The sequence below is a fragment of the Enorma timonensis genome, assembly GCF_000321165.1.
In the GTDB taxonomy this organism is placed as follows: Bacteria; Actinomycetota; Coriobacteriia; order Coriobacteriales; family Coriobacteriaceae; genus Enorma.
In genome coordinates this window covers 1-45,339 of the sequence record NZ_CAPF01000013.1, presented here as the reverse complement: position 1 = coordinate 45,339, position 45,339 = coordinate 1, and the positions used below count along the sequence as shown (strand labels likewise).

Annotated in this window: 34 protein-coding genes; 11 read left to right on the top strand and 23 right to left on the bottom strand. The window is 67.5% G+C overall.

Features of this window, described 5'->3' with window-relative positions:
• Window positions 1-108: 108 nt before the first annotated feature.
• The 11 genes from plsX to BN423_RS01110 all read right to left on the bottom strand — a co-directional run bounded on the left by plsX (window position 109) and on the right by BN423_RS01110 (window position 12,420).
• Window positions 109-1,128 carry a phosphate acyltransferase PlsX gene (gene plsX, locus BN423_RS01160; protein ID WP_019238448.1) on the bottom strand — a complete coding sequence of 340 codons (1,020 nt, stop codon included), beginning with the start codon at window positions 1,126-1,128 and terminating at the stop codon, window positions 109-111.
• 80 nt (window positions 1,129-1,208) lie between these two features.
• On the bottom strand, window positions 1,209-1,388 hold the full coding sequence (gene rpmF / locus BN423_RS01155) for a 50S ribosomal protein L32 (protein ID WP_019238447.1): 180 nt from the start codon (window positions 1,386-1,388) through the stop codon (window positions 1,209-1,211).
• Between the two features lie 129 nt (window positions 1,389-1,517).
• Window positions 1,518-2,072, bottom strand: coding sequence for a YceD family protein (locus BN423_RS01150; protein ID WP_019238446.1), 555 nt, complete (start codon window positions 2,070-2,072; stop codon window positions 1,518-1,520).
• A 2-nt stretch (window positions 2,073-2,074) separates the two neighbouring features.
• Entirely contained in the window at window positions 2,075-2,578 is a 504-nt protein-coding gene (locus BN423_RS01145; protein WP_019238445.1) for an ATP synthase subunit B family protein, read from the bottom strand.
• A gap of 63 nt (window positions 2,579-2,641) precedes the next feature.
• A complete protein-coding gene (gene coaD, locus BN423_RS01140; protein WP_019238444.1) occupies window positions 2,642-3,142 on the bottom strand; it encodes a pantetheine-phosphate adenylyltransferase in 501 nt (166 codons plus the stop codon).
• Window positions 3,143-3,179: 37 nt separating this feature from the next.
• Window positions 3,180-3,803, bottom strand: coding sequence for a 16S rRNA (guanine(966)-N(2))-methyltransferase RsmD (gene rsmD, locus BN423_RS01135; RefSeq protein WP_019238443.1), 624 nt, complete (start codon window positions 3,801-3,803; stop codon window positions 3,180-3,182).
• A complete protein-coding gene (gene recG / locus BN423_RS01130; protein ID WP_019238442.1) occupies window positions 3,800-5,986 on the bottom strand; it encodes an ATP-dependent DNA helicase RecG in 2,187 nt (728 codons plus the stop codon). The genes rsmD and recG overlap by 4 nt, the downstream gene beginning before the upstream one ends.
• A 4-nt stretch (window positions 5,987-5,990) precedes the next feature.
• Window positions 5,991-7,655: a DAK2 domain-containing protein gene (locus tag BN423_RS01125; RefSeq protein ID WP_019238441.1), complete on the bottom strand. Its 1,665-nt coding sequence runs from the start codon at window positions 7,653-7,655 to the stop codon at window positions 5,991-5,993.
• 46 nt (window positions 7,656-7,701) lie between these two features.
• Window positions 7,702-8,055 carry an Asp23/Gls24 family envelope stress response protein gene (locus tag BN423_RS01120; protein ID WP_026088976.1) on the bottom strand — a complete coding sequence of 118 codons (354 nt, stop codon included), beginning with the start codon at window positions 8,053-8,055 and terminating at the stop codon, window positions 7,702-7,704.
• 253 nt (window positions 8,056-8,308) lie between these two features.
• Complete coding sequence (locus tag BN423_RS01115) at window positions 8,309-10,123, bottom strand: ABC transporter ATP-binding protein (RefSeq protein ID WP_019247079.1); 1,815 nt, start codon at window positions 10,121-10,123, stop codon at window positions 8,309-8,311.
• Window positions 10,123-12,420 carry an ABC transporter ATP-binding protein gene (locus tag BN423_RS01110; RefSeq protein ID WP_019238438.1) on the bottom strand — a complete coding sequence of 766 codons (2,298 nt, stop codon included), beginning with the start codon at window positions 12,418-12,420 and terminating at the stop codon, window positions 10,123-10,125. Before BN423_RS01110 ends, BN423_RS01115 begins: the two co-directional genes overlap by 1 nt.
• Window positions 12,421-12,931: 511 nt before the next feature.
• Here BN423_RS01110 and rpmB point away from each other — a divergent pair.
• The 3 genes from rpmB (at window position 12,932) to BN423_RS01095 (ending at window position 17,064) form a co-directional block, all read left to right on the top strand.
• On the top strand, window positions 12,932-13,120 hold the full coding sequence (rpmB, locus tag BN423_RS01105; RefSeq protein WP_019238437.1) for a 50S ribosomal protein L28: 189 nt from the start codon (window positions 12,932-12,934) through the stop codon (window positions 13,118-13,120).
• A 404-nt stretch (window positions 13,121-13,524) separates the two neighbouring features.
• Entirely contained in the window at window positions 13,525-16,164 is a 2,640-nt protein-coding gene (gene adhE / locus BN423_RS01100) for a bifunctional acetaldehyde-CoA/alcohol dehydrogenase (RefSeq protein ID WP_019238436.1), read from the top strand.
• A gap of 132 nt (window positions 16,165-16,296) precedes the next feature.
• Window positions 16,297-17,064 carry a phosphotransferase family protein gene (locus BN423_RS01095; protein ID WP_019238435.1) on the top strand — a complete coding sequence of 256 codons (768 nt, stop codon included), beginning with the start codon at window positions 16,297-16,299 and terminating at the stop codon, window positions 17,062-17,064.
• 178 nt (window positions 17,065-17,242) lie between these two features.
• Here BN423_RS01095 and BN423_RS01090 read toward each other — a convergent pair whose 3' ends face one another.
• Both BN423_RS01090 and BN423_RS01085 read right to left on the bottom strand, forming a co-directional pair.
• Window positions 17,243-17,941 (bottom strand): thiamine diphosphokinase, encoded by a 699-nt coding sequence (locus tag BN423_RS01090; RefSeq protein ID WP_019238434.1) that lies wholly within the window; start codon window positions 17,939-17,941, stop codon window positions 17,243-17,245.
• Entirely contained in the window at window positions 17,931-18,632 is a 702-nt protein-coding gene (locus BN423_RS01085) for an HAD family hydrolase (RefSeq protein WP_019238433.1), read from the bottom strand. The genes BN423_RS01090 and BN423_RS01085 overlap by 11 nt, the downstream gene beginning before the upstream one ends.
• 372 nt (window positions 18,633-19,004) lie before the next feature.
• On the opposite strand from BN423_RS01085, the gene glgB reads away from it, so the two are divergent.
• From glgB to BN423_RS01045, 8 genes are all read left to right on the top strand, one after another.
• Window positions 19,005-21,107 (top strand): 1,4-alpha-glucan branching protein GlgB, encoded by a 2,103-nt coding sequence (glgB, locus tag BN423_RS01080; RefSeq protein ID WP_019238432.1) that lies wholly within the window; start codon window positions 19,005-19,007, stop codon window positions 21,105-21,107.
• Window positions 21,108-21,158: 51 nt separating this feature from the next.
• On the top strand, window positions 21,159-23,585 hold the full coding sequence (locus BN423_RS01075; protein WP_019238431.1) for a glycogen/starch/alpha-glucan phosphorylase: 2,427 nt from the start codon (window positions 21,159-21,161) through the stop codon (window positions 23,583-23,585).
• A 92-nt stretch (window positions 23,586-23,677) separates the two neighbouring features.
• The gene (locus BN423_RS01070) at window positions 23,678-24,823 is read left to right on the top strand and encodes a glucose-1-phosphate adenylyltransferase (protein ID WP_019238430.1); all 1,146 of its coding nucleotides are present in this window, start codon (window positions 23,678-23,680) and stop codon (window positions 24,821-24,823) included.
• Window positions 24,824-24,827: 4 nt separating this feature from the next.
• Window positions 24,828-25,934, top strand: a complete 1,107-nt coding sequence (glgD, locus tag BN423_RS01065; protein WP_019238429.1) for a glucose-1-phosphate adenylyltransferase subunit GlgD — start codon at window positions 24,828-24,830, stop codon at window positions 25,932-25,934.
• A gap of 124 nt (window positions 25,935-26,058) precedes the next feature.
• The gene (gene glgA / locus BN423_RS01060) at window positions 26,059-28,404 is read left to right on the top strand and encodes a glycogen synthase GlgA (protein WP_232385458.1); all 2,346 of its coding nucleotides are present in this window, start codon (window positions 26,059-26,061) and stop codon (window positions 28,402-28,404) included.
• 127 nt (window positions 28,405-28,531) lie between these two features.
• Window positions 28,532-29,770, top strand: a complete 1,239-nt coding sequence (locus BN423_RS01055; protein WP_019238427.1) for a zinc-ribbon domain-containing protein — start codon at window positions 28,532-28,534, stop codon at window positions 29,768-29,770.
• Between the two features lie 111 nt (window positions 29,771-29,881).
• Window positions 29,882-33,199: a 4-alpha-glucanotransferase gene (locus tag BN423_RS01050; protein ID WP_019238426.1), complete on the top strand. Its 3,318-nt coding sequence runs from the start codon at window positions 29,882-29,884 to the stop codon at window positions 33,197-33,199.
• A gap of 72 nt (window positions 33,200-33,271) precedes the next feature.
• The gene (locus BN423_RS01045; protein WP_019238425.1) at window positions 33,272-33,553 is read left to right on the top strand and encodes an FmdB family zinc ribbon protein; all 282 of its coding nucleotides are present in this window, start codon (window positions 33,272-33,274) and stop codon (window positions 33,551-33,553) included.
• 83 nt (window positions 33,554-33,636) lie between these two features.
• Here the strand turns inward: BN423_RS01045 and BN423_RS01040 are convergent, their stop codons facing one another.
• From BN423_RS01040 to BN423_RS10565, 10 genes are all read right to left on the bottom strand, one after another.
• Complete coding sequence (locus BN423_RS01040; protein WP_019238424.1) at window positions 33,637-35,082, bottom strand: RsmB/NOP family class I SAM-dependent RNA methyltransferase; 1,446 nt, start codon at window positions 35,080-35,082, stop codon at window positions 33,637-33,639.
• On the bottom strand, window positions 35,079-36,002 hold the full coding sequence (fmt, locus tag BN423_RS01035) for a methionyl-tRNA formyltransferase (protein WP_019238423.1): 924 nt from the start codon (window positions 36,000-36,002) through the stop codon (window positions 35,079-35,081). Before fmt ends, BN423_RS01040 begins: the two co-directional genes overlap by 4 nt.
• An 8-nt stretch (window positions 36,003-36,010) precedes the next feature.
• Window positions 36,011-36,547 (bottom strand): peptide deformylase, encoded by a 537-nt coding sequence (def, locus tag BN423_RS01030; RefSeq protein ID WP_019238422.1) that lies wholly within the window; start codon window positions 36,545-36,547, stop codon window positions 36,011-36,013.
• A gap of 132 nt (window positions 36,548-36,679) precedes the next feature.
• Window positions 36,680-39,166, bottom strand: coding sequence for a replication restart helicase PriA (gene priA / locus BN423_RS01025; RefSeq protein WP_019238421.1), 2,487 nt, complete (start codon window positions 39,164-39,166; stop codon window positions 36,680-36,682).
• Between the two features lie 129 nt (window positions 39,167-39,295).
• Window positions 39,296-39,967, bottom strand: coding sequence for a DUF3800 domain-containing protein (locus BN423_RS01020; RefSeq protein ID WP_019238420.1), 672 nt, complete (start codon window positions 39,965-39,967; stop codon window positions 39,296-39,298).
• A gap of 233 nt (window positions 39,968-40,200) precedes the next feature.
• Window positions 40,201-40,416 (bottom strand): hypothetical protein, encoded by a 216-nt coding sequence (locus BN423_RS01015; RefSeq protein WP_019238419.1) that lies wholly within the window; start codon window positions 40,414-40,416, stop codon window positions 40,201-40,203.
• An 8-nt stretch (window positions 40,417-40,424) separates the two neighbouring features.
• A complete protein-coding gene (locus tag BN423_RS01010; RefSeq protein ID WP_019238418.1) occupies window positions 40,425-40,979 on the bottom strand; it encodes a GNAT family N-acetyltransferase in 555 nt (184 codons plus the stop codon).
• Between the two features lie 12 nt (window positions 40,980-40,991).
• Complete coding sequence (gene metK / locus BN423_RS01005) at window positions 40,992-42,269, bottom strand: methionine adenosyltransferase (RefSeq protein ID WP_019238417.1); 1,278 nt, start codon at window positions 42,267-42,269, stop codon at window positions 40,992-40,994.
• 147 nt (window positions 42,270-42,416) lie between these two features.
• Window positions 42,417-44,975, bottom strand: a complete 2,559-nt coding sequence (locus tag BN423_RS01000) for a YhgE/Pip family protein (RefSeq protein ID WP_232385457.1) — start codon at window positions 44,973-44,975, stop codon at window positions 42,417-42,419.
• Window positions 44,972-45,339: hypothetical protein (locus BN423_RS10565; protein WP_020424315.1), on the bottom strand; the 368-nt coding region annotated here is incomplete at its 5' end. The genes BN423_RS10565 and BN423_RS01000, both read right to left, overlap by 4 nt.

Here is a 45,339-nt window from a genome sequence, read left to right as displayed (position 1 = left end):
ATGGGGACGGGTTCGTTTGACTCAGTGAGTCAATTGAACCCGTCCCCAATGGCTCCCGCGTCCCCAATGGCTCCCGATGGCTCCCCCCGACGGCTTCGACGCCCCGAGTTAGCGCACGATGGTGCCGACCGCTTCCACGACGCTCTCGATGAGCCCGGCGCGCACCGCCTCGGCGGTGGCGAGCGTGCCGTTCTTCACGGCCTCGACCGACGTCGCGCCGTGGCCAATGAGCACCACGCCGCGCAGGCCGAGCAGGATCGCGCCGCCCTTCGCGTCGCCCGAGAGCTTCTCCTTGATGGCGGCGAGGTCGTTCTTGATGAGCAGCGCCGCGATCTTGCCCTTGAGCGAGCCCAAAAGGGCGCCCTTGAGCTCGGAGAGGATGAACTTGGCCGCACCCTCGGTGGCCTTGAGCGCCACGTTGCCCGCGAAGCCGTCGGCGACGACCACGTCATAGGAGCCAGAAACGATGTCGCTACCCTCGCAGTTGCCCGCGAAGCCGTCGAGCTCGTCGCGCATGAGGGCGAAGCACTCCTTGGTGAAATGCGAGCCCTTGGTGTCCTCGGTTCCGTTGGAGAGCAGGCCCACGCGCGGCTGCGCAATGCCGCAGACCACGCGCGCGTAGGCGGCGCCCATCTGCGCGAAGCGGAGCATGTCGCCCGGCTCGACGTCGGGGTTGGCGCCCAGGTCGCAGAAGACGGTGAGGCCGTTCGCGCGGTTCGGCACGGCCGAGGTGAGGCAGGGGCGGAGCGGCCGGAGCTCGCCCGCCTCCTCGAACTTGAACGGGGTGACGTAGGCGGTCGCAGCGGCCGTGATGGCGCCCGTCGCGCCTGCGGAGAAGAAGCCCTGCGCCGTTCCCTTCTTCACCGCGCGGCATGCCACGACGATGGAGGACTTGCGCTTGGACATCACCGCCTTGATGGGGTCGTCGGCCATGTCGATCACGTCCGGCGCCACGAGCGCCTCGACGCGCGGGCGGCTCTCGGCGAACGGCGCCACGACCTCCTCCGGGCCGACCGCCAGCACGGTGAGCGCCGCATCGGCTGCGAGCGCTGCGTCGATGCCGTCGAGCACGACCTGCGGTTCCTCGTCGCCGCCCATGACATCGACGGCGATGCGCACCTCTTCCATACCAGACTCCCTCTCGATATAACGAAATGGCCGACTCACCGAGCCGGCCACCCACATCGCACAACTCCCGAGCGCATGCGCTACTCGGTGACGATGACCTCGCGATCCTTGTAGAAACCGCAGTTGGGGCACACGTGGTGCGGAAGCTTCACGGCGCCGCAACGGGGGCAGGTGGAACGGGAGGGGGCATCGATCTTCATGTTGGCCGAACGGCGGTGATGCGTGCGGATGCGACCCTGCTTTTGCTTAGGTACTGGCATGATGACCTTCCTTATATACTCACTATAAGGCACGAATACGCGCAAGCAGTGATATTAGCACACTGCATGATGCCCTGTACAGGGGATTTTGTGTGTGGAAATGATAAAAAGCAGCCTGTCTGAATTTTATCATTCGTCGAGCTTGAGGTTCTTGAGGACCGCGAAGGGGTTGTCCGCGCCCGCGGCGTCCTCCTCCGCCGCCCGCTGCGCGCAGTCGCATTGCTCGTAGTTGAGGTTCGCGCCGCACGTGGGGCAGAGCCCCTTGCAGTCGGGCTTGCAAAGCACGACGAACGGGGTGTCCGTGATGACGGCGTCCGCGATGGGCTCGGCGAGGTCGATCTCGCGCTCAGGCCCGATCACCTCGAAGCCGTCCTCGTAGGCCTCCGGGTCGTCCGGCTCGTCGAAGAGGTAGTACTCCTGGATCTCGCCGGCGATGTCGAGGTGCGCCGGGTCGAGGCACATGTCGCAGGTGCCCGTCGCGTGGGCGCGCACGATGCCGCTCACGAGCACGCCGTCGCCGGCATGCGTGAGCACGACATCGTAATCGATGCCGTCCTCGAGCGCGAACTCCTTATCGCCCACGGTGTAGGAGGCGGCATCGACCTTCCCCGAGACGGGGTAGCTGTCGCCGGGATGCTCGAGGTGGTCGGCGAGCGCGACGACCACGGGATCGAAGAGCGCCATGGCTACCAGGCACCATTCTGGTTCTGGGCGTTCGCGCCGTCGTTCAGCTGCTGGCGGCAGCGCGAGACGGTCGCCGTGAGCGACTTGAGGTTCTCCTCGAGGTGCGTGAAGACCTGCTCGGCGTAATCCTCGGCGGCATAGCGCGTCTCGCGCTCGTACTGCTGCGCGCGGTCGCGGATGTCGTCGGCCTGCTGTTGCGCGAGGCGGACGATCTCCTGCTCGCTCGCGATCGTGAGCGCCTGCTGCTGGGCGTCGGCGACGATGGAATCGGCCTGCGAAGCGGCGGAGGCGATGAGCTCGTCGCGCTCCTTCAGGATGCGCCGCGACTTCTGCCACTCCTCCGGGTAGCTCATGCGGATCTCGTCAAGGATATTGAAGAAGACCTCGGTCTCGATAACTTTGAACTGCGCGTTCTTGCCGAAGGGAGGCTTTGCCTCCTCGATAAGCCCCTCGAGTTCGTCTACCAAGCTCTCGATCCTCTCACCAGGAAAGTTATCGCCCGGCATCCGGTCTCCTTTCATAGACAGCCATATCGTTTCCCATGGTACCACATGGTTCGGCGTATACCCCTAGAAGCGCTCCCTGAGCGCCGCGACCACATTTGGTGGAACGAACTCCGAGACATCCCCGCCGAACGATGCGATCTGGCGCACCACAGAGGACGACAGGTAGCCGTACTGCGGGCTGCTCATGACGAAGATGGACTCGAGCTCCGGGTCGAGGCGGTAGTTGAGGTCCGCCTGCTGGAGCTCGTACTCGAAATCGGTCATCGCGCGGAGGCCCTTCACCACCGCGCCGGCGCCCACCTCGCGCGCGAAGTCGACGAGCAGGCCCGTGAACGGCAGGACGTCCACGCCGTCGATCCCCTCGGCGGCGAGCGCGTCGCGTGCGAGGTCGACCCGCTCCTCGAGCGAGAAGGTGGTGCCGACGCCGTTCTTCCCGAGCGACTCCGCCACCGCGACGGTGACCGCAGAGCACATGCGGCGGGCGCGCCGCACGACGTCGATGTGGCCATAGGTGATGGGGTCGAACGTGCCGGGAACGAGGACGTGTTCGATTACCTGCTGCATGCCGTTCCCCTCTCAGAGCGGACGATTCAAACGGGTGTTAGGGTAGCACGTCATCGGCCGGCCGGGCGCCGGGCGCGCAATCGGTACGAGATGCCCATGTAAGGACGTCGATCACCGTGGAGCCGTAGCGCTTCTCGCGCACAAGCTCGAAGCCCGCGGGGCGCGCGCCCGGCATGTCGGCGCGATGCTCGAAGAGCGCGATGGCGCCCGGGCGAACGAGGCCCGCGGCCGCGAGTCCCTCGAGCAGCTCCTCGGCCGGCGCGGGGCCGAGCGCGTAGGGCGGGTCGATGAGCACGAGGTCGTAGGGGGCGAGCGGCATGCGGCCGCGCGCGAGGTGCGCGAGGACGTCGCCGACGACGACCCGCCAGGCATCCCGCGGCGCGCGAACGGCCTCGAGGTTGCGCCGGACGAGCGCCGCAGCGCCCCGATCGATGTCGAAGAACGCGCACGAAGCCGCCCCGCGCGAGAGCATCTCGATGCCCATCGCGCCGGAGCCCGCGAACGCGTCGAGCACGCGCGCGCCCTCGATGCCCTCCGCGAGCGCCGATTCCGCGATCGAGGCGCAGGCCTCGCGCACCCGATCGGTCGTGGGGCGCGTCACCTCGCGCCCGCGCGGCTCCTCGATGCGCCGCCCGCGCCATGTGCCGCCGACGATTCTCATCCGCCGCCCACCTCCTTGAACACGTCGCCATAGCGCCGCACGACCTCGTAGCGCAACGGAAGGGTCGCGGGCGCCTCGAGCGCATGAGCATAGCGCAAGATCTCGCGCGCATCCATATGCGCCGCCTCGATGATCGCCGAATCCGCGTCGAGGTCGACGAAGCGCAGGAACACCCCGCCGTGCTGGCGCAGGCCGAGGATCTCGCCCTCGTGGCGCAGGCGCAGGTCGAGCTCGGCCAGGGCGAAGCCGTCGGAGGTGCGCTCGAGCGCCTCGAGCCGCTCGCGAGCCGTCGAGCGGCCGGACGCGGCGTCCGCGCGCCCCATGATGAAGCAGCGGCCGGGCACGTCCCCGCGGCCGACGCGGCCGCGCAGCTGGTGCAGGGTGGCGAGACCGAAGCGGTCGCCGTCCTCGATGAGCATCACCGTCGCCTCGGGCACGTCCACGCCCACCTCGACGACCGTCGTGGCCACGAGGACCTGCGCCTCCCCCGTCCGGAAAGCCTCGATGGCCTCGTCCTTCTCGCGCGCGGAGAGCTTGCCGTGGAGCGCCCGGACGGCGATGCCGGGCAGCACCTGCCGCAGGTGCTCGACCTCGCGCTCGACGCTGTGGAGGCGCGGAGCCGCTCCCCCGCCCTCCTCGTCCGCCGCGCGCGCGGCCGGCACGTCGTCGAGCTCGGAGGCGTCGTCGCCCTCCGCGACGAGCGGGCAGATGACGTAGGCGCGCTGGCCGGCGGCGACGCAGTCGCGTATGGCGCCGTAGGCGATGTCGCGGTTCGCGGGGGTGAGCACCTTCGTGGTCACGCCGGCGCCCGCGCGCGGCCGGGTGCGGATGACGCTCGTGTCGAGGTCGCCGTAGACGGAGAGCGCGAGCGTGCGCGGGATGGGCGTCGCCGTCATGACGAGCAGGTCCGCGCCCTCGCCCTTCGCGCGCAGGGCGTTGCGCTGCCGGACGCCGAAGCGGTGCTGCTCGTCGATCACCACGAGGGTGAGCCGCTTGAAGGCCACGTCGTCCGAGAGCACCGCGTGGGTGCCGAAGAGCACGGTGAGCTCGCCCGCGCCGAGGCGCCGCACGATCTGGGCCCGCTCGGCGGCGGGGGTCGCGCCCGTGAGGAGCGCCCAGGAAATGCCGGTCGCGTCGAGCACGGGACCGCATTTCACGGCGTACTGCTGCGCGAGCACGCTCGTCGGCGCCATGACGCAGGCCTGGGAGCCGGTGTCGGCAACCGCGGCGAGCGCCATGCAGGCCACGGCGGTCTTGCCCGTGCCCACATCGCCCAGGAGCAAGCGGTTCATGATGTGGCGTCCGTCGCGCATGTCCCCGAGGATCTCCGCGACCGCCTGGTCCTGCTCGTCGCTCAAGGTGAAGGGCAGGGCGCGCCTGAGCGCCTCGACGTGCGCGCCCGCCACGTGCGCGCAGGGCGCGACCCCAAGGAGGTTCGCGTCGTTGCGCACGCGCAACCCGAGCTGCAAGATGAGCAGCTCGTCATAGGCGAGGCGCTGCCGGGCGCGCTCGCGCTCAGAATCGGAAGATGGGAAATGCAGGGCGCGCACCGCGCGGGAGGCGCTCATGAGGCGGCGCCGCGCCCTCAAGCGCGCGGGCACCACGTCGGGAAAGCCCTCGACGCGCTCGAGCGCGCCGGCGACGATCCGGCGCATCCACGCGACGGAGATGCCCTCGCCCACCGGGTGCACGGGCAGGATGGAGCCCGCCGCCTCGCGCTCGTCGAGCTTCTCATAATGCGGCGAGCTCATCTGCTTGAAGCCGTAGGAGAACTCGACCTTGCCCATCACGGCCAGGCGGTCGCCGGCCTTGAGCTGCTGGGCGATCCAGGGCTGCTTGAAGAACGCGACCTGCATCACGCCCGTCTCGTCGAGAAGCGAGACCTCGACCACGGAGAGACGCGGCTTCGGGCGCTTCTCGCGCACGCGGTCGACCGTCGCCACGACCGTGCACACCGCGCCCAGGGGCGCCTGCTCGATGGTGTAGGCGTGCGTGAAATCGAGGTAGCGGCGCGGAGCGTGCATGAGGAGGTCGCCCACGCGCTTGATCCCCAAACGCCTGAGCGCCTCCTCACGTGCACCGGAGACATATTTGAGCCGCCCGATGTCCTCGTCGAGCGCGCCGGCGGCAAGCAAGCGCTCGCTGGCCGGCGAGAGCGAATACGTGCGCTCGGAGGCGGGCATGCGTCTACTCGATCGAGAAGATCACCGGGTAGAGCGGCTGCTCGCCACGGTGGGAGTCGATCTCGAGGTCGGGCTGGGCCTCCTCGATCGCGGCGATGAGGTCCTCGAACGCCTCATCGGAAAGGTCGGAGCCAGCGAGGATCGTGAGCGAGTCGCCCTCCTCGTCCTCCTGCATGCGGTTGATGCAGTCGAGCGTCACCTGCTTCACGTCGGAGCCCACGACGTCGATCGAGCCGCCGATGATGCCCATGACGTCGCCCGCATGGATGGGCGAGCCGTCGGACGCGGAGCTGTCGCGCACGGCGGTGGTGACCTCGCCGTCGCGCACCTCCGAGAGCGCCTCGGTCATCGCGGCGACGGCGTCCTCGAGCGAGGAGTCGGGCAGGACGGCGAAGAGCGCGGAGAAGGCCTGGGGCACGGTCTTGGTGGGCACGACGGCGACGCGCTTGTCGGTGCAGGCGCTCGCGGCGGCCTCGGCGGCCATGCGGATGTTGCCGTTGTTGGGCAGGATGATGACGGACTTGGCGTTCACGCGGGAGACCGCATCGAGCAGATCGGCGGTGCTCGGGTTCATGGTCTGGCCGCCGGAGACGATCTCGTCCACCCCGAGCGACTTCAGGATCTCGGCCTGGCCGGAACCGGCGGCGACGGCCACGAAGCCAAGCGGCTTGGGCGGCACGGCAGCGGCGGCGTCCTCGTCCGCATGGATCTTCGCGGTGCGCTCGGCGCTCTCCATATCCATGTTGTGGATGAAGACCTCGTAGACCTGGCCGAGCTGGAGCATGTGCTCGAGCACGAGGTTCGGCGTGTTGGAGTGGACGTGGATCTTGTAGTCCGGGTACGCGCCCACGAGGAGCTCGCAGTCGCCCATGGAGGCGAGGAAGGCGAGGCACTCGTCCTCGTCGAAGGGGGCGTCGGCCTTGAAGAGGAACTCGTTGCAGTAGCGGTACTCCGAGCCCTCCCAGTCGTCGTTCGCCTCGATCTTCACCTGGGAGAGGGCGTCGGCGCGGGCGGCGTCGGCGTCGAAGGTGACGGAGAAGTCCTCGGCCTTGACCGTCGAGCGGCCGAACGCCGCGGCGACGAAGTTCTCGAGGAAGATGGCGAAGCCGAACGCGCCGGAGTCCACGACGCCGTTCTCCTGGAGCACGGGCAGCAGGTCCGGGGTGCGCGCCACGGACTCGTAGGCCTCGACGACGATGGCGTCGAGCGTGGCCTCGACCGACTCGTGCGCCTTCGCGCAGGCGTCGGCGCGGGTGGAGATGTCGCGCAGGACGGTGAGGATCGTGCCCTCGACGGGCTTGCGCACCGCCTTGAAGGCGACCTTCACGGCATTGCGGAGCGCGGAGGCGATGTCGCCCGAGGTCACCGGGTCGTTAGCGCCCACGAGGCCCTCGGCCACGCCGCGCAGGATCTGCGAGGTGATGACGCCGGAGTTGCCGCGCGCGCCCATGAGCGAGCCATGGGTGATGGCGGCGGCGATGGCCTCCATGTCGGCGTCGGCGCCGAGGCCGGAAAGCTCGCGCACCACCGAGGCGAGCGTGAGCGACATATTCGTTCCCGTGTCGCCGTCAGGCACCGGGAACACGTTCAGCTTGTTGATGTCCTCCGCCTTATCGGAAACCGCGGCGGCAGCGATGGGAAAGCAGGTTCGGATGGTCTTCGATAGCATCTGCGCATCTCCGTCTATCTTGTGTGGGCGTACGTATCCGGGCTGGCTAGCCGCGGTTCTTCAGCGCGTCAACGTGGATGATAACCTTGAGCTTCGCGGGATCGATCTGCGCGATCTCCTGCAGGGTGAAGGTCACGGCGCTCGAAAGGTTCGCGCACACGGACTTCATGTTGACGCTGTCCTCGAGCACGACATGCAGGTCGACCTCGAGGTGATCCTCGCGCGTCGAGACGAGGACGCCCTTGCGCAGGCGCTCATTGACGAGGATGCGGACGCTGTCGACGCCCTGGAGCTGCTCGGCCATGCCCACCACGCCGTAGCAGGACATGGCGGCGTAACCGGCGATATCGGCGATGACGTCGTTCGAGACACTCAAAGATCCTGGTATGAGTTCAGACACGGGAATCTCCTTTTCTGATGCCCTGGCTTGGCATAGCGCGTACAGGGGTAATCGCAAATAGTTTACTACGTCGCGCGCCGTGCTGCAGGCGCGATGTGCCGCGCCCATGCGAACGACAAGTTCCCGGGCGTTCGGATGAGGGCATGCGCGCGAAATGACCGGGCTCCCAACGAAAAACCGGCGGCACCCGCTCGGGCACCGCCGGTTCGGCAACATATGGGGCTCGCGGCCGGAGGGACAGCCCTCCGCTCCCCTACTCCTCGCCCTCGTCGGCGAACTGGGCGTTGTAGAGCTCGGCGTAGAAGCCGTTTTTCGCGAGCAGCTCCTCATGCGTGCCGGACTCCACGATGTCGCCGTCGCGCAGCACCAAGATCATGTCGGCGCTGCGGATCGTAGAGAGGCGGTGCGCGATCACGAAGCTCGTGCGCCCCTGCATGAGGGCGTCCATGGCGCGCTGGATGCGCTCCTCGGTGCGCGTGTCCACGTTGGAGGTCGCCTCGTCCAAGATGAGGATCGGGCGGTCCGCGATGAAGGCGCGCGCGATGGTGAGGAGCTGGCGCTGGCCCTGGCTCACGTTCGAGGCATCCTCGTTGAGCTCGAAGTCGTACCCGCCGGGGAGCGTGCGGATGAAGTGGTCCGCGAGCGCGGCGCGGGCGGCGGCGTGGACCTCGTCGTCCGACGCATCGGCGCGGCCGTAGCGGATGTTCTCCAAGATTGAGCCCTTGAAGAGCCAGGTATCCTGCAGCACCATGGCGAAGTTGCTGCGGAGCTCGGCGCGCGGCATGTCGCGCACGTCGACGCCGTCGACCGAGATGGAGCCGGCGTTCACGTCGTAGAAGCGCATGAGCAGCTTCATGAGGGTCGTTTTGCCCGCGCCCGTCGGCCCCACGATCGCGACCGTCTGGCCGGGCTCCACCCGGCAGCTGAAGTCGTGGATGATGGTCTTCTCGGGCACGTAGCCGAAGCGCACGTGGTCGAAGGTGACGGCGCCGCGGCAGGCGGGCAGCTCGCGCTCGGGGGCGTCGGGCGTCTCCTCGGGCTCGGCGAGGAACTCGAACACGCGCTCGGCGGCCGCCGAGAGCATCTGGAGCATGTTCGACACCTGCGTGAGCTGGGTGATGGGCTGCGTGAAGTTGCGGACGTACTGCATGAACGCCTGGATGTCGCCCACGGTGATGGCGCCCGAGACGGCCAGGAACGCGCCGATCGAGACGACCGCCACGTAGGCCAGGTTCGCCACGAAGTTCATGATGGGCTGCATGAGACCGGAGAGGAACTGCGAGCGCCAGCCGGAATCGTAGAGCCCCTTGTTCTGGACGTCGAAGTCGGCGACCGCGCGCTCCTCGCGGTTGAAGACCTTGATGACGGTCTGGCCGGAGAAGCTCTCCTCGATGATGCCGTCGACGCGGCCGAGCAGCGCCTGCTGGCGGCGGAAGTAGCGCTGCGAGGTGCGCACCACGAGCACCACGAGCACGAGCGAGACGGGCACCGTGAGGAACGTGACGCCCGCGAGCACCACCGAGACGGAGAGCATCATGACGGTCACGCCGATGAGCTGCGTGATAGAGGTGATGAGCTGCGTGACGCTCTGGTTGAGCGACTGGCCGAGGGTGTCGACGTCGTTCGTCACGCGGGAGAGCACATCTCCCACGGAGTTCGTCTCGAAGTACCCGAGCGGCATGCGGTCGACCTTGGCGATGATCTCGCGGCGCAGGCGGTAGCACACGCGCTGCGTGATGCCCGTCATGAGCCAGCCCTGGAGGAAGTTGAGGAACGCGGCGAGCACGTACAGGCCGAGCAGCGTGAGGAGGATCATCCCGATGCGCGCGAAGTCGATCGTGCCCGTGCCGGCGACCTTCGCCGCGAGCCCCTGGAAGAGCTCGGTGGTCGCCTGGCCCAGGATGCGCGGGCCCATGACGTTGAACACGACCGAGCCGATCGCGCAGGCGATGGCGATAACGAGCGCGATGCGCTCATGGGCGATGTAGGCGATGAGGCGCTTGATCGTCCCCTTGAAATCCTTGGCGCGCTCAGCGGCAGGCCCGCGCCTTCCCATCGGTCCCGGCATCAGCGCTCACCCCCTTCCGGAATCGCGCCCTCAAAGGCGGCGTCCCCCGCAAGGCCAAGCTCCTCGGGAGAGAGCTGGCTCTTCGCGATCTCGAGGTACTCGGGGCACGTGCGCAGGAGCTCCTCGTGCGTGCCCTTGCCCACGACGCGGCCGTCGTCGAGCACGATGATCTGCTCGGCGTGCATGATCGTGGCGATGCGCTGCGCGACGATGATCACCGCGGCGTCGCCGGCGCGGCGCGCGAGCTCGGCGCGCAGGGTCGCGTCGGTCTTGTAGTCGAGCGCGCTGAACGAATCGTCGAACACGAGCACGTGCGGGCGCGGGGCGATCGCACGGGCGATGGACAGGCGCTGGTTTTGGCCGCCGGAGACGTTGGAGCCGCCCTGCGCGATGGGGCTCTGGTAGCCGTCGGGCTTGGCGTCGATGAACTCCGTGGCCTGGGCGATCTCGGCCGCGCGGAACATGTCTGCATCGGGCATCGCGGGGTCGGCGTACTTGATGTTGCTCTCGATGGTGCCGCTGAAGAGCATACGCTTCTGCGGCACGTAGCCGATCTGCCGGCGCAGCTCCTCGAGGTCGATATCGCGGATGTCCACGCCGTCGAGCGTGATGGAGCCCTCGGTGACGTCGTAGAGGCGCGGGAGCAGCTGCACGAGCGACGACTTGCCGCAGCCCGTCGAGCCGATGATGGCGCAGGTCTTGCCCGGCTCGGCGGTGAAGCTCACATGCTCCAAGGTGGGCACGTCGGCATCCGGGTAGGCGAAGGTCACATCGTTGTACGACACCACGCCGCGCCAGCCCTCGCCGTCCTCGCGCGAGACGCGATCCTCGGGCGCGGGGTCGGCGATGCTCGTGCTCGTGGCGAGCACCTCCTGCACGCGCTCGGCGGCCACGTCGGCGCGCGGCAACATGACCGAAATCATGGTGATGATCATGAAGCTCATGATGACCTGCATGACGTAGTTGATATAGGCCATGAGGTCGCCCACCATGATGGTGCCGGCGTCCACGCCCTGGCCACCGAACCACACGATGGCAACCGTCGAGGCGTTCATGACGATGAGCATGACGGGCATGAGCACCGACATGCACCGGTTCGTGAAGATGTAGGTATTGGTGAGCGCGCGGTTCGCCTCGTCGTAGCGCTCCTGCTCGAAGGCCTGGCGGCCGAAGGCGCGGATGGGCATGATGCCCGTGATGATCTCGCGCGCGATGAGGTTGTTGCGGTCGACGAGCTTCTGCATGATGCGGAACTTCGGCATGGTGACACCCATGAGCACGCCGATGGCGATGGCGATGGCCGCGACCGCCACCACGAGGATGGGCTCGAGGCCCACCGGGTTCGAGAGCACGCGGATGAGCGAGCCAATGCCCATGCACGGCGCGAAAAGCACGATGCGCATGCACATGACGAGCACCATCTGGATCTGCTGGATGTCGTTCGTGGCGCGCGTGATGAGCGACGCGGCCGAGAAGCGGTTCATCTCCGCGGGCGAGAAGTCGAGCACGCGCTCATAGAGGTCGTGGCGCAGGTCGCGCGCGATGGCGGCCGAGGTCTTGGACGCGTTGAAGGCGGCGAGGATGGCGCACAGCGCCGAGAAGAACGCGAAGGCGAGCATCTCCGCGCCCTGGCGGAAGAGGTAGGCGCTCTGCACCTCGTTGAGGTCGACGCCCACCTGCTCGTAGGCCTGCTTGACGTAGGCGATGGCGCGCGACTCCACCATGCTCTCGCCCGTATCGCCGAGCGACTGCACGATGGAGGCGCGGGCATCGGTGAGCTCCTCGCGCGAGATCGCGCCCGCCTGCACGAGCTGGGCGAGGTCGGTCGTGTCGATCGTGTCGCCGAAGAGGGCCTCGAGCTGCGCGGTGGGCACCTGCGCCTGCGCGCTGGAGCCCGCTGAGGAGTGCGAACCGAGCGCGTCGGCGACATCGCTCACGGGCACGCCCTGGTCGAACTGGTACACGAGCATCTCCGCCTCGCTCATGGGGCCGGCGAGGGAGGAGCGGTCGCTGTCCGTTCCGGTGAAGGTGCGGATGCCGTCCGACGCGGGCGCGCTGAAGGACGCCTCGACATCGGAGACCTCGCGGTCGGTGAGGAAGAGCTCCACCTTATCGAGGTCGGTCGCGCTGATCTTGTCGGGCACGGGGCTCTCGATGCCGCCCTGGCTGATGCCCACGTCCACGATGTCGCTCATGAGGCCGGGCAACGTGAGCTCGCAGTTCGCCTGCGCAGCGAGCAGCACGAGCGCGATGACGAGATTGATCATGTGGCCCTTGAGAAAGCGGAATATCTTCACCGGGCACTCCCCTCATACCAGATGACCCGGCACGCGACCAATGCCCCCAGGGCCGCGCCGACGCGGCGGTGAGGGTGGTGGCGACACCGGAACCATGGATTGCCAAGTAATATATTACGCACGTCGGACATGGCGGCGCACAAACGTGAGCAGATTTTTACCCTACCGCTTCCCGGCGACCCCCGCGGTTGCGGAATCTCCCGCGCGCGCCACAACTTCTTCATCATCCCGACCAACCCGCCGCCCGCATGCCCGGCACCGCCCTCCCCAGCGTGCGCACGACGAGGTCAGTGCAGCACAGCACTCTATATAATGATGTGCGGGGTCTTGCACGGGAGCGTGCCGGTGCGCGCAGGGGCCACCTCGATCGCCGTCACGGCCTTGCATGGTCAAAACGGCCGCGGCGATAAATCTCTTCATGAAGATTGCACGCATGACCACGGCTTTGTGCTATAGTTCCTATCTGTTTGTTCAGCCGGATAGTTCCAGACCACCCAAGGAGGGTTTGAATATGTCCAAAGTTTGCGAAGTCTGCGGTAAGCACCCCGTTGCTGGTCGCTCCATCAGCCACTCCCACCGCGTGACCAACCGTACGTTCCGCCCCAACATCCAGCGCGTCTACTGCGTGGTGGATGGCCAGCGCAAGAAGATGAACGTCTGCACCTCTTGCCTCAAGTCCGGCAAGGTGGCCCGTTCGTAACATTCCCGCTCCTTGGGATCTGATGCTTGATGCTATGGCGCACCCTCCGGGGTGCGCCTTTTTTATCTCGAGATACCGAGTTCCCCGCCCCAGGCGGCACGGTTCGCCGCCCGCCCTCCCCCGCTCCTCGAACCCGTCGGCAGGGATTGCGCCGGCCATCCCTCCCCACCATCCGCGACCGGTGGCGCGAATCCGCACCACCCCGCCGCGCGCACGCTGCGCGCGTATCCCCCCACTGCTTCTTCACAAGCTCTTCAAAGCGCTCACCAGCACGTTCATAATTGAAACGTTCAAAATTGTTGAAACGTTTAAAATCGCCATTTACCGGAATCTTACCGTTCGCCGAGAAATATCTTGCTAAAATCGAGGCCGTAGGATAGGTCACCATACGCAAGGAGAGACACATGGTGAAAAAGGCATCCGCGGTCCCTGAGGTCATCGACTCCGTCGACGCCCTCGAGGCCAAGCTTGCGCACATGCGCGAGGCCCAGAAGGTCTTCGCCACCTACACGCAGGAGCAGGTGGACAAGATCTTCTTCGAGGCGGCTATGGCTGCGAACAAGCAGCGTATCCCGCTCGCCAAGATGGCGGTCGAGGAGACCAAGCGCGGTGTGCTCGAGGACAAGGTCATCAAGAACCACTACGCCGCCGAGTACATCTACAATGCCTACAAGAACACGAAGACCTGCGGCGTCATCGAGCGCGACGAGGCCTACGGCATGACGAAGATCGCCGAGCCCATCGGCATCGTGGGCGCGGTCATCCCCACCACGAACCCCACCTCGACCGCGATCTTCAAGACCCTCATCTGCCTGAAGACCCGCAACGCCATCATCATCTCCCCGCACCCCGCGGCCGCCAAGTGCACCATCGAGGCCGCCAAGGTCGTCTATGAGGCGGCCGTCAAGGCCGGCGCGCCCGAGGGCATCATCGGCTGGATCGACCAGCCCACGCTCGAGCTCACGAACAAGCTCATGAGCGATGTCGACATCATCCTCGCCACCGGTGGCCCGGGCATGGTGAAGAGCGCCTACTCCTCCGGCAAGCCCGCCCTCGGCGTCGGCGCCGGCAACACCCCCGTCGTCATCGACGAGACGGCCGACGTGCTCAACGCCGTGAACTCCATCATCCACTCCAAGACCTTCGACAACGGCATGATCTGCGCGAGCGAGCAGTCCGTGACCGTGCTCGACTCCATCTACGACGAGGTCAAGGCCGAGTTCCAGCGCCGCGGCTGCTACTTCGTGAAGAAGGGCAAGGAGCTCGAGAGCCTGCGCGAGGCCATGTTCAAGAACGGCGCCCTCGACCACCGCATCCCCGGCATGCCCGCCGCCAAGATCGCCGAGCTCGCCGGCATCGAGGTGCCCGCCAAGACGAAGATCCTCATCGCCGAGGTCACCTCGACCGACCCGCTCAAGGAGGAGTTCTCCCACGAGAAGCTCTCCCCGGTGCTCGCCATGTACCACGCCAAGACCTACCAGGAGGCCGTCGACAAGGCCGAGCACCTCGTGCTCGCCGGCGGCCCGGGCCACACCGCGTCGCTGTACGTGCACCCCGCCGAGAAGGAGAAGATCGAGCTCTTCGAGAAGACCATGAAGGCCTGCCGCATCGTGATCAACACGCCCTCCAGCCAGGGTGGCATCGGCGACCTCTACAACTTCGCCATGAAGCCGTCCCTCACGCTGGGCTGCGGCTCCTGGGGTGGCAACTCCGTCTCCGAGAACGTTGGGGTGAAGCACTTGCTCAACATCAAGTCCGTCGCGGAGCGCCGCGAGAACATGCTGTGGTTCCGCGCTCCCGAGAAGGTGTATTTCAAGAAGGGCTGCACGCCCGTCGCGCTCGACGAGCTCGGTCGCGTCATGGGCAAGAAGCGCGCCTTCATCGTGACCGACCAGTTCCTCTACAAGAACGGCAACTGCCGCGCCATCGAGGCCAAGCTCGATGAGATGGGCGTCGCGCACGACTGCTTCTACGACATCCAGCCCGACCCGCGCCTGCAGGACGCCGAGCGCGGCGTGGAGCGCATGCGCCTGTTCGAGCCCGACCTCATCATCGCCGTCGGCGGCGGCTCCGCCATGGACGCCGGCAAGATCATGTGGCTCATGTACGAGCACCCCGAGGCGAACTTCGAGGACATGGCCATGGACTTCATGGACATCCGCAAGCGCGTCTACACCTTCCCCGAGATGGGCAAGAAGGCCTACTTCGTGGCCGTCCCCACCTCTTCGGGCACGGGCTCCGAGGTCACGCCGTTCGCCATCATCACCGACGCCGAGACCGGCATCAAGTGGCCCATCACCGACTACCAGCTCATGCCGAACATGGCCATCGTCGACGTTGACAACGCCATGACCGCGCCGAAGGGCCTCACCTGCGCCTCCGGTATCGACGTCATGACGCACGCCATCGAGTCCTACGTCTCCATCATGAGCTCCGACTACACCAAGGGCCTCTCCATGCGCGCCGCCAAGCTCGTGTTCGAGAACCTGCCCACGGCCTACGAGAAGGGCGCCGCCGACCCGCACGCCCGCGAGGAGATGCACAACGCCTCCTGCCTCGCCGGCATGGCCTTCGCGAACGCCTTCCTGGGCCTCAACCACTCCATGGCCCACAAGCTCGGCGCCTACCATCACCTGCCCCACGGCCTGGCCAACGCCGTCATCCTCACGCGCGTCATGCGCTACAACGCGGCCGAGAAGCCGGTGAAGATGGGCACCTTCTCGCAGTACCAGTACCCGCACGCGCTGCATGACTACGCCGAGATGGGTCGCTACTGCGGCTGCACGGGCAAGGACGATGCCGAGGTGTTCGAGAACTTCATCAAGAAGCTCGAGGGCCTCATGGACGAGATCGGCATCAAGAAGACCATCGCCGAGTACGGCGTGGACGAGAAGTACTTCCTCGACACCCTCGACGAGATGAGCGAGCAGGCCTTCAACGACCAGTGCACCGGCGCCAACCCGCGCTACCCGCTCATTTCCGAGATCAAGGAGCTCTACCTCGACGCGTACTACGGCCGCGAGCCGAAGTCCTACGAGGCGTAAGCACCGCGCACCCGCCGGCGCATAACGCGCCCACCTGATGCAGAGCGCCGTTCGCCTCGTTCGCGGACGGCGCTCTGCGCATCGAGGGGTACCATGAAGGCAAGGTTCACCCACAGAAAGGACGGTATCGCTATGATCCTCCCCGATTCCAAGATCGAGATCGCGCGTCGCGGCAACAAGGTCGTCTACGACCTGGGCGACAAGATCGCCAAGGTCTTCAACGAGACCAAGCCGGTCTCCGACGTGTTCAATGAGGCGCTCAACCTGGCGCGCGTCAACGAGTGCGGCATCCGCAGCCCGCGCGCGCTCGAGGTCGCCCAGGTCGAGGGCGACGAGACGGGCTGGGCGCTCATCACGAGCAAGGTGCCCGGCGTGACGCTCGCCGAGAAGATCGAGGCCGAGCCCCAGCGCTTCGGCGAGTACCTCGAGCAGTTCGTCGACCTGCAGATCGAGATCCACGGCTACTCCTCGCCCCTGCTGAACCTTCAGGGGCCGAAGTACGCGCGCATGATCAACGGCCTCGAGGCCATCAACGCCACGACCCGCTACAACCTGCTCGAGCGCCTCGACGGCCTCAAGAAGGGCGCGAGCGTGTGCCATGGCGACTTCAACCCCACGAACGTCATCGTGAGCGAGGACGGCACGCTCTCCGTCTGCGACTGGGCGCACGCCACCCAGGGTGCTCCCGAGGCCGACGTCGCCATGACCTACCTGCTCTTCTCGCTCACGAGCAAGGAGCAGGCCGAGGCCTACCTCGACGTGTACTGCGAGCGCGCCGACATGCCCAAGCAGATCGTGCGCCAGTGGCTCCCCGTCATCGCCGCCTCCGAGCTCGCGCGCGGCCGCAAGGTCGATGAGGAGTTCCTCATGAGCTGGATCGACGTCTTCGACTACCAGTAAGACGGGCTCTGAACGCACTTTAGCATGGAGCCCCTCGGCCTGTTCCCCTGCATCAGGCCGAGGGGCTCTTGCTATAGATGTAAATTTACCCCAGGGGTTATTTTACGTTCGCGGTGTAGGGTGTGCAGCAAAACGCGAGCAGTCCTTTCGCGAACGTAAAATAACCCCTGGGGTAAATTTACATTCCGAAGAGCCAGCAGACGAGGGTGCCGGCGTGGCAGGTGATGCGCGCGGGATCGGCCTCGATGACGTTCGAGATGCCCAGGTCGGAAAGGAGCGGCACCCGCGCATGGTCGAGCTCCCAGCGCATGCCGCGCTCCGACACCTCGACCCCTTCCGCGCCGAGCGGCACGAAGGAGAAGCGAACACCGCGCGCACCCGCGATCTCCCACGCCATGCCCCCGCGCAGCACGCGTCCCTCAAATGCGTCCTCGATCCATTCGACGCCATGGGGCCACGTCGCGAGCCGCCCGAGCACGGCGAGCGCATGGTCGGGCTTTCCGCCCGCAAGGCAGGTTGCGCGCACGGGCGCCCCGGGGTAGCGGGCAGCAACCTCCGCGAGCGCGAGGCCTAGGTCCGTATCGTCCTTATGCGGGTTGTAACGCACGACATCGAACGCGGCGGCATCCCCCTGCAGCTTCACGTGCTCAGCCGTGCGCACGCGCGCCGCACCCTCCGGACTCACCGAGTCGGCATCCCCGCAGAAGAGGTCGCAGGCCATCCCTGCCGCGATGAGGGCGTCGAGCCCGCGGTCGACCGCGACGATCGCCTGGCAGCCCCGCGCCGCGCGCCTGAGCGTCTCGGCCGATGCCCGCACGGGCGAGCCGCCCACCACGAGCACGGGCGCGGCGCGCCGCCCTCGGGCATTACGCGCCATGGCTCGCACCCACCTCGTCCCAGAACGCATCCCCCAGCTCGGTGAACTCGTCCACCGCGATGTCGGCGAGCGCGAACACCTCCTCGCGCGTGCCGCGCCCGTGCGGGTCGAAGATGCCGACCGTCCGGTACCCGGCGCCGCCCGCGCTCCTCAAGCCGAACGGCGCGTCCTCGAACACCCGCACCTCGCCGCGGGCGGGCACCTCGATGCCCTCGTGCGCGCATAGGCGGCTGAGGGCCAGATCGTACACGTCGGGGAAATCCTTCGAGCGGCCGGCCATCTCCGTCGTCACGATGACGGGGAAGAACCCCTCGAGGCCGTTCGCGGCGAGCCCGGCGCGAACGAGGTGCTCCGGCGTGGAGGTGGCGATGGCGCACGGGATGCCCGCCGCCTGCGCCCGGGCGAGGAAGGCCGGCACGCCCGCGCGGGCGGGCACCACGGTGCGGTAGGCCTGCAGCAGCATCTCGTCCAGGCGCGCGTACACATCCGCGCCGGACGCGCCCACCCCCCACGTCTCGTGGTAGGCGATGCACTCCTCCTCCACCGACAGCGACTCGAACCGCGCAAAATCCTCGGCCGTCGTCTCGACGCCGTAGCTCGCGAGCAACTTGGGCTGGATGTCGAGCCACATGCCCATCGAGTCGATGAGCGTTCCGTCGCAGTCGAAGATGAAAATGGGGGAAGCGGGCATGCTGGTTCCTTTCGCGTCGCGATCTTTCAGCATGGTAGCAGAGACGGCGCGTGCCGGCGGCGGCCCGATGAGTCAATTGAACCCGTCCCCATTGACTCGGTGAGTCAATTGAACCCGTCCCCAATGACTCCCCAATGGCTCCGTACCGCGACGGGGCGGCTTTGTCAAGCTCGTTCGTCCACGAACCAATACCTACCGTCCCTCGCCTCGTTGCGCCCTTGCCGCATCCCCGGTGGTATCCTTAACGTGTCCAGGTTCCACCCGCGCTCCGCCCGTGGAACGCGACCGATCGTGCTACCCGAGACGCAGCGGAACCCGCGACACAGGCTATGGGACGGCAGCCGTGAGCTGCCCGGACGATTGGAAGCGCACGTGGATACCAACATCACCGCAAGCGCGGAGCCCAAGGCGGGCACGTCATCTCCCGATGCTCAGGCACCCTGCCTCATCATCACCGATAACGACCGGTACCTCTTCGCCACCGGCACCTGGAACAGGAGCTGGGAGAAGCTCGGCGGCCACCCCGACGTCCAGGACGGCGTCGCGGGCTGGCACTTCGCCGTCTGGGCGCCCGATGTGCGCAGCGTCCACGTCGTCGGCCCCTTCAACGGCTGGGACGCGAAGGCCAACCCGCTCGCCCCGCTCGCCACGAGCGGCATCTGGCAGGGCTTCGTACCCGGCCTCGCCGAGGGCGAGCTCTATAAGTACGTCATCGAGACGCACGACGGACGGCTCCTCTACAAGGCCGACCCGTATGGCTTCTTCGCTGAGGAGCAGCCCGGCACCGCCTCGCGGCTCCAGGACCTCTCCGGCTACGCATGGGGCGATGAGGCCTGGCTCGAGGAGCGGCGCACCCACGACCACATGACGCAGCCGCTCAACATCTACGAGGTGCACCTGGGCAGCTGGAAGCGCCACGGCAACGAGCCGCAGGGCGAGCCCGGCCCGGACGGCACCTACCCCGGCCCCGGCGACCCCTTCCCCGCCCAGCGCGGCACGTTCTACACCTACGACGACCTCTCGGTGGAGCTCGTCGACTACGTTCGCGACATGGGCTACACGCACATCGAGGTCATGCCCGTCATGGAGCACCCCTTCGACGGCTCGTGGGGCTACCAGGGCACCGGCTACTACGCGGCCACCGCGCGCTACGGCACGCCCAAGCAGTTCATGCACTTCGTCGACGCCTGCCACCAGGCCGGCATCGGCGTCATCCTCGACTGGGTGCCGGGCGGCTTCTGCGCCAATGACGAGGGGCTCGCGAACTTCAACGGCCAGATGCTCTTCGAGCGCGAGGTGCACCCCAACTGGGGCACCCACAAGTTCGATTTCGGCCGCGGCGAGGTGCGCAGCTTCCTCGTGTCCAACGCGCTCTTCTGGCTCGAGGTCTTCCATGCCGACGGCCTGCGCATGGACGGCGTCTCGAGCATGCTCTACCTGAACTTCGGCGTGGACGACCCGCGCCTCAAGAAGTTCAACAAGTACGGCGACGAAGGCGACCTCGACGCCATCAGCTTCATCCAGCAGGTGAACACCACCGTGGGCCGCGAGTTCCCCGACGTCATGATGATCGCGGAGGAATCGACCGCCTGGCCGGGCGTGACCCTGCCGCCGGAGGAGAACAACGGCCTGGGCTTCCACTACAAGTGGGACATGGGCTGGATGAACGACACGCTGCACTACATGCAGACCGACTTCCCCTGGCGCCCGGGCAACCACGGCATGCTCACGTTCACGTTCCACTACGCCTTCAGCGAGAACTTCATCATGCCGCTCTCCCACGACGAGGTGGTGAACGGCAAGCGCTCGCTTTTGGGTCGCATGCCCGGCGATTGGTGGCGCCAGTTCGCGGGCCTGCGCACCCTCGCCTTCTACCAGGCCGCGCACCCCGGCGCGCAGCTGAACTTCATGGGCAACGAGATCGCCCAGGGCATCGAGTGGCGCTACTACGAGTCGATCGAGTGGTTCCTCACCGAGCGCTACGCCGTGAACGCGCGGCACCAGCAGTTCATCCGCGCCCTCAACCACCTCTACCGCGACGAGCCCGCCTTCTGGCAGCACGCCTACACTCCGGACGGCCTCACCTGGCTCGACGCCGACGACGCCCAGCAGTCTATCATCTCCTTCGTGCGCCACGACGACGACCCGGCCGACGACCTCGTAATCGTCATCAACTTCAACCCCGCCTCCTACGAGCGCTTCAACGTGGGCGTCCCCACCGAGGGCGAGTGGAAGGTCATCTTCAACACCGACGAGCCCGAGTATGGCGGCAGCGGCTTCACGGACAACGCGAGCTACATGAGCGCGCCCTACCCGTGGAACGGCTGCGGAGACCAGCTGACCATCGCCCTGCCCGGCCTCGCCGGACTCGTGCTCAAGCGCGTGGGCAGAAGCACCTTCGTGCCGCCGAAGCCCAGGCGCCGCCGCAGCAAGCACAAGCTCGCCCCCATCACCGACCCCACCGAGCAACCGTAGGCTCCCTACGTGCCCGCCCAAGATACGATCATCCAAAGAAGAAAGGACGTCATGAACAGGATCTTTGAAAGCAAGGAGGAGTTCAAGGAGCTCTACCTATCGTCGGTCACGTCGCTGTCGGGCAAGCCCTTCGAGATGACGAGCGACTTCGACCGCTTCCAGGCGCTCGTGAAGCTCGTGGCGAGCAAGGCGCGCTCCGTCCAGACCGAGACCGAGAAGCGCGTGCACGACACCGGCCAGAAGCGCGTGTACTACTTCTCCATCGAGTTCCTCATCGGCCGCCTGCTCGATAACTACCTCATCAACTTCGGCGTGCGCGACCTCGTGGCCGAGGCGCTCGAGGAGATGGGCTCCAACCTCGAGGCGCTCGAGGAGTACGAGCCCGACCCCGCGCTCGGCAACGGCGGCCTCGGACGCCTCGCCGCCTGCTTCCTCGACTCCATGGCCCACGAGGGCATCGCCGGCTACGGCAACGGCATGCGCTACCGCTACGGCCTCTTCAAGCAGGAAATCGTGAACGGCGCGCAGCACGAGACCACCGACGACTGGCTCGTCCACGGCTACCCGTGGGAGGTCCGCCGCCAGGACAAGGCCGTGCGGATCGGCTTCGGCGGCCACGTGGTGGGCACCGAGGAGAACGGCCGCATGCGCTACCACACCGAGGGCACCGACGACGTGCTCGCCGTCCCCTATGACATCCCGGTCGTTGGCTACGGCGGCAACACCGTCAACAAGCTACGCGTGTGGAGCGCCGAGCCGGTCGAGGAGGAGTTCGACCTCGACGCCTTCAACGCGGGCGACTACGCCAAGGCCCAGGCGCACCGCGCCGAGGCGGAGGCCATCAGCGCCATCCTCTACCCCAACGACGCGGGCGAGCACGGGCGGCTCCTCCGCCTGAAGCAGGAGTACCTCTTCGTGGCCGCGGGCATCAACAGCGTGCTCGACACGTTCCGCAAGGAGCACGGCTCGGACTGGAAGCTCCTGCCCCAGTACGTCGCCATCCACACGAACGACACCCACCCCGCCATGTGCGGCCCCGAGCTCATGCGCGTGCTCGTGGACGAGGAGAACCTCGAGTGGGACGAGGCGTGGGACATCACCACGAAGACCATCTCCTACACCAACCACACGATCCTTCCCGAGGCGCTCGAGAAGTGGCCCATCTCCACGTTCTCGAAGCTCCTGCCGCGCGTGTACCAGATCATCGACGAGATCAGCCGCCGCTACAACGCCGCCTTCGACCGCAGCCAGGACGGCTGGCAGGACCGTCTGCGCCAGACGGCGATCCTGTGGGACGGCGAGGTGCGCATGGCGAACCTCTCGGTGATCTGCAGCCATTCGGTGAACGGCGTGGCCAAGCTCCACACCGACATCCTCGAGCGCGAGACGCTCAAGGACTTCTACGCCCTCACCCCGCAGAAGTTCAACAACAAGACGAACGGCATCTCGCCCCGCCGCTTCCTCGCCGAGGCGAACCCCTCCTACGCGAAGCTCATCACCGAGGCGATCGGCACGGGCTGGCTCGACGACGCCGCCGAGCTCTCGAAGCTCGAGGCCTTCGAGGGCGACCCGGCCTTCCTCGAGCGCGTGAGCGCCTCGAAGCACGAGAACAAGGTGCGCCTCGCCAACTACGTGCAGCGCGAGTGCGGCCTTGCCATCGACCCGAACTCGATCTTCGACGTGCAGGTCAAGCGCTTCCACGCCTATAAGCGCCAGCTGCTCAACATCTTCAAGGTGATGGACATCTACAACCGCCGCATCGCCGACCCGAACTTCCGCGTGGCGCCCACGACGTTCATCTTCTCGGGCAAGGCCGCCTCGAGCTACACCTTCGCCAAGGAGACGATCCGCCTCATCAACTCGGTCGCGGACGTGGTGAATAACGACCCGCGCGTGAACGAGGTCATGAAGGTCTGCTTCATCCCCAACTTCCGCGTCTCGAACGCCCAGCTCATCTACCCCGCCGCCGAGATCTCGGAGCAGATCTCCACGGCCGGCATGGAGGCCTCGGGCACCTCGAACATGAAGCTCATGATGAACGGCGCCATCACGCTCGGCACCATGGACGGCGCGAACATCGAGATCGTGAACCTCGCCGGCGCGGAGAACGAGAAGATCTTCGGCCTCACCGCCCCCGAGGTCGACGAGCTGCGCGCGAGCGGCATGCACTTCGCCTGGGACATGTACAACGCCGACCCGGACCGCCTGGGCCGCGTGATCGACGAGCTCACCGACGACACGTTCGCCGCCCTCTCCGGCAACTTCGAGAGCATCTTCAACGAGCTCATGAACGGCAACGACCATGACCTCGTCATGAAGGACTTCGCTTCCTACGTCCAGGCTTGGGAGGAGCTCACGCAGGGCTACTCCGACCATATGGACTGGAACCGCAGGGCGCTTCATAACACCGCGTGCTCGGGTTGGTTCTCGAGCGACCGCACCATCCGCGAGTACCGCGACGAGATCTGGGGAGCGTGATGTAAGGACAGGCCACGACGACGCAAGGACACCCCGGGGCGGCATCCCCGGGCTAGAAGGGAAATCTGCACGGATTCTGAAGGGAACACACGATGAGCAAGAAGGAATGCATCGCCATGCTCCTCGCCGGTGGGCAGGGAAGCAGGCTCGGCGCGCTCACGTCGAAGATCGCGAAGCCCGCGGTCTCGTTCGGGGGGAAGTACCGCATCATCGACTTCACGCTGTCGAATTGCGCGAACTCCGGCATCGACACGGTGGGCGTCCTCACCCAGTACCGCCCCTACCAGCTGCACGCCTACCTGGGCTCGGGCAGCGCCTGGGACCTGGACGAGAAGGGCGCGGGCGTCTCGATCCTGCCGCCGTACGCCACCCAGGAGGGCGGCGCATGGTACGCCGGCACCGCCGACGCGGTGACGCAGAACCTCGATTACATCAAGTCGCACGACCCGGAGTACGTGCTCATCCTCTCCGGTGACGCGCTCTACCGCATGGACTACCGCGCCATGCTCGATTCGCACATCGCCAACGGCGCCGACCTCACCATCGCGGTCATGCCCGTGCCGTGGGAGGAGGCGAGCCGCTTCGGCATCCTCACCGCCGACTCCGATGGCCGCATCACGCGCTTCGACGAGAAGCCCGAGAAGCCCGAGTCCAACCTCGCCTCGATGGGCATCTACATCTTCACCGCCGACTTCCTCATCAAGACGCTCGAGGACGACGCCGTGAACCAGCGCTCGAGCCACGACTTCGGCGGCGACATCATCCCCGGCGCCCTCGCCGACGGCAAGCGCCTCTTCGTCCACGAGTTCCACGGCTTCTGGCGCGACGTGGGCACCATCGCGAGCTACCACGAGACCTCGATGGACCTGCTCGGGCAGAACCCGGCCTTCGACCTGTTCGACAAGACCGTGCCCGTCATGTCGAACGACCTCACGCGCCCGCCGCACTACATCGGCCCGGACGGTCGCGTGGACGACTGCCTCATCTCGAACGGCTGCCGCATCCTGGGCACCGTGCGCCACTCCATCATCTCCACGGACGCCGTCGTGGGCGAGCGCGCCGTGGTGGAGGACTCCGTGCTGCTGCCCGGCGCCGTGGTGAAGAGCGGCGCGTACGTGAGCCGCGCCATCCTGGGCGAGAACGCCGTCGTGGAGGAGGGCGTGAAGCTCGGCTCCGTCGACACCACGAAGGATACGGCCGTCGTTGGAAACGACGTCGTTATCGGGAAGGGGGAATGAACCGATGATCAACAACAAGGCCATCGGCTACATCACCGCTAACTACGCCGGCACGGAGAAGAGCGCGCTCGTCGAGAGCCGCTCCATCGCCTCCGTCCCGTTCATCGGCCGCTACCGCCTCATCGACTTCCCGCTCTCCAACATGGCGAACGCGGGGATCCGCACCGTGGGCCTCGTGCTCCCGGGCAACTGGCGCTCCATCCTGGACCATGTGGGACACGGCAAGGACTGGATGCTCGACCGCAAGAAGGGCGGCCTCTTCCCCGTCCCGGGCAACCCCTACGGCACCACGAAGCAGGGCATGCGCTTCCTGCTGCGCGACATCATCTCCAACAAGGAGCTGTTCCAGCGCTCCGACAAGCCCTACGTGGTCATGATGGCGTCGAACATCATCTTCAACCTCGAGCTCGACGAGATCATCGACGCGCACGAGCGCAGCGGCGCCGGCCTCACCATGGTGTACGTGAAGGCCGAGCGCAAGCACACGGACTGCTCGCGCCTCATCATCGGCGACCGCGGCCGCGTGCAGAAGGTCGAGCCGGGCTGCGAGTACGGCGACAACAAGTTCATCGACTGCTTCGTCGTCAACCGCGACCTGCTTCTGCAGATCATCGAGCGCTACCAGAGCGCCGACTACCTCGACCTCTTCGAGGCCATCGCCGGCGACTTCAGCCTCATCGACGTGTGCAGCTACGAGTTCAAGGGCCTCGCGATCGGCATCTTCGACGAGCGCACCTACTACGACCGCTCCATGGAGCTTCTGAACCCCGATGTGGCCGACCAGCTCTTCCGCCACGACCGCCCGATCATGACGAAGGCGCACGACGCGCCGCCGGCGAAGTACTTCACGGGCAGCAACGCCACGAACTCGCTCATCTCGGCCGGCTGCGAGATCCAGGGCACGGTGCGCGGCTCCATCCTGGCGCGCGGCGTCATCGTCGAGAGCGGCGCGAACGTGACGAACAGCATCATCATGCAGTCCTGCGTCATCAAGAGCGGTGCGCGCGTGGAGAACGCCATCCTCGACAAGGGCAACACGGTGCCGGCGAACACCGAGCTGCGCGGCACGCCCGACTCGATCCTCGTCGTGGGCAAGAACCAGATGGGGTAATTGGCGCCGCATAGCAAAACTTCGCTACAATGAAACCGCCGTCCGGTGCTACCGGGCGGCGGTTTTGGGACGGCGGGTGCCCCACGCCCGACGTCCGGTACTCGAACTGTTTAGGGGGGTTCCCATGACAGGAAAGAAAATGCAGATCGTCATCGCGTCGGCCGAGGCCGCGCCCTTCGTGAAGACGGGCGGCCTGGGCGACGTCGCAGGGTCGCTTCCGCGCGCGCTCGTCGAGGCCGGCGCGGACGTCATCGTGATGGTACCGAAGTACGCGAGCATCCCGGATGAGTACAAGAGCCGCATGACGCACATGTGCGACTTCTACGTGCCTCTGGGCTGGCGCAACGAGTACTGCGGCCTCGAGCGGCTCGACCAGAACGGCGTCACGTACCTCTTCGTCGACAACGAGCACTACTTCAACCGCAGCTACCCGTACGGCTTCTTCGATGACGGCGAGCGCTTCGCCTTCTTCTCGAAGGCCGTCTGCGAGAGCCTGCAGCACCTGCCCGAGGGCTTCCAGTGCGACGTGCTGAACTGCAACGATTGGCACACCGCGCTCGCGCCCGTGTTCCTGCGCGAGTTCTACCAGGGGCTGCCGCTCTACGAGCGCGTGAAGACGGTGTTCTCCATCCACAACATCGCCTTCCAGGGCCAGTATTCCGATGCCATCTTAAACGACATCCTGGGCCTCGCGCATATCCCCAACGCGGCGCGCCAGCTGCGCTGCGACGACCGCTCCATCAACTTCATGCTGGGCGGCCTGCACTACGCCGACGCCATCACCACGGTGAGCCCGACCTATGCAGCCGAGATCCAGACGCCCGAGTACGGCGAGGGCCTCGACGGGGTCCTGCGCGAACGCTCCATCTCGCTCCAGGGCATCCTGAACGGCATCGACACCGATGCGTGGAACCCCGCGACCGACCCCATGATCTGCGCGAACTACAGCGTGGACGACATGTCCGGCAAGGCTGCGTGCAAGCGGGCGCTCCAGGAGGAGCTGGGCCTCGAGGTACGCGACGACCGCCCGCTCATGGTCATGGTCACGCGCCTCACGCGCCAGAAGGGCATGGACCTCGTGACGTACGCGCTCGACCGCATCCTCTCCGGCGGCGTGCAGGTGGCCATCCTCGGCACCGGCGATTACGAGGAGCCCGTGCGCTACTTCGCGAACAAGTACCCCGGCACGTGCGCCGCGCGCATCACGTTCGACAACGCCCTCTCCCACCGCATGTACGCCGGCGCGGACATGTTCCTCATGCCGTCGCTCTTCGAGCCGTGCGGCCTGTCGCAGATGATCGCCATGCGCTACGGCACCCTGCCCGTGGTGCGCGAGACGGGCGGCCTGCGCGACACCGTGCAGCCGTACAACCAGTTCACCGGCGAGGGCACCGGCTTCTCATTCGCCAACTTCAACGGCGAGGAGATGGGCGACGCCGTCTTCCGCGGCGCGCGCCTGTTCTGGGACGACCGCGCCGAGTTCGACAAGCTCGTGCACAACGCCATGACGCGCGATTTCAGCTGGGCGAAGAGCGCGCACGCCTACATCGACCTCTACCGCTGGCTGCGCCCGGACACCGACGCGTACCCGCCGGTCGTGGAGGAGCCGAAGGCCGAGGCCGCACCGGAGTCCGCGGCCGAGACCAAGGTCGAGGAGCCGAAGGCCGAGGCTGCGACCGAGCCCGAGGTGAAGCCCGCCGCGGAAGCGCAGCCGGCACCGAAGGCCAAGGAGGCGCCGGAGGCGGAGCCCGAGGCTGAGGCCAAGCAGGAGGCAGAGGCCATGCCCGAGCCCGAGGCGAAGCCTGCGGCCAAGAAGCCCGCGACGAAGCGCACGACAACGCGGAAGACCGCCGCGACCAAGGCGAGCGCCGCATCGACGAAGAGCGCGACGAAGGCCACGGCCGCAAAGTCGACCACCGCTGCCAAGAAGACGGCGACGAAGGCGACCTCCACCGCGAAGGCCACAGCCGCGAAGTCGAGCACGGCAGCGGCCAAGACCACGACGGCCAAGGCTACGACGAAGACGGCTGCCACCAAGACCACCGCGGCCAAGACCTCCACGGAGCCGGCGGCCGCTGAGAAGCCCACGACCACCCCGAAGGCGACCGAACCCAAGGCGACGACTACCAAGGCAGCGCCCGCGAAGGCTGCCGCTCCCAAGGCGACGGCTGTGAAGACCACGGCCAAGAAGCCTGCGGCCACCGCGAAGGCAACCAAGGCCAAGACGCCGACCGCCAAGGCTGCGCCCGCGAAGGCCGCGGCGCCCAAGGCCCCCGCCGCTGAACCGGCCACCGCGCCCGCCAAGCCCGCCGCCGCTTCGAAGCCCGCGGCCAAGCAGGCCACTGAGCCCGCCCCCGCTGCCGCGAAGCCCGCTGCCGAGAAAGCCGATGCCGCCGCGCCCGCCGCAACCAAGGTCTCGGCCGTGAAGACGAAGGGCACGACCCGCCGGACGACGCGCAAGCGCTCGTAGGCCCCTGTGACATACCCGCCCGCCCGGCGGGGCGTTCGTTACCAAAAGAGCGCGAGCGGCATCCCGCCCCTCGCGCTCTTGCGCTCTGGCTATAATCGAAGGCAGGCGATGGAATAGGAGGCACCCTATGTTCTGCTCGTCCTGTGGTAAGGAACTGCCCGATTCTGCGACGTTCTGCCCGTTCTGCGGCGCCTCGGTGGCACCGCGCGGCGCAACCGACCCCTCCCCCATCAACGCACCCGAACCCGACCCCATCACCTCGGATGAACCGAGCGGGCAGGCGGGTGCGCGCTCGGACGCGGCGACGGGCACGGTTCCGCCGCCCATCGCGCCGGACGCGCCCACGGCGCCCGGCAACGCTCCCCGCCCGGCCGACGACCACCTCGCCATCGCGTCGCTCGTCTGCGGCATCATCGGCCTCTTGTTCAGCCCCTCTATCATCGTGGGCATCGTGCTCTGCATCATCGCCGTCATGCTCGCCCACTCCTATACCCAGGCGGGCGGCGCGAGCGTCATGGCAAAGGTCGGCAAGGTCTGCGGCCTCGTCGGGCTCGTCTGCTCCGTGCTCGCCCTCGTCCTCTTCATGACGATCGGCTGCTCGGCGTTCACGCTCATCGCCAACTCGGCGTCGCAGACGACGACAACCCGCGCCGTTCAGTCGGACGACGTGAGCGACACGACGAGCGACGACACGACCTCCACCGCGTCCGAGCCCGAGGAGATCGAGCTCACCGAGGCGGAGCAGCAGGAGATGACCGATGAGCTCGCCGCCTACCTCGACCCGCTCATGGCACAGGACGAGGCCGCGGTGGACGAGCTCGCCGATTGGTGCAACGACCGCTTCGAGGCGGTCTTCGGCTACACACTCGACGATGCGGGCGTGGACGCGCAGGAGTTCACGCGCTGGATGCTCGAGGGCATGTCGTGGCAGGTGGATGGCATATACGGCTACGACGATGGAACCGCTGCGGTATCCGTGGAATTCACCAACAGCTATCAACTGGATTTCCAAACGGCCTTCGAATACCTCATCGAGGTTTACATCGATCGCGGCGGCGACATCACAGACGAGCAGAAGGTCGGCCGCGTGTTCAAGGCGGCGCAGGAGATGTTCTACAACGGGGATGCGCCGGGCGCGGGCTATATCGATACCACCTGGCAGTCGTTCGCGTTCATCAAGCAGACGGACGGCTCGTACGTCCCCGACGAGGACGATTGGGAGTATCAACGCGAGCAGCTCTTCGACCCGATCCGCACCGAGCTGATGGACAAGGTGCTCTACGACGAGGACTTCCGGGACATAACGCTCGAGATAGAGTACCCGCCTGATAAGTACTTGGGTGACTACCTCGACGGCATCATCTGAACCTGATAAAAAGGTGTCTGACACCATTTTATCAGCCGGGCACGTCGCCTATGCGTCTGCTGTATACTGTTAAAGTTTCACAAGTTCAGCAACGTGATAGGCCAGTACATCATGAACTTCATCCATAACAGCCGCGACCATGCGTACCGCACGCCTTTCGGAGCCGTCGAGGCGGGAAGCGCGGTCGAGCTGAGCGTGCGCGCGGAAGACGTCCCGGAGCACCTGCTCACCATCGACCTGCGCGTCTGGGTCGACGGGCGCGGCGAGACCATCCAGCGGCTCGAGCGCCAGGAGGACGGGCGCTACGCCACGACGCTCCGCTGCCCCGAGCCCGCGCTCATGTGGTACCGCTTCAACATCACCATCGAATCCCCCGACAGCACGCGCCGCCTCTACCTCGGCGCGCCCGAGGGCAAGACGGGCGGTATGGGCCAGACGTACACCCATGCCGAGTGCCCGTCGTTCCAGATCACCGTCTTCAAGCCTCGCAAGGTTCGCCCCACCTGGTACGAGCAGGGTATGGTATATCAGATCTTCCCCGACCGCTACCGCCGCGACCCCGCGTGGCGCGAGCGCTGCGAGCGCGCACTCGCCGAGCACCCCACCAAGGGCGTGCCCCGGCGCATCGTCGAGGACTGGAACAAGCCGCCCATCTACGACCGCAACCCGGACGGCTCCATCGCGAGCTGGGACATGTACGGTGGCTCGCTCAAGGGCATCACGGGCGACCTCGACCGCCTCGCCGACATGGGCATCACCGTCCTCTACCTCAACCCCATTTTCGAGGCGGCGAGCAACCACCGCTACGACACGGCCGACTACCTGAAGATCGACCCCATGCTCGGGGACGAGGACGACTTCCGCGAGCTCTGCCGCGAGGCCGCGGCGCGCGGGATCTCCATCATCCTCGACGGCGTCTTCAACCACACGGGCGACGACTCGGTCTACTTCAACCGCTACGGCACCTATCCCGAGCCGGGCGCCTGGGCGGGCGAGGATTCCCCCTGGCGCGACGCCTACCGCTTCAACGCGGACGGGAGCTACGCCTGCTGGTGGGGCATCGGCAACATGCCCGACCTCAACCTCAAGTCCCCCACCGTGCGCAAGCTCATCGTGGGCGAGCAGGGGGTCATCCGCCACTGGACGCGCGCCGGCGCGCGCGGCTGGCGCCTCGATGTGGCCGACGAGCTCACCGAGCAGATGATCACCGATATCCGCGAGGTGCTGCTCGACGAGAAGCCCGACGGCGTGCTCATCGGTGAGGTGTGGGAGGACGCCTCGAACAAGATCAGCTATGGCATGCCGCGCCACTACCTTTTAGGCTATGAGCTCGACGCCGCCATGAACTACCCGTTCCGCTCCATGGTGCTCGACTTCCTGCTCGATGCGATTCCCGCCGAGGAGGCGGCCGACCGCATCGAGGGCCTCGCCGAGAACTATCCGCCCGAGGCGCTCCGGTGCAGCCTCAACCTGCTCGGCAGCCACGACCGCCCGCGCATCGCCTCGGTGCTCGGCGGCGGCCCGGATGAATCGCAGCTCCCCGAGGAGGAGCGCGGCCGCTGGCGCCTCTCCCCCGAGGCCATGGGGCTCGCGAAGAGCCGCTTCTGGCTCGCGACGCTCATGCAGATGACGTTCCCCGGTGTGCCGTCCATCTACTACGGCGACGAGTTCTGCCTGGAGGGGCTCTCTGACCCCGGCAACCGCCGCACGATGCCGCTCGAGGAGGACATCCACGACCGCGACATGCAGGACATCATCCGGAACGCCGCGGCCATCCGCCGGGCGCTGCCGTTCATGGTGGATGGGAGCATCCGCGCCTGGGCGCCCGAGGGCGGCGAGGGCGATATCCTCGCCTATACCCGCACCGGCGCCGACGGCCAGGCCGCGACCGTGCTCGTGAACCGCAGCCGTTCCGATTGCCGCACGGTGCGCATCCCCGCGCTCGGCCCCTGCGCGGTGGATGTGGTCTCGGGCACGCAGATCGAGGTGGCCGAGGACGGCACCGCCGAGGTGTTCCTCTGGCCGTTCGGCTCGGCCGTGGTCTACTTCCACGAGCCGGAGCGCCTCCAGCTCGCCCTCGAGCCGGGCGCGGGCGTCGTCTGCCACATCACCTCCGTCCCCACCGAGGACGGGACCCCGGGCACGCTCGGCGCGCCCGCGAAGCGCTTCATCGACCACCTCGCCGCCTTGGGCATGCGCTACTGGCAGATCCTGCCCGTGAACCCCGTGGACGCGTTCGGCTCGCCGTACTCCGGCCCTTCCGCCTTCGCGGGGAACATCGCGCTCCTCGATGCGTCCGAGGAGGAGCTGCGCGCCGAATGCGCGGCGTGGGAGGCCGCAGGCGGCGCGGACGAGGAGGGCTTCCAGGCCTTCCGCGCGGCGAACGCGGCGTGGCTCGACCCGTACTGCGCCTTCATGGCCGTGAAGTCGTACATGAGCGATGCGGCGCGAGCCCAGTGGCCCGCCGCCTTCGCTGCCTATGACCCAGCGCTTCTCGAGGACGCGCGCTTCGCCCGCGAGGCCCGCGTGCAGACATACCTCCAGTACCGCTTCGATGCCGCCTGGCGCGAAACGGCCGCCTATGCGCACGAGCACGGCATCGCGATCATCGGCGACGTGCCCATGTACGTCTCGGACGATTCCGCCGACGTCTGGTCGCACCCCGAGCTCTTCAACCTCGATGGGAACGGGCGTCCCGTCGAGGTCGCGGGCGCCCCGGCGGATGGTTTCGCGCCCGACGGCCAGGTTTGGGGCAACCCCACCTACCGCTGGGATCGCATGCGCGCCGATGGTTTCTCGTGGTGGCGCGCGCGGCTCGCACGCGCGTGCAGCCTCTACGACTACGTGCGCCTCGACCACTTCATCGGTTTCCACAACTACTTCAGCATCCCCGCCGGACACCCCGGCTCGGATGGCCGCTGGCTCGCAGGACCGGGCATCGAGCTCTTCCGCGCAGCGCAAGAGGACATGGGGCACCTGCCCTTCATCGCCGAGGACCTGGGCGTGCTCACCCCCGGCGTGCGCTCCCTGATGGCGACCTGCGGCTTCCCCGGCATGGACGTGCTCGAGTTTAGCGACTACGACGTGCGCGAAGGGCTGCATCCCACGCCGGGCAAGGTCTTCTACACCTCGACGCACGACACCGAGACGCTCGTCGGCTTCTGCGCGCGCTCGTTCACCGACGGTGACGAGGCCGCGGCGACCGAGCTCGCCGCGAAGCTCGTGCGCGACGCGCTCGCGAGCGATGCCGGCGTGGTCATGATGCCCCTGCAGGACGTGCTCGGCTTAGGCGAGGACGCCCGCATGAACACGCCCGGCACCATCGAGCACAACTGGAGCTGGCAGGCTCGCGAGGAGGACATCGTCGCCGCCGAGGCGCTCTTCGCCGCGCTTATGCGCGAGACGGGGCGCGCAGGCGTGGTGAATTGACGCACTTCGTCACATCACCGACGCCTTCGGGTACAGTAGCCTGTGGAAAAAGCGATTCACAAGGAGTGAGACATGGCACGTTATGATTACCGCTGCACGTCCTGTGGCAGCGTCTTCGAGGTCGAGCACGGCATGATGGAGCATCCCGAGGTGACGTGCCCCTCGTGCGGTGCGCCGGCGGAGAAGGTCTTCACCGCGAGCGGCATCAAGTTCGCTGGGAGCGGCTTCTACAACACCGATCAGCGCGGCGGCGGCTCCTCGACGAAGGCGACCTCCGGATCGGGCGAAGGCTCGAGCGAGGGCGCGAGCGGCGATTCCGGCCACACCTGCGAGAACTGCCCGCACAAGGAGTAACCCCTCCCTTTGTTTGCGTAATCCGCGAACGCTCCCGATGCAACGATGCCCGCCACCGTTGCATCGGGAGCGTTTTTGTCTCGCTAGCGCATGCGCACGAGGCGGGCGCAGAAGTGACCGTCGAACGCGTCCTCCGTGGGCACCGTCTGGAAGAGGCCGCGCGCGGTCTCGTTGCCGCGCACATAGGCCGCGAGCTCTGCGAACTCCCCGCGCCGGAACACCGGGGCGCCCGAGACCGGCTCGAGCAAGAAATCCCGCCCCGCTGGGCTGTTAAGGAACGCGTCCACGACATCCGCGTTCTCCTGGTGGAGCACGGAGCAGGTGGCGTAGATGAGCTGCCCGCCCGCGCGCACGCGCCGCGCAGCTTGGCTCAGGAGCTCGAGCTGCAGGCGCGGAAGGTCCTCGTCGATGTCGATCGGGTCGAGCCGCCAGGGAATCTCGGGGTGCCGGCGCATCGTCCCCGTTCCTGAGCACGGCGCGTCCACGAGCACGCAGTCGAAGCGCAAGCATTCCCCCGCCTCCGAGTCGAGGGCGGCAAGCGCACCGTCGAGGTCGCAGCCATCGCCCGTCACGAACCGGATGCCCTCCGCGAGCCCCGCACGCTCCATGCGGCGGCGGTTCAGGCGCGAGCGCTTCTTCGATACCTCGAGCGCGACGGCTGTGCGCTCGATGCCGCAGCGCGATGCTGTGGCGGCCATGACGAAGGTCTTCGTCCCGCGGCCCGCACCCACCTCGAGCGTAGCGCCCGGCACGATGGCTGCACAGGCGACGACCTGCGCGTTCAGGTCGCATACGACCGCTCCGTCACGTCGCAGCACGCCGCTCGCGACGAGCTGCGCAGCATCGAGCGGAGCGACGCAACCGGGAAACGCCGGGCACGCGGCCGCATCGCCGGATGCGCGGCAGGCCGCGACCGCTTCCTCCGCGGTAGCATCGAGCGGATTCACACAGGCGGCCACGAGCGCGGGCTCGAGCCCCGCTTCCACGAGCGCCCGCGTGCGCGCAGCCCCCAGCGACGCCTCGAACTCGGCGACGAGCCACTCCGGCAGGCCGCCCTGTCGGGAGAGTGCAGCCGTGGCGCGGCCGTCCGACTCCCGGATATCCCGAGCGTCCAGGTAGCGCGCGCGATCCTCGCAGGCGCGGCGCAGCACGGCGTTCGCGAAGCCCGCAGCGCTTTTCGCCCGCGTGCGCACGAGCTCCACGCCCTGGCTCACCACCACGCGCGGCTCCGTCCCCAGATAGAGCAGCTCGAACGCGGAGATGCGCAGGGCGTTCCGGATGCGCGCGTTCATGCGTCCGGGCTTGTCGCAGTAGGTGTCGATGAGCTCGTCCAGGCAGCCATACGTCGCCACCACGCCGAGCACGAGCCGCGTGGCGAGACCGGCGTCCCGTCGGTCGAGCGCGCGCACGGCAGGGGACGCATCGAGCGCATCGCGGGCGTACGCGCCGCTCTCCTCGAGTTCGATGAGCAGGTCGAGCGCCGCGCGCCGCGCAGGCGAGAGCTCGGTCATGGGCGCGGACGGCATCATGCGAGCCGCTCCCACGCGCCCGTGCGCTCGCGCAGGCCGGCCGCCCACGCGGAGGCGTCCATGGCGCGCTTGCCATCGGGCTTGACCTCGAGGAGCTCGAGCGCGCCGTCCGCGCACCCGAGGAAGATGCGCTTGCCATGAATCTCGAAGGCGGAAGGCGCCACGCGCGCGGCATCGGAGGCGACCCGGGTGGCCAGCACGCGCGCGGGCTTTCCGGCGACGGCGCAGCGGGCGGGCGCGGCGTCGGATGCAGCTTGCACGCGCAGGGCGTTCTCATGAGCGGTCGCCGCGGGATCGAGCAGCATCTCCGCCTTCGACACCTTCGCCGCATGCGTAACGAGCGACTCATCCTGGACCGTCCACACGGCGGTGCCATCCACCACGGAGGGCAGGACGCGGGCGAGCAGCGCGCCACCCAGCTCGCCGAGCTCGCGCGTGAGCTCGTCGGCGGTCTTCTCCCCGATGGCGCAGGATGCCTGGGCGCAGTAGTCGCCCGTGTCGACCCCGTGGCCGATCCGCATGATCGAGACGCCCGTCTCCGCGTCTCCCGCGAGGATGCAGCGCTGGATGGGCGCCGCGCCGCGCCAACGCGGCAGAAGCGAGGCGTGCACGTTCACGCAACCGGCGGGCGCCATGGTGAGCACCTCGTCGGGCAGGATGCAGCCGTAGGCGGCCACGCAGAAGACGTCCGCCTGGGCGCCGCGCAGCGTGTCGAGCGCCTCGGGCGTCATTCGCGCCGTCTCGAGCACGGGGAGCCCCAGCTCGAGCGCCGCGGCCTTCACCGGAGAGGGCTCGAGCTTCTTGCCGCGCGAGCGCACGGCGTCGGGGCGCGTCACAACGAGCGCCACGTCATATGCGGCGGCGAGCGCCTGGAGCGACGGCACGGCGAACTCCGGCGTGCCCATGAACACGACCCGCATGCTGCCTCCTAATTCGTATCGCCCGGCTGCGCGCCGCGCGAGCGCGCCTCCTGGTAATCATGCATGGCGCACATCCGCTGCGCCGGCGCGAGCCGCTCGAACATCGTGATGCCGTGCAGGTGGTCGATCTCGTGCTGCAGGCACACGCAGAACAGGTCGCCCTCGGCCTCGTAGCGCATGAGGTTCGCGTCGAGGTCGTACGCCTCCACGACCACCCGGTCGGGCCGCTCGATCTCGCAGCTGATGCCCGGGATGGAGAGGCAGCCCTCGGAAAACGGCACGAGCGTATCCGACTGCTCGACGATAACCGGGTTCACGAGCACGATGGGGTCGTAGGTCGCACGCGAATCGTATTCGGTGTCGATGATGACGAGCTGGATGAGCTCGCCCACCTGCGGGGCGGCGAGGCCGCAACCGCCGTTCTCGAACATCTCCTCCTTCATGCGCTCGGCGAGCGCGATGACCTCGGGCGTGATCGCCTGAACGGGCGCGCACTCCTGGCGCAAGCGGGGGTCGGGCGACACCACGATGCCGTTGATCTCCATATACCTATCCTTCCGCGGAATAGTTCTGCTGAACGCTCCTATTGTATCCGCTCCGGGCCTGTCCGAGACCCCCTGGGCGGAATCGGTACAATCACCCCGGACGCCGCGCGGGCGCCGCGACGGGGCGATCGGTTACATGAGGTCGTACGGGTCGATGTCCACGACGATGCTCAAGCCCCGCCGCTCCCCTACCTCGGCGAGCGCAGCGGCGATGGCATCCGATATGGGGTAGGCCGTGGGGCATTTGACGAGCAGGTGGAAGCGGTAGCGGTCCTTGGCGCGCTCGATGACGCAGGGCGCAGGGCCGAGCACGACCGGACGGGTGAGCACCGCGAGCTGCGCCACCGCGGGTTCGGGCGCCATCCCGTCCGCTTCACGCGCGAAAGCGCCCTCGAGCGCCGCCGCGATCGCGCGCGCATGCCGCTCCACCTCCGCGCGCTCCTTGCCGCTCACCACCACATGCGCGAGCCGCACGTACGGCGGGTAGAGGGCATCCGAGCGCACCCGGCGGTCGTGGTCGGTGAAAATCGAGCGGTCGTGGGCGGCGACGGCGCGGATGACGGGGTCGCCCGGCAGGTACGTCTGGATGATGACCTGTCCCGGCCGCTCCCCGCGGCCCGCCCTGCCCGCGACCTGCTCAAGCAGGTCGTAGGCGCGCTCGCCGGCACGGAAGTCGGGCATCTTGAGGGCGTAATCGGCGTTCACGACGCCCACGAGCGTGACCTCGGGGAAGTCGAGCCCTTTGGCGATCATCTGCGTGCCGAGCAGCACGGCGCACTCCGCGGCGTCGAACTGCTCGAGGAGCCGCGCGTGCCCGTCCTTGCCGCGCGTCGAGTCCGCGTCCATGCGGATCACCGCGACGTCCTTCGGCAAGAGGTCGATGAGGGCATCCTCGACCTGCTGGGTGCCCACGCCCATCTTCGCAAGGTACGGGCTGCCACATTGCGGGCAGCGCGACGCGGGCGAGGGGTAGGCCTGCACGCGGTAGACCGTTCCGCAGGTATGGCATTCGAGCGTGTGCGTGCGCTCGTGGTACGTGAGCGCCGTGGAGCAATGCTCGCACGTGGGGACGCAGCCGCACTCGCGGCACATGAGGAAGGGCGCGAAGCCGCGGCGGTTGTGGAGCAGCACGGCCTTCTCGCGGCGCTCAACCACGCCCATGAGCGCATCGTAGAGCGGCTTGGAGAACATCGAGCGGCTCCCGCGCGCGAACTCGCGCCGCAGATCCGCGACGACGATTCTCGGCAGCACGGCGCCGCCGGGGCGCTCGCGCATCTCGACGCGCTCCCAGGGCATATCTCGGAACGACCCGCGCCGGCAGCGGGCGAGCGCCTCGGCGGACGGCGTGGCGGAGCCCAGCACGAGCGGGCAGCCGTGGCGCCGCGCCATCTCCGCGGCGACCTCGCGGGCATGGTAGCGCGGGGTGGAACCCTGCTTGTAGCTCTGCTCGTGCTCCTCGTCGATGATGATGATGCCGAGGTCGCGATACGGGCAGAAGAGCGCCGAGCGCGCGCCCACCACCACGCGGGCAGCCCCTGCGCGCACCATGTCCCACTGGTCGAGGCGCTCGCCCGCGGAGAGGCGGGAGTGGAACACAGCCACGGCGTCGCCGAAGCGCGAGCGGAAGCGGCCGACCGTCTGCGCGGTGAGCGAGATCTCAGGCACGAGGACGCATGCGGAGCGGCCGGAGGCGAGCACGCGCTCGATGGCGGAGAGGTAGACCTCCGTCTTGCCGGAGCCGGTGACGCCGTCGATGAGCACGACGGCGCCCTCCCGCGCCGCGCGGGCGCACTCGATGGCGGCGAGGGCGGACCGCTGGCCGTCGGTGAGGCGCTCGGGGACGGCGGCGCGCGCCGACGAGAGCCGGGGTTCATCCCCCGCGATGCCCCGCCAGGCGCGCCGCTCCTCGACCTGCACGACGCCGCGCTTCTCGAGCGCGCGGATGGCGGGCGACATATCGGTGTAGAGGGCGTTGAGCTCGCGCGTGGTGACTGGCCCCGCGCTGAGCGCCTGCATGAGCTGGCGTTGGCGCGTGGCGCGGGCGGGAGGCTCGTACGAGGCGCCCTCGGGCGTGAGCGAGACCCAGCGCGCGGTGACCGCGTGCGCCGCGGGGCGCTCGAGCTCGTAGGATCCGTCATCGTGCCGGCGCAGGCGCGGGCTGCCGCCGGGCGGCAGGAAGAGGCGCAGGCACTCGGCGGGCGCCGCCACGTACTCGCGCGCCATCCAGAGCGCGACCTGCGCGGACACGGGGCTGAAAAGCGGCTCGGTGAGGACGTCGCGCAGGGGCTTCACACGCGCGGGGTCGAGACCGGCGGCACCGGGCAGCTCGCTGAGCGCGGGGGCGAACGCGAGGATGTACCCGAGCGCGGGGCGGTTGCCGAACCGCACGAGGACGGCGCAGCCCACCTGCGCGCGCTCTGCGAGCGCGGCGGGGACGGCGTAGGCGAACGGCTCTGCGAGCGAGCGCGTAGGGATGTCGACGAGGACGGAGGCGAAGCACGCGGGCGCGTCTGCTGCGCCGAGCGCAGGGGCGGCCGCATCGGGCTCGCTGCACTCCGCGGGCGCCTTGCGCGACGTATCGTCCCACGGCAGATCGTCGAACAGGCTCGCTTGCCTCATCGCTCCCCTCCTCTCGCTCGCATGCTCGTTCATAGCAGGGTAATGATACCGCGCCGCCCGGACGTTACCGAGGCCGTGCAATATGCCCACAGGCACGCTGCGATCCACCGAGTCCACCAGACCCGGATGTTAGAGCAGCTTCCTGCGGATCTTCTTGAGGTAGTTCTTCGTGAAGCTGCGCCTATCCCCGAAGAACCGGCGGTCGGTCGCTCCGTCCGCATGCCGCTCGTAGCGCAGCGCAGCGAGCTCGATGCCGCAAACATAGTCCGCCACCTGCGCCATGTAGTAGTCCTTCGGCACGGCGTTGCGGTAGATGGCGGCGTTGCTCGCCAAACATGTATGAATCGCCTGATGAACGGCATGTTTCACGGTTTGCTGCCCGTTGTCATAGTAAATCTTGATACGGTCATATCCCAGAAAGAACTCGATGCGATCCCTGATGAACGACGTGAGCTCTCGTTCGATGCGCTCCGCAAGCATGTACTCACTGGAAAACTCCCGCTTTCTATATCTCAAAACCATGTAACGAAAGGGTGTTTTCTCAACGAAGATCTGAAAGCGCATCAGATAGCTCTTCCGCGTGTCCAAATCGACCTGCCCATATTGCTCGTGACCGCGGATAACCGGAGTAAAGTGAAACGTCCGCTCGACAAGGCCGGCGTCTGAAAGTGCTTGGCGATATCGGGCAATGCTTGCAGCGATGCCAATCGACTGATCGTGAAACACAAACGCGACCAAGTAGAAATCGGAGCACGGTCCGACATCGCCCGACTCATCGATGAAAATCGAAAGCTCCTTCATAAGGGCATCCCTCTTCTAATAAAAAAGCCGAGGGACACCCCCCGGCGAAGAGACAGCCCTCCTTGTGTGGAGCGCTGTTTTATTTATACCACACGCCGGTTCGTCCATTCAATCATAGCAAAATACGAACACATGTTCTTCATGTTAAGAGCGAACATGCGTTCTACATAAAAGAGGGGCCGTGCAAACCGCACAGCCCCTCGCTCGTTTCGCCCGCATGATCTAGAGCAGGTTCATTGCATCTCGACGTTTTTAAAGCTCATGCTCGAGTAGCAGCGCCCTTCATGCGATTCAAACAGTCTCAGATCGTTGCGCAGGTCATGAAGCAGCTCGTCAACAGGTCGTACGCGGCCATTCGCCACATCGGATTCTGCCTCGTCAAGAGCTTTCAACATGCTCTGCTCATAACGACGTCCCAAATCATGAGACAGCGCATCGACGTGATCCATAGCGCCCCCTACCCGCGCAGGTCGAGCTCCATGAGGTGCGCGGCGTGCACCACGCCGTCCTCGTAGCACAGGGTGAACACGCCGCAATCCTCGTAGCCGTGCCGCGCGTAGAGGCGCACGGCGGGCTCGTTGTTGTCAAACACATCGAGGCGGAGCGTCGCGAACCCGCGCTCGCGCGCCTCGGCATCCGCGGCATCGAGCAGGACGGGCGCGATGCCCTCCCCGCGATGCTCCGGGTCGACCACGAAGAGGTGAAGGACGCCCACCTGCGGCTGCGGGACGGCGATGCGCCAGGACGCGACCGCATACGTAGGGTCGTCGGCGTTATCGACGACGCAGGCGCCGACGACGCTCCCCGCGCGCTCGGCGATGAGAAGCTCGCCCGCCGCGATGCGCTCGGCGAGCCCGTCGCGCGTGGGATAGGTGCCCCACACCCACTCGATGTCGAACGCCGTGCCCGCCATGGCGCGGCACGCCGCCTCGTACAGCGCGCAGACGGCATCGAGGTCATCCGCCGTAGCCCGACGTGATACCAACGTGTCCGAAACCATGTTATCTGCCATCGCCGGCCTCACCTACAGCCCGCACGCAGCGCGGAGCTCGTCCACGCGGTCGGTGCGCTCCCAGGTGAAATCCGGGTCGTTCCGCCCGAAATGCCCGTAGGCGGCCGTCTTCTCGTAGATGGGGCGGCGCAGGTCGAGGTCGCGGATGATCGCGCCCGGGCGCAGGTCGAACGCCTCGTTCACCGCGCGCTCGATGACCTCGATGGGCACCTGCTCCGTACCGAAGGTCTCAACAAGGATGGAAAGCGGGTGCGCGACGCCGATGGCATAAGCGAGCTGCACCTCGCAACGCTTCGCGAGCCCTGCCGCCACGACGTTCTTCGCCACCCAGCGCACGGCGTACGCACCCGAGCGGTCGACCTTCGTGCAATCCTTGCCGCTGAAGGCGCCGCCGCCGTGGCGTCCGGAGCCGCCGTAGGTATCGGCGATGATCTTGCGACCGGTGAGGCCGGTGTCACCCATGGGGCCGCCCACCACGAAGCGGCCGGTGGGGTTCACGTAGACCTGCGCGTCCTTCCACGGGATTCCCGCCGCGTCCATGACGGGCGCGATCACGTGCTCGAGCATATCGGCCTTGATGATGCCCATATCCTCGATCTCGGGCGCGTGCTGGGTGGAGATGACGATGGTCTCGACCGCGACCGGGCGGTCGTCCTCATAGCGCACGGTGACCTGCGTCTTGCCGTCCGGGCGCAGGTAGGGTAGCGTGCTCGCATGGCGCACGGCAGCGAGGCGCTCGGCGAGCCGGCTCGCCAGGTAGTGCGGCATGGGCATGAGCACCTCGGTCTCGTCGGTAGCGTAACCGAACATCATGCCCTGGTCGCCCGCGCCGATGAGGTCGAGCGGGTCCGTGGTCGTCCCCGCCTGGACATCGTAGCTCTCGTCGACGCCCTGGGCGATGTCGGGGCTCTGGCCGTGAATCATGTTGATGACGCCGCACGTGGTACCGTCGAAGCCGTACTTCGCGCGGTCGTAGCCGATGCGTGTGATGACGCCACGGGCGATCTCCTGGATGTCCACGTAAGCTTGGGTGCGGATCTCGCCCGAGATGACGACCATGCCCGTGGTGAGCATGGTCTCCACGGCGCAGCGGACGTGCTCGAGCTTGGCGGGAACGCCTTCGGTATCGACGTACCCTTGCGCCTCGAGGCGCGCCTCCTTGGTGAGGATCGCGTCGAGCACGGCGTCGGAGATCTGGTCGGCGATCTTATCGGGATGCCCCTCCGTCACCGATTCCGAGGTGAAGAGGTAGCTGCGGGGATGCGTGGTGGAACGAACGTCATTCGGCATAAAAGCCCCTTTCTGTAGACCCCGGCGGCCGTTACCATTCCGCGGGGCGCTTCGGGCGCGGTGCGCCCGGCGATCGTAGCGAGGAGATTGTACCGCGCAGGGCGGACAGAAACGGGATATCAGGCGAAAAGCACAGCTCTCCCGTCGTTACGCGAAGGCGCGCTCGGGACGCACGGCGCGCCACCGGGCGACCGCCGCGAGCGAGACCGCAACACCCACCGCGAGCGCGATCGCGAGCACGGCGCACGCGGCGCCCAGCCCCGTCACCGAGCCCGCGATAGCGCCGCGCAGCGCCTCGGCGAGGACGGGCACGGGCAGCACCGCGCCCAGGGCGGAGAAGACGCCCCCGGTGAAAGCCGCGGGCAGGAGGATCGTCCCCGCCGAGAGCAGCTGGATTGCCAGGATGCCGAGGGAGACCGGTGCCGTGAAGCGCCCGCACAGGAGCCTGAGCGCGCAGGCGATCGAGCCGAACGCGAGCGACCCGAGGACGATGAGCGCGGCGAACGCGGGCGCGTCGGTGGGCGCGCCCGTGACCAGGACGAGCACAACAGCCGCGACGAGCCCCTGCACGAGGCAGAACGCCGCCGTGAGCGCGATGCTCGAGAGCGCGCTCGGCACGGCGCGCCCCGCGAGGACGGCACGGCGGTCGGGGCCTGGGAGCACGTAGGACGCCGCGAGCGCGCCGAGCCACAACACGACGGCAAGCGCGGCGGGAACGAGGGACGCGGCGCCCTCCACGCGGTCGATGCTCGTCGTGGTGAGCGACACGGGCGCGGCGGCGACCTCGGCGCGCTCATCGCGCGAACTCGCGAGCTCGCCGAGCTCGTCGCCCGCGACGGAGAGCGTGTCGTTGATGGTCTGCTGACCCTCGCGCAGCTGGCCGACGCCGCTCGCGAGCTGGCTTTGCACGCTCGCGAGCGCGGAAAGCCCGTCACCCAATCCGGAAACGCCGGTTCCCACCGTGCCGAGCGCCTGGCCGAGGGCGAGGTTGCCCTGGCCGAGCTGGTCAACGGCGGAGGAGAAGCCCGAGAACGCCTGCGGCGTCGCTGACACGCTCGCCGCGAGGGCGGATACGCCCTGGCCGAGGGCACTCGTCGGGGCGAGCTGGCCGACCAGGCTCGTCAAGCTCACCGGATCCTGCCCCGGCTCGAGGGCGACGCCTTTGTCAGTAAGCAAGCTCGCAGTGCCGAGTGCGATCTGCAGGCGCGTAACGGAGCCGGCTGTACCCTGCAGCGAGCTGGCGACTGCTCCTGCGGATGCGGACGCGCGAGACGCCGCATCTTGGATGGTGCCCGCCGCCTCCTCGAACGTCCCGACGGACGCATCGACGCGCTCGAGGTCCTGCGACGCATCCGAAGCCGCCTGAGTGGCATCGGCCGCCTGCTGCTTCACCGTGCTCGCCTGGTCATCGATTCCCTCGGACAGCGCCTCGTATCGCTGCGTATCCGCGGTGAACTCATCCACGAGCTGCTGTTGCGCATCGGTGCGCTGAGACTCCTCGGTCTGCAGCGCTTCAGCGAGATCGATGATCTTATCCTCGATCTGCTCCTCATTCTCCCCAGCGAGCCAGCTGCCGGCGATCTCGTTGAGCTCGCTCACGTCACCGACGAGCCCGCCCGTGCCGTCTGAACCGGCAACGGCTTCCTGCAGGTTGGATGCCTGCTGTCCCACCGCTTCAACACCTGCGCGCGCCGAATCGACGCCATCGCGCACCCCTTGCGCGGACGTGGAGAGCACCTCCTCGCCCGCCACCATATCGGCAGCGGCGCCCGAAAGCGCCGGAACCTGCTCGGCCAGCGTGCCCTGAAGCTCGCCGAGCGACCCCAGCGCCGCCACAGCCTCATCAAGCGACTCGGAGACCTCCCCCGTCAGCAGTGAAAGCCCTTGATATACGCCGTTCAGCCCCGCGGAAACCCCATTCGCCATGGGCGCGAGCTGCCCGTAGGTCGCGGCGACGCCGTCCATGGCGTCCGAGACCGCCACGGCGCCCGTGCCGGCGGCGCTCACGCCGCTCGCGATGGCGTCGACGCCCGAGGCGAGGGCTTCGGTGCCAGCGGCCGTCTGCTCGAGCCCCTCGGCGATCGCGCCCGTCCCCTGCTCGAGGGCATCGTAGGCGGCATCGAGCATGACCGCGCCGTCGGCGGTGAGCGTGAGGCTCGACGCCTGCCCGTTCACGTCGTTGAGCACGCGCAGGAGATACGATTCGCCCAGATCCGCGCGCAGGCGCGTCTGCACCTGCTTGAGCGCGGCGGACCCGGCTTGCGTGGCGAGCACGTTCTCAGATCCGGTCGAGATGATCTCGAGCTGGGCGCGGGACGGGTCGGCGCCATCCAGGCTCGCGACCTTCTCGGAATAGTCCTCGGGGATCTCGAGCACGAGCGCGTACGTCCCGTCCGAGAGCCCATCGAGCGCCGTCTCCTCATCGACGGCATCCCATGCGAGCTCGGCGGAATCCGAAAGCGAGTCCACGAGCTCCGCGCCGGAATTCACCGTGGAGCCGCCCGAGCCCGCGACGCCTTCGTCGAGGTTCACGACGGCGACGGGTATGCGCGCCTGCGCATCGAGCGCGGGGGCAAGCGCCGTGACGAGCACGAGCGCGAGCACCGCGGGCAGCGCGAAGGCGGCGATGAGCATCGCCGGGGCACGGCGGCCTCCGCGCAGACGCGCGCGCAGGGCACTCACAAGATCTGAACACAGGCGCATCATGCCACCATCCCATCCGGGGTATCGGTCGTGCCGGCCGCCCCATCGGCCTGCCCCGCGGGCTCGGTCGCGCCGCCCGCGGCGAGCTCCTCGGCGGCGTCGAAGTCCAACGCGCAGGCGGCATCGGCTGCGCGGGCGCATGAGGCCTCGCCCGTCGCGACGATCACCGCGACGCCGTGCTCCGCTGCATAGCGGCGCAGGTCAGCCATGAGGGCGCGGGAGGATTCCGCCGAGAGGCCGTTCACGAACGGATCGGTCAGGTCGATGAGGGCGAGACGCACCCCCGCGGCGAGCGCGAGCGCGGCCGAGAGACGGGCACGCGGCTCCGGCCCCAGGCGGCGCACGGGGTCGCCCGCATGCGTCGCCG

Excerpts from the sequence above, each read along its gene's own strand:
- rsmD (WP_019238443.1), bottom strand. The coding sequence starts at position 3,803 with ATGAGAATCGTCGGCGGCACATGGCGCGGGCGGCGCATCGAGGAGCCG.
- plsX (WP_019238448.1), bottom strand. The coding sequence starts at position 1,128 with ATGGAAGAGGTGCGCATCGCCGTCGATGTCATGGGCGGCGACGAGGAA.
- BN423_RS01095 (WP_019238435.1), top strand. The coding sequence starts at position 16,297 with ATGATCCTCCCCGATTCCAAGATCGAGATCGCGCGTCGCGGCAACAAG.
- BN423_RS01000 (WP_232385457.1), bottom strand. The coding sequence starts at position 44,975 with ATGATGCGCCTGTGTTCAGATCTTGTGAGTGCCCTGCGCGCGCGTCTG.
- def (WP_019238422.1), bottom strand. The coding sequence starts at position 36,547 with ATGGAGATCAACGGCATCGTGGTGTCGCCCGACCCCCGCTTGCGCCAG.
- BN423_RS01145 (WP_019238445.1), bottom strand. The coding sequence starts at position 2,578 with ATGCCGGGCGATAACTTTCCTGGTGAGAGGATCGAGAGCTTGGTAGAC.
- BN423_RS01085 (WP_019238433.1), bottom strand. The coding sequence starts at position 18,632 with ATGCCCGCTTCCCCCATTTTCATCTTCGACTGCGACGGAACGCTCATC.
- rpmF (WP_019238447.1), bottom strand. The coding sequence starts at position 1,388 with ATGCCAGTACCTAAGCAAAAGCAGGGTCGCATCCGCACGCATCACCGC.
- BN423_RS01010 (WP_019238418.1), bottom strand. The coding sequence starts at position 40,979 with ATGGCAGATAACATGGTTTCGGACACGTTGGTATCACGTCGGGCTACG.
- fmt (WP_019238423.1), bottom strand. The coding sequence starts at position 36,002 with ATGCGGGTCGTGTTCATGGGCACGCCGGAGTTCGCCGTGCCGTCGCTC.
- priA (WP_019238421.1), bottom strand. The coding sequence starts at position 39,166 with ATGAGGCAAGCGAGCCTGTTCGACGATCTGCCGTGGGACGATACGTCG.
- BN423_RS01015 (WP_019238419.1), bottom strand. The coding sequence starts at position 40,416 with ATGGATCACGTCGATGCGCTGTCTCATGATTTGGGACGTCGTTATGAG.
- BN423_RS01055 (WP_019238427.1), top strand. The coding sequence starts at position 28,532 with ATGTTCTGCTCGTCCTGTGGTAAGGAACTGCCCGATTCTGCGACGTTC.
- BN423_RS01150 (WP_019238446.1), bottom strand. The coding sequence starts at position 2,072 with ATGGCGCTCTTCGATCCCGTGGTCGTCGCGCTCGCCGACCACCTCGAG.
- glgD (WP_019238429.1), top strand. The coding sequence starts at position 24,828 with ATGATCAACAACAAGGCCATCGGCTACATCACCGCTAACTACGCCGGC.
- BN423_RS01020 (WP_019238420.1), bottom strand. The coding sequence starts at position 39,967 with ATGAAGGAGCTTTCGATTTTCATCGATGAGTCGGGCGATGTCGGACCG.
- BN423_RS01050 (WP_019238426.1), top strand. The coding sequence starts at position 29,882 with ATGAACTTCATCCATAACAGCCGCGACCATGCGTACCGCACGCCTTTC.
- BN423_RS01045 (WP_019238425.1), top strand. The coding sequence starts at position 33,272 with ATGGCACGTTATGATTACCGCTGCACGTCCTGTGGCAGCGTCTTCGAG.
- BN423_RS01075 (WP_019238431.1), top strand. The coding sequence starts at position 21,159 with ATGAACAGGATCTTTGAAAGCAAGGAGGAGTTCAAGGAGCTCTACCTA.
- rpmB (WP_019238437.1), top strand. The coding sequence starts at position 12,932 with ATGTCCAAAGTTTGCGAAGTCTGCGGTAAGCACCCCGTTGCTGGTCGC.
- metK (WP_019238417.1), bottom strand. The coding sequence starts at position 42,269 with ATGCCGAATGACGTTCGTTCCACCACGCATCCCCGCAGCTACCTCTTC.
- adhE (WP_019238436.1), top strand. The coding sequence starts at position 13,525 with ATGGTGAAAAAGGCATCCGCGGTCCCTGAGGTCATCGACTCCGTCGAC.
- BN423_RS01090 (WP_019238434.1), bottom strand. The coding sequence starts at position 17,941 with ATGGCGCGTAATGCCCGAGGGCGGCGCGCCGCGCCCGTGCTCGTGGTG.
- coaD (WP_019238444.1), bottom strand. The coding sequence starts at position 3,142 with ATGCAGCAGGTAATCGAACACGTCCTCGTTCCCGGCACGTTCGACCCC.
- BN423_RS01070 (WP_019238430.1), top strand. The coding sequence starts at position 23,678 with ATGAGCAAGAAGGAATGCATCGCCATGCTCCTCGCCGGTGGGCAGGGA.
- recG (WP_019238442.1), bottom strand. The coding sequence starts at position 5,986 with ATGCCCGCCTCCGAGCGCACGTATTCGCTCTCGCCGGCCAGCGAGCGC.
- glgA (WP_232385458.1), top strand. The coding sequence starts at position 26,059 with ATGACAGGAAAGAAAATGCAGATCGTCATCGCGTCGGCCGAGGCCGCG.
- BN423_RS01040 (WP_019238424.1), bottom strand. The coding sequence starts at position 35,082 with ATGATGCCGTCCGCGCCCATGACCGAGCTCTCGCCTGCGCGGCGCGCG.
- BN423_RS01125 (WP_019238441.1), bottom strand. The coding sequence starts at position 7,655 with ATGCTATCGAAGACCATCCGAACCTGCTTTCCCATCGCTGCCGCCGCG.
- BN423_RS01115 (WP_019247079.1), bottom strand. The coding sequence starts at position 10,123 with ATGCCGGGACCGATGGGAAGGCGCGGGCCTGCCGCTGAGCGCGCCAAG.